53 protein-coding genes and 2 pseudogenes (1 of these 55 only partly in view) are annotated in these 57671 nt (G+C 37.4%); 10 read left to right on the top strand and 45 right to left on the bottom strand.

Annotation, left to right across the window (positions count from 1 at the left end; genetic code table 11):
• Positions 1–266: 266 nt before the first annotated feature.
• Entirely contained in the window at positions 267–1547 is a 1281-nt protein-coding gene (locus tag JCM9152_RS05720) for a UDP-glucose dehydrogenase family protein (RefSeq protein WP_035341920.1), read from the bottom strand.
• A gap of 212 nt (positions 1548–1759) precedes the next feature.
• On the opposite strand from JCM9152_RS05720, the gene JCM9152_RS05715 reads away from it, so the two are divergent.
• The 3 genes from JCM9152_RS05715 to JCM9152_RS23165 all read left to right on the top strand — a co-directional run bounded on the left by JCM9152_RS05715 (position 1760) and on the right by JCM9152_RS23165 (position 4409).
• Complete coding sequence (locus JCM9152_RS05715; RefSeq protein WP_035341917.1) at positions 1760–2563, top strand: UTP--glucose-1-phosphate uridylyltransferase; 804 nt, start codon at positions 1760–1762, stop codon at positions 2561–2563.
• A gap of 183 nt (positions 2564–2746) precedes the next feature.
• Positions 2747–3313, top strand: coding sequence for an L-lactate permease (locus JCM9152_RS23170; RefSeq protein WP_235715632.1), 567 nt, complete (start codon positions 2747–2749; stop codon positions 3311–3313).
• Positions 3314–3341: 28 nt separating this feature from the next.
• A complete protein-coding gene (locus tag JCM9152_RS23165) occupies positions 3342–4409 on the top strand; it encodes an L-lactate permease (RefSeq protein WP_369384529.1) in 1068 nt (355 codons plus the stop codon).
• A 478-nt stretch (positions 4410–4887) separates the two neighbouring features.
• Here the strand turns inward: JCM9152_RS23165 and JCM9152_RS05705 are convergent, their stop codons facing one another.
• The 3 genes from JCM9152_RS05705 to pdxR form a co-directional block, all read right to left on the bottom strand.
• Entirely contained in the window at positions 4888–6540 is a 1653-nt protein-coding gene (locus JCM9152_RS05705) for a glycerol-3-phosphate dehydrogenase/oxidase (RefSeq protein WP_035341914.1), read from the bottom strand.
• A 198-nt stretch (positions 6541–6738) separates the two neighbouring features.
• Positions 6739–7293, bottom strand: coding sequence for a glycerol-3-phosphate responsive antiterminator (locus JCM9152_RS05700; RefSeq protein WP_035341911.1), 555 nt, complete (start codon positions 7291–7293; stop codon positions 6739–6741).
• A 530-nt stretch (positions 7294–7823) separates the two neighbouring features.
• Positions 7824–9284 (bottom strand): MocR-like pyridoxine biosynthesis transcription factor PdxR, encoded by a 1461-nt coding sequence (gene pdxR / locus JCM9152_RS05695; protein WP_035341908.1) that lies wholly within the window; start codon positions 9282–9284, stop codon positions 7824–7826.
• Positions 9285–9429: 145 nt separating this feature from the next.
• On the opposite strand from pdxR, the gene JCM9152_RS22570 reads away from it, so the two are divergent.
• Entirely contained in the window at positions 9430–9567 is a 138-nt protein-coding gene (locus JCM9152_RS22570) for a hypothetical protein (protein WP_156314980.1), read from the top strand.
• 85 nt (positions 9568–9652) lie between these two features.
• Here JCM9152_RS22570 and JCM9152_RS05690 read toward each other — a convergent pair whose 3' ends face one another.
• The 8 genes from JCM9152_RS05690 to JCM9152_RS05655 form a co-directional block, all read right to left on the bottom strand.
• Positions 9653–10465: a pyruvate, water dikinase regulatory protein gene (locus JCM9152_RS05690; RefSeq protein WP_035341905.1), complete on the bottom strand. Its 813-nt coding sequence runs from the start codon at positions 10463–10465 to the stop codon at positions 9653–9655.
• Positions 10466–10476: 11 nt separating this feature from the next.
• On the bottom strand, positions 10477–11121 hold the full coding sequence (locus JCM9152_RS05685; RefSeq protein ID WP_035341902.1) for a helix-turn-helix transcriptional regulator: 645 nt from the start codon (positions 11119–11121) through the stop codon (positions 10477–10479).
• Positions 11122–11237: 116 nt separating this feature from the next.
• A complete protein-coding gene (locus tag JCM9152_RS05680; RefSeq protein ID WP_035341899.1) occupies positions 11238–12038 on the bottom strand; it encodes a cytochrome c oxidase assembly protein in 801 nt (266 codons plus the stop codon).
• Positions 12038–12544 carry a DUF2243 domain-containing protein gene (locus JCM9152_RS05675; protein WP_035341897.1) on the bottom strand — a complete coding sequence of 169 codons (507 nt, stop codon included), beginning with the start codon at positions 12542–12544 and terminating at the stop codon, positions 12038–12040. Before JCM9152_RS05675 ends, JCM9152_RS05680 begins: the two co-directional genes overlap by 1 nt.
• A 194-nt stretch (positions 12545–12738) precedes the next feature.
• Entirely contained in the window at positions 12739–13632 is an 894-nt protein-coding gene (locus JCM9152_RS05670) for a fumarylacetoacetate hydrolase family protein (protein ID WP_035341894.1), read from the bottom strand.
• Between the two features lie 136 nt (positions 13633–13768).
• Positions 13769–16051 carry a glycoside hydrolase family 95 protein gene (locus JCM9152_RS05665; protein WP_035341891.1) on the bottom strand — a complete coding sequence of 761 codons (2283 nt, stop codon included), beginning with the start codon at positions 16049–16051 and terminating at the stop codon, positions 13769–13771.
• Between the two features lie 122 nt (positions 16052–16173).
• On the bottom strand, positions 16174–17424 hold the full coding sequence (locus JCM9152_RS05660; protein ID WP_052015641.1) for an MFS transporter: 1251 nt from the start codon (positions 17422–17424) through the stop codon (positions 16174–16176).
• A gap of 117 nt (positions 17425–17541) precedes the next feature.
• Positions 17542–19581 carry a methyl-accepting chemotaxis protein gene (locus JCM9152_RS05655; RefSeq protein WP_035341888.1) on the bottom strand — a complete coding sequence of 680 codons (2040 nt, stop codon included), beginning with the start codon at positions 19579–19581 and terminating at the stop codon, positions 17542–17544.
• 298 nt (positions 19582–19879) lie between these two features.
• On the opposite strand from JCM9152_RS05655, the gene JCM9152_RS24275 reads away from it, so the two are divergent.
• A complete protein-coding gene (locus JCM9152_RS24275; protein WP_439644193.1) occupies positions 19880–20011 on the top strand; it encodes a hypothetical protein in 132 nt (43 codons plus the stop codon).
• A gap of 37 nt (positions 20012–20048) precedes the next feature.
• On the opposite strand, the pseudogene dcd reads toward JCM9152_RS24275, so the two are convergent.
• Positions 20049–20449, bottom strand: a pseudogene (gene dcd / locus JCM9152_RS05650) (dCTP deaminase); the annotation flags it as partial.
• Between the two features lie 13 nt (positions 20450–20462).
• The gene (locus tag JCM9152_RS05645) at positions 20463–21668 is read right to left on the bottom strand and encodes a GTP-binding protein (protein ID WP_035341885.1); all 1206 of its coding nucleotides are present in this window, start codon (positions 21666–21668) and stop codon (positions 20463–20465) included.
• A gap of 160 nt (positions 21669–21828) precedes the next feature.
• Here JCM9152_RS05645 and JCM9152_RS05640 point away from each other — a divergent pair, with 160 nt between their 5' ends.
• Positions 21829–23010 (top strand): GTP-binding protein, encoded by a 1182-nt coding sequence (locus tag JCM9152_RS05640; RefSeq protein ID WP_035341883.1) that lies wholly within the window; start codon positions 21829–21831, stop codon positions 23008–23010.
• A gap of 389 nt (positions 23011–23399) precedes the next feature.
• Here JCM9152_RS05640 and JCM9152_RS05635 read toward each other — a convergent pair whose 3' ends face one another.
• The 12 genes and pseudogenes from JCM9152_RS05635 to JCM9152_RS05580 form a co-directional block, all read right to left on the bottom strand.
• The gene (locus JCM9152_RS05635) at positions 23400–23786 is read right to left on the bottom strand and encodes a (2Fe-2S) ferredoxin domain-containing protein (RefSeq protein WP_035341880.1); all 387 of its coding nucleotides are present in this window, start codon (positions 23784–23786) and stop codon (positions 23400–23402) included.
• A gap of 42 nt (positions 23787–23828) precedes the next feature.
• Positions 23829–24755, bottom strand: a complete 927-nt coding sequence (locus JCM9152_RS05630; RefSeq protein WP_035341877.1) for a CobW family GTP-binding protein — start codon at positions 24753–24755, stop codon at positions 23829–23831.
• Between the two features lie 15 nt (positions 24756–24770).
• Positions 24771–25193 carry a Fe-S cluster assembly sulfur transfer protein SufU gene (sufU, locus tag JCM9152_RS05625; RefSeq protein ID WP_035341874.1) on the bottom strand — a complete coding sequence of 141 codons (423 nt, stop codon included), beginning with the start codon at positions 25191–25193 and terminating at the stop codon, positions 24771–24773.
• A 344-nt stretch (positions 25194–25537) separates the two neighbouring features.
• Positions 25538–27949, bottom strand: coding sequence for a sensor domain-containing phosphodiesterase (locus tag JCM9152_RS05620; RefSeq protein ID WP_035341871.1), 2412 nt, complete (start codon positions 27947–27949; stop codon positions 25538–25540).
• Position 27950: 1 nt separating this feature from the next.
• On the bottom strand, positions 27951–28343 hold the full coding sequence (locus JCM9152_RS05615) for a hypothetical protein (RefSeq protein ID WP_035341868.1): 393 nt from the start codon (positions 28341–28343) through the stop codon (positions 27951–27953).
• A 248-nt stretch (positions 28344–28591) separates the two neighbouring features.
• Positions 28592–30075 (bottom strand): annotated as a pseudogene (locus JCM9152_RS05610) (alpha-N-arabinofuranosidase).
• Positions 30076–30136: 61 nt separating this feature from the next.
• Positions 30137–30556, bottom strand: coding sequence for a hypothetical protein (locus JCM9152_RS05605; RefSeq protein ID WP_035342024.1), 420 nt, complete (start codon positions 30554–30556; stop codon positions 30137–30139).
• A 79-nt stretch (positions 30557–30635) separates the two neighbouring features.
• Complete coding sequence (locus JCM9152_RS05600) at positions 30636–31481, bottom strand: carbohydrate ABC transporter permease (protein ID WP_035341866.1); 846 nt, start codon at positions 31479–31481, stop codon at positions 30636–30638.
• A gap of 47 nt (positions 31482–31528) precedes the next feature.
• Positions 31529–32410 carry a carbohydrate ABC transporter permease gene (locus JCM9152_RS05595; RefSeq protein WP_035342021.1) on the bottom strand — a complete coding sequence of 294 codons (882 nt, stop codon included), beginning with the start codon at positions 32408–32410 and terminating at the stop codon, positions 31529–31531.
• Between the two features lie 69 nt (positions 32411–32479).
• Complete coding sequence (locus JCM9152_RS05590; RefSeq protein WP_035341864.1) at positions 32480–33751, bottom strand: extracellular solute-binding protein; 1272 nt, start codon at positions 33749–33751, stop codon at positions 32480–32482.
• A 615-nt stretch (positions 33752–34366) separates the two neighbouring features.
• The gene (locus JCM9152_RS05585) at positions 34367–35740 is read right to left on the bottom strand and encodes an MATE family efflux transporter (protein ID WP_035342018.1); all 1374 of its coding nucleotides are present in this window, start codon (positions 35738–35740) and stop codon (positions 34367–34369) included.
• A gap of 203 nt (positions 35741–35943) precedes the next feature.
• Positions 35944–36414, bottom strand: coding sequence for a nucleoside deaminase (locus JCM9152_RS05580; protein WP_035341861.1), 471 nt, complete (start codon positions 36412–36414; stop codon positions 35944–35946).
• Between the two features lie 178 nt (positions 36415–36592).
• Between JCM9152_RS05580 and JCM9152_RS05575 the strand changes: the two genes are divergently transcribed.
• Complete coding sequence (locus JCM9152_RS05575; protein WP_035341859.1) at positions 36593–37669, top strand: M42 family metallopeptidase; 1077 nt, start codon at positions 36593–36595, stop codon at positions 37667–37669.
• A gap of 94 nt (positions 37670–37763) precedes the next feature.
• On the opposite strand, the gene JCM9152_RS23160 is transcribed toward JCM9152_RS05575, so the two are convergent.
• The 9 genes from JCM9152_RS23160 to JCM9152_RS05540 form a co-directional block, all read right to left on the bottom strand.
• Positions 37764–38135 (bottom strand): hypothetical protein, encoded by a 372-nt coding sequence (locus JCM9152_RS23160; protein WP_500778233.1) that lies wholly within the window; start codon positions 38133–38135, stop codon positions 37764–37766.
• Positions 38069–38488: a hypothetical protein gene (locus tag JCM9152_RS23155; protein WP_052015635.1), complete on the bottom strand. Its 420-nt coding sequence runs from the start codon at positions 38486–38488 to the stop codon at positions 38069–38071. The genes JCM9152_RS23160 and JCM9152_RS23155 overlap by 67 nt, the downstream gene beginning before the upstream one ends.
• Before the next feature lie 59 nt (positions 38489–38547).
• A complete protein-coding gene (locus JCM9152_RS05565) occupies positions 38548–38727 on the bottom strand; it encodes a YwbE family protein (RefSeq protein ID WP_035341856.1) in 180 nt (59 codons plus the stop codon).
• A 67-nt stretch (positions 38728–38794) separates the two neighbouring features.
• The gene (locus tag JCM9152_RS05560; RefSeq protein ID WP_035341854.1) at positions 38795–39070 is read right to left on the bottom strand and encodes a hypothetical protein; all 276 of its coding nucleotides are present in this window, start codon (positions 39068–39070) and stop codon (positions 38795–38797) included.
• 307 nt (positions 39071–39377) lie between these two features.
• Positions 39378–39860: a DUF5392 family protein gene (locus JCM9152_RS05555; protein WP_148296439.1), complete on the bottom strand. Its 483-nt coding sequence runs from the start codon at positions 39858–39860 to the stop codon at positions 39378–39380.
• A 25-nt stretch (positions 39861–39885) separates the two neighbouring features.
• Entirely contained in the window at positions 39886–40566 is a 681-nt protein-coding gene (locus JCM9152_RS05550; RefSeq protein ID WP_035341851.1) for a zinc metallopeptidase, read from the bottom strand.
• A gap of 48 nt (positions 40567–40614) precedes the next feature.
• Positions 40615–40782 carry a hypothetical protein gene (locus tag JCM9152_RS22565; protein ID WP_156314979.1) on the bottom strand — a complete coding sequence of 56 codons (168 nt, stop codon included), beginning with the start codon at positions 40780–40782 and terminating at the stop codon, positions 40615–40617.
• A 165-nt stretch (positions 40783–40947) separates the two neighbouring features.
• Positions 40948–42330: a sensor histidine kinase gene (locus JCM9152_RS05545; protein WP_035341849.1), complete on the bottom strand. Its 1383-nt coding sequence runs from the start codon at positions 42328–42330 to the stop codon at positions 40948–40950.
• Positions 42331–42333: 3 nt separating this feature from the next.
• Positions 42334–43002 carry a response regulator transcription factor gene (locus JCM9152_RS05540; RefSeq protein ID WP_035341847.1) on the bottom strand — a complete coding sequence of 223 codons (669 nt, stop codon included), beginning with the start codon at positions 43000–43002 and terminating at the stop codon, positions 42334–42336.
• Positions 43003–43446: 444 nt separating this feature from the next.
• On the opposite strand from JCM9152_RS05540, the gene modA reads away from it, so the two are divergent.
• The 3 genes from modA to JCM9152_RS05525 all read left to right on the top strand — a co-directional run bounded on the left by modA (position 43447) and on the right by JCM9152_RS05525 (position 48733).
• Positions 43447–44199 (top strand): molybdate ABC transporter substrate-binding protein, encoded by a 753-nt coding sequence (modA, locus tag JCM9152_RS05535; protein ID WP_035341845.1) that lies wholly within the window; start codon positions 43447–43449, stop codon positions 44197–44199.
• Positions 44196–44858 (top strand): molybdate ABC transporter permease subunit, encoded by a 663-nt coding sequence (gene modB / locus JCM9152_RS05530; protein WP_035341843.1) that lies wholly within the window; start codon positions 44196–44198, stop codon positions 44856–44858. Before modA ends, modB begins: the two co-directional genes overlap by 4 nt.
• 506 nt (positions 44859–45364) lie before the next feature.
• Positions 45365–48733: an efflux RND transporter permease subunit gene (locus JCM9152_RS05525; protein WP_035341841.1), complete on the top strand. Its 3369-nt coding sequence runs from the start codon at positions 45365–45367 to the stop codon at positions 48731–48733.
• Positions 48734–48989: 256 nt separating this feature from the next.
• On the opposite strand, the gene JCM9152_RS05520 is transcribed toward JCM9152_RS05525, so the two are convergent.
• The 10 genes from JCM9152_RS05520 to JCM9152_RS05480 all read right to left on the bottom strand — a co-directional run.
• On the bottom strand, positions 48990–49706 hold the full coding sequence (locus JCM9152_RS05520) for a potassium channel family protein (protein WP_035341839.1): 717 nt from the start codon (positions 49704–49706) through the stop codon (positions 48990–48992).
• Between the two features lie 90 nt (positions 49707–49796).
• The gene (locus tag JCM9152_RS05515) at positions 49797–50327 is read right to left on the bottom strand and encodes a chromate transporter (protein ID WP_035341837.1); all 531 of its coding nucleotides are present in this window, start codon (positions 50325–50327) and stop codon (positions 49797–49799) included.
• Entirely contained in the window at positions 50324–50896 is a 573-nt protein-coding gene (locus JCM9152_RS05510) for a chromate transporter (RefSeq protein WP_035341834.1), read from the bottom strand. Before JCM9152_RS05510 ends, JCM9152_RS05515 begins: the two co-directional genes overlap by 4 nt.
• A gap of 18 nt (positions 50897–50914) precedes the next feature.
• The gene (gene ggt, locus JCM9152_RS05505; protein WP_035341831.1) at positions 50915–52546 is read right to left on the bottom strand and encodes a gamma-glutamyltransferase; all 1632 of its coding nucleotides are present in this window, start codon (positions 52544–52546) and stop codon (positions 50915–50917) included.
• A gap of 38 nt (positions 52547–52584) precedes the next feature.
• Positions 52585–53439 carry a fumarylacetoacetate hydrolase family protein gene (locus JCM9152_RS05500; RefSeq protein WP_035341828.1) on the bottom strand — a complete coding sequence of 285 codons (855 nt, stop codon included), beginning with the start codon at positions 53437–53439 and terminating at the stop codon, positions 52585–52587.
• Positions 53405–54160 carry an amidase family protein gene (locus JCM9152_RS23965; RefSeq protein ID WP_369384527.1) on the bottom strand — a complete coding sequence of 252 codons (756 nt, stop codon included), beginning with the start codon at positions 54158–54160 and terminating at the stop codon, positions 53405–53407. Before JCM9152_RS23965 ends, JCM9152_RS05500 begins: the two co-directional genes overlap by 35 nt.
• Complete coding sequence (locus JCM9152_RS23960; RefSeq protein ID WP_369384526.1) at positions 54157–54624, bottom strand: amidase family protein; 468 nt, start codon at positions 54622–54624, stop codon at positions 54157–54159. The genes JCM9152_RS23965 and JCM9152_RS23960 overlap by 4 nt, the downstream gene beginning before the upstream one ends.
• A 14-nt stretch (positions 54625–54638) precedes the next feature.
• A complete protein-coding gene (locus JCM9152_RS05490) occupies positions 54639–56303 on the bottom strand; it encodes a PucR family transcriptional regulator (protein WP_052015633.1) in 1665 nt (554 codons plus the stop codon).
• A 36-nt stretch (positions 56304–56339) separates the two neighbouring features.
• Positions 56340–56954, bottom strand: a complete 615-nt coding sequence (locus tag JCM9152_RS05485) for a cysteine hydrolase family protein (RefSeq protein ID WP_052015630.1) — start codon at positions 56952–56954, stop codon at positions 56340–56342.
• Between the two features lie 69 nt (positions 56955–57023).
• Positions 57024–57671 carry the 3' portion of an ABC transporter substrate-binding protein gene (locus tag JCM9152_RS05480; RefSeq protein ID WP_035341825.1) on the bottom strand. Its footprint extends 423 nt past the window's final position, so the window shows 648 of its 1071 coding nt (coding positions 424–1071); the start codon falls outside the window, past its right edge; its stop codon occupies positions 57024–57026.

Here is a 57671-nt window from a genome sequence, read left to right as displayed (position 1 = left end):
TTAGAAATCGTCAACATACCTTGTACCGATTGCGACATACGAGTAATTTGACTGGTAATATTCCGATTGTATGAATGAGTTCAGTAAACATTCATATTTTCAGATAGTTCTGAAGCGCCATTTGCCTATACTTCTGCATCACTTGATAACTCCTTCATCATAGAGGCAATTTGTTGACTCCCTGTTGACAATCTTCTGCAACGGTGACAAATACACTTGGCCAAACAGTTAAATGTTCCATCCATTTTATTCAGTTTCTGAAACTTTTATCCTCTCCCAATACCAACAAGCTGTAACTCATACTTTTCTAAATCAGAACACTTTAGAACATTGCGGGCATCTATGATCATTGAACCGTCCATTTTTTCTTTCACCAAATTCCAATCAGCCTTAGTAAATTCTTCCCACTCTGTTGCTACTATAAGAAGATCTACACCATGCACTGCTTGATAAAGATCGTTATATTCAGTTACTTCATTCCATTCTAGCTTTACAACAGGATCGTACACTTGAACATGACTTTTTAGTTCCACCAATCTCTTAATTAGTTGTATAGCACGTGAATGACGTGTATCATCCGTATTAGGCTTAAATGAAGCACCCCAAACTGCTACTTTCTTATGTTTTGGATCAACCAAAATTTGTTTGATTTTATCGATATATACCTCTACCATCTGTTCATTGACACGTTGAGCTGTTTCTACTAGTTGAGGGACATATCCCACTTCTTCTCCTTGCTTTATTAATGATGAAACATCTTTTGGTAAACAGGAACCCCCATATCCTAATCCTGCCTGTAAAAACAAAGGACCAATTCTTGGATCTGTTTTCAAACCTTCTGAGATGTCTTGAACATTAATATCAAAATGCTCGCTTAATAGAGCCATCTCATTCATAAACGATATTTTCACGGCTAAAAATGCATTAGAAGCATATTTAATTAATTCGGCTCCATTAAATGAAGTAATAATATAGGGTGCAGGACTAAAATGATAAAGTTGCTTCATCAGTGACACATTCGATGCATCTTTTACTCCAAGTACGATTTTATCAGGGGATAACATATCTGCTATCGCCGTACCCTCTCTAAGAAATTCTGGGTTTGAAATAAGGTCAAATTGTCCCTGCTTTAACCCTTCTTGCAAAAGCTTCTTTTCCATCCATTCATTTGTTCCGATCGGTACTGTGCTTTTTGAAACGATTACTTTATAAGAAGTAATGATCGTAGCAAGCTCTTGTAACACTTGTTCAATGTATCTTAAATTTGTTCGTCCATCTTCTAGTGAAGGAGTGCCTACTGCAATAAAAATAATCTCACTTTGTTTAACAGCTTCCCTCATTTCAGGTACAAAAATTAATTGCTTGTTATTCACGTTTGATTGAACCATTGCATCTAAACCTGGTTCATAAATGGGTACATGTCCACTCTTTAATCGTTCTACTTTTTCTTGATCCTTTTCTACACATTGGACGTTATGCCCTTGTGAGGCTAATACGGCTGAAGTCGTTAATCCAACATAGCCTGCGCCAATGACACAGACATTCATCCCCATCACACTCCTCTGTATCTCTAATTTGTATATCTTATGGTGCGTATGTCTATTAGTGAGGAAAACGAGTGGATCTAATAAAAATTCCTCAAACGTCTATTTATTAAACGCTTTCATACAAAAAAGCCTGTTTTCAGTCGGACAACTTACTTGTTATTTGAATGAGAATAAACTACTTTTAACGATGACCACAATGGGAGAGGATATCATTGAAAATAAAAAAAGCAGTCATCCCAGCAGCAGGCTATGGAACGAGAAGCCTCCCAGTCACCAAAGTTATCCCTAAAGAAATGTTTCCTATTAAATCTAAGCCTGCTATTCAATATGTTGTAGAGGAAGCAATAAATAGCGGTATTGAAGAAATCTTAATGATTGTCTCAAGAAACAAGCATACGATTATTGACTATTTTGATCGTTCGTTAGAGCTTGAAACTTTTTTACAAACACAACAAAAATCACACCTGATAAATAAATTGATATTACCAAACGTTCACCTTGAATATATCAGACAACAAGAGGCGAAGGGATTAGGACATGCGCTATCACTCGCTAAACGGTTTGTTCAAGATGAACCCTTTGCCGTTTTATTACCAGATGACTTAATCATTAGTGATCAACCTGCTTTAAAAGCCCTTACCGATACGTATGTTGAAAAACAAGCACCTGTTATAGGTGTCATGCAAGTACCAAAAGAACGCCTACGCCAATATGGAGTTGTAATGAGTCAGCCTTTACAACACCAGCTACATCAAATTAATCATTTAGTAGAAAAGCCGCGTTCACCAATCTCAACAAATTTAGCAATAGTTGGGCGTTACGTTTTACAACCTACTATTTTTAAGCATTTAGATACTGTACAACCTGATCTTTCTGGTGAAATTCAATTAACAGATGCTCTTAAAGCCCTTCTTACCAATACATCTATACTCGCTTACGAATTAACTGGTAAACGATTTGATATCGGGTTAGAAGATGATTATGTACAATTAATTCAACTATTACACAACTCATGATCCGTTATAAAGGATGCTAGTCACTTAGTATCCTTTCCAATCATCATTAAAATTGAGTAAACAAAAATAGTCTTGCTTTGTCACCATTTAGCCATTTTTTCTCAAATAAGTTTGTGAAATATTGAGCAAATCATAGTATACTATATGTAACAGGCGATGATGTTAACTGAAAGGTGATGAAAAATGACTACTTTAATAGCACTATCTCCAATTGCCATCGTATTATTATTATTAATTGTATTGAGAATGCCTGCAATAAAAGCTATGCCAATTAGTTTACTTTTTACCGCTTTAATTGCTTATTTTTATTGGAAAGTTCCTTTCGTGCAACTTGTAGCATCAGCCATTGAAGGGGTTTTAATCGGCATATCGATCTTATACATTATTTTCGGAGCTATTTTACTACTTAATACTCTTAAAGAAAGCAAAGCCATTGATGCGATTCGAAATAGTTTTTTTGGCATTAGTCAAGATCGCAGGATTCAGCTTATATTAATTGCTTGGCTATTCGGAGCCTTCATTGAAGGCGCAGCCGGATTTGGTACTCCTGCCGCAATTGGCGCTCCTCTTCTTGTTGCACTGGGTTTCCCTCCATTGGCAGCTGTTTCACTTGCTCTAATCGCTGATAGTAGTCCTGTTTCTTTTGGTGCTGTTGGAACGCCTGTAATTGTAGGTGTCGGTCAAGGGTTACAAGAGGGCTCACAGTTGGCCGCGATCACTAACAGTTATATAACCGAAGCTTCTCTCTAGTTATTTGCGAATAATCGCTTCACAGGTCATGCAAATTGACGTTATCATCGGTACGTTAATGCCACTTGTATTAGTGATGATGTTAACCCGCTTTTTTGGAAAGAATCGATCCTGGCTAGAAGGACTTAAAGTGTGGAAGTTTGCTTTGTTTGCAGGTATTAGTTTTACATTTCCTGCATTATTAGTTGCGACGTTTGTTGGTCCTGAATTCCCTTCTATCTTTGGTGGGCTTATTGGATTGTTCATTGTCTTATTAGCCATAAAAAAAGGCTGGTTTCTCCCAGAAGAAGATTGGGATTTTGATAAAAAAGAACATTGGAATAAAGAGTGGCTCGGTTCCATTGTATTAAAAACAGAGGAAGGCCACTCGAGGTCACTTCCTTTGTGGTTAGCTTGGATTCCTTATTTAGCTCTCGGATTCCTACTCGTTCTAACAAGACTTGAAGTATTCCCTTTTAAATCTTGGCTTGAAGGAGTTGTTATAGGCTGGTCGAATATTCTTGGGACATCTATTAGTGCAACATTCTCGCCACTCTATTTACCTGGTACGATTTTTCTTATCGTTGTAATTCTGACATTCTTTCTTCATCAAATGAATCGGTTGATGATGGTTCGAGCCGTTAAACAATCCAGTGGCATGTTAATTGGAAGTGCTGTTACACTTTTTACTGCTGTTCCTATGGTAAGAATTTTTATTAATTCGGGAGTCAATAATGCCGAGTTGGTTAGTATGCCGATAGAACTTGCTAATCAAGCTGCATATTATTTAGGTAATAGTTGGCCACTAGTAGCTCCTTTTATTGGTGCACTTGGCTCATTTATTTCAGGAAGCGCTACATTCAGTAATATGATGTTTTCCCTTTTACAATTTTCAGTTGCGGATCAATTAGCACTGCCTCCTGAACGAATTCTTGCTCTTCAAGTATTAGGCGCTAATGCTGGAAATATGATTTGTGTACTAAATGTAGTCGCAGCAGCTTCCGTTGTAGGATTAATCGGTAAAGAAGGAACCATTATTCGATTAACCATTTTACCGATGCTCTTTTATGCGAGCTTGGCTGGAGTGGTTGGCTTTCTTTATATTCTTATTTTCTAAGAGAAGTCAGTAACCTAAGAACGAGGTTGGGACAATACCTCCTCTGAAATGAAAAGCCGGTGAATTTTACTTGTCGTAAAATTTCACCGGCTTTCATGATTTTGGCGCTCTCCATTTTACGGAATATGTAGCCGCCACAGGTTCGTTCAATTGCGCTCCAGCCACTCGCTTTCGAGGCCACTGAAAAAGTGCGATATCACTTTTTCAGTGACTTCCTCGCTTTCCGCGGGGAGGTGCCGAGCCTCTATTTCCCGCAGGAGTCGAGTGGCTTCCGCTCCATTTCACTATGAGAATAATCCATCATTCAGAGCCACTATAAAAATAGCTAATTTTTCACAATAAACGAAATGCGTCTCGCGTTAAGGTGTTGGAACATAACAAAAGTGTTCATCTGAGAATTCGAACATTTATAACGCATAGTAGATTTGTTCGGCTTCTCATTTCTTAAAATACTTTTGTCCCACCCTCGTTTATCCAATTATTCTTTCATTGGTGTAACAGCTTGATGAATATGATTCGTCAGCTCTAGCGTATAGCTTTCCTTTTGATCTCGTGTCCATTGTAACGAATGAGCCATACACTCAATCACACCCTCTTTCCATTGTTCAACTAAGCGCAAATTAAAATAGAGCAGCCCCGTACGTCTAATAAAGAAATCCTCCGGTTTTACGACCATTTCATGATTCATAGCATAATGGAGAGCAAGAAATAATTCATCTGGTAAACCAAAACGCTCTTCATTTTTGAGAGTTCTCTTCAGATCAATCACTGTTGTCACGTTTGAACCGAATAATTGAACTAAATATCTTGCTTGCTGCTTCGTCAATCCTTCATTTTGAGCATACTGAATCGCTTCCTTGGCAAATTCCTCAAAACCTTTAGAACCACCGACATGTCCGCCAGAAATCGGAAGCTTCTTCGTATTTGATGGTGGATAATCTTGATCCAAGTCTTTTATTGCTTGATCCACTACTGTTTCTGCCATCTTTCGATAACCTGTTAGCTTTCCACCTGCGATCGTCATTAAACCTGATTCAGAATGCCACACCTCATCCTTACGTGAAATCTCAGAAGGATCTTTGCCTTCTTCATAAATAAGAGGTCTTACCCCTGCCCAGCTTGATTCTATATCTTCGGCTGTTATATTTACGGTAGGAAACATTCCATTAATCGCTTGAATGATGTATTCTCGATCTTCATTTGTCATAGGTGGATTTCTTGCATCCTTATTAAAAAATGTATCCGTTGTACCGACATATGCTTTTCCATCTCTAGGAATCGCAAACACCATACGACCATCTGAAGTATCAAAATAAACGGCTTGTTTTAATGGAAAACGAGCTTGATCAATAACTAAATGTACTCCTTTTGTTAATCGTAACACTTTACCTTTTTTTGATTGATCCATCTCTCTAATTAAATCTACCCACGGACCTGTAGCATTAATTGTTTTCTTTGCTTTCACTTGAAAAGTATGATCAGAATGAAGCAAATCCTTGACCTCGACCCCAATGTTCTTTCCATTATCATACAGTAACCTCGATACTTGTGCATATGAAATCGCATGTGCCCCAAATGCGACCGCTTCCTTTAATACTTCTATCGTTAATCTAGCATCATCAGTCTTATATTCAACATAATAACCTCCACCAAGAAGACCATCTTGTTTGAGCAACGGTTCCTTTTGCAATGTTTCTTTTGTTGTTAGCATTTTACGCCGTTCTTGCTTTTTCACTCCGGCTAGGAAATCATACGCTCTTAGTCCAACCGACGTTGTCAATTTTCCAAATGTTCCTCCCTTATGAATAGGAAGAAGCATCCACTCTGGCGTTGTAACATGTGGACCATTTTCATAGACGATTTCCCTTTCTTTCCCCACTTCTGCAACGAGTCCTATTTCAAAGTTCTTTAAATAACGTAATCCTCCATGCACAAGTTTCGTAGAACGACTTGATGTTCCTGCTGCGAAGTCTTGCATGTCTACTAAAGCAACGGACAGTCCACGTGTAGCAGCATCAAGTGCAATACCAGCACCTGTAATCCCTCCTCCAATTATAAGCAAATCATATTGTTGATTCCCCATTGTACGAATCATTTCTTGGCGCTTCTTACTAGAAAATTCTACTCGCATTTAAACCACTCCTCTTATTTTAACCTGTGCAACATGCTCTTTCTTAATCGAGTCGCGCATTCTTTCAACAAAAAAAGGAGAGACCACAACAAACACAAAGGAATTTCTTCCATTGTGAGTGTGGTCTCTCCTTGTCTCCAACCGATTCTATTAACTTATTAATAAGTATACCATACATATGCAATCATTTAAAGATATCTAACGATGAAAGTGACGCCATAAGCTCGTATTAGATGTTGTTACAGCCTTTGCTCCAGCATTCAATGCCTCTTCCACTTCATCCACCGTATCAATAAGCCCACCTGCAAAAACGTCGCGAGCTGTCTTAACGTGAATCTCTTTAATCACTTTCGGAATTAAACCAGGAAGAACTTCGACAAAATCGGGCTGTGCCTTCTGTATTAACATAATATTCCGCTTTAGCGCATTAGAGTCTAGGATGAAAATACGTTGGATCGCTTTCACCCCTTTTTGCCTAGCTTTTAATATGACACTAGCCTTAGTGGATATGAGCCCATACGGTTCCACTTCTTGACATAAATATTCAGCTGCATATTCATCATTTTTCAACCCTTGTACTAAGTCCGCATGCAGAAACATTTTTTTCTCTTTCATCTTCGCCATTTCAAACACCGCTTTAATTTGCGACATATGGAGCTCCAAAAACACGCCATAATCATAGTGACTTTTTAAAAACGTTTCAAAATCTTTCATATTACGAACTGCAGGAAGGATTTTTTGATTTTCAAACAAGGCATCCACATCCTTTCTTTTATGAGTCGTGCTGAGCAATTACAAAAGGCTTGATCTATGATGAAAGTGAAACGTGAAACATAAGAAGGACGTCGCTCTTCTCTAAATCCTCTTCCGTCTTTCTTAATTAGATTTCTGCGCCATTTATAAATGATTGCGCTTAAAGAAAGCACGGAGACAAGGACTACGCGGAAGACACTAAAAAAGGATAAATCAACTTGTTCGGTACCTTTAATTAGTCTATCAATTGCTTCACTCGCTGCTCGCTTGATACTGAAAAACCACTCGTATCAAGCTTTTCAAAATAGACAAGTTCGTACATTGCTTAAAGGGCACTGAAAAAGTTAAAAATCAAACTTTTTCAGTGCCCTTATTATCATTCTCTAAATCTCAACACTACTATTAACTTTGTACATTATTATAATTGCAAACATCGACAATTACAACTAGTCTTACAAAAATAGTACTGTACATTTATTCATTCAAAAATACGTTATTAGTATGTGTTTTTAGTGTATCGGAATTCCACTCTAAAATGGTCTGCTCTCTAAATATTGACTAATTAATTCACAAAGGATCATAATCCCTTCTTCAATCAAGGAATCATGCAAAAAAGCAAAACAAATCCTTAGTTCATTATAGTTTGCCTCTCCCGCATAACTTACAGACCCAGGTAAAAAAGCAAGTTTTTTTCTTACAGCTAATTTCAATAGTTCATCTGTATCAACCCATTTCGGTAATGTTACCCAAATGTTTAATCCTCCAGATGGGTGTGTCCATGAAATATTTGGAGGCGCATATTTCTCTAACATGGTCTGTACTAATTCACACCTTTTTTTCAAATTCAAACGTAATTCTTCTAGTTGTTTTTCCATTCTATTAGACTTTAAATAAGGCAAAACCGCTCTCTGCGTTAATAACGGACTCCCTAAATCCGTTATAGATTTCGCTGCTAGTAATCGATTCATAAACGAGCCTTTAGCTATCAAGGCTGAAATCCGACATGACGGTGCTAACACTTTGCTAAATGTTTTAGAGTGAATGACATGTCCCGCAGTATCCAATGAATATATCGACTTCGGAGGCTTTTCTGTAAAATACATATCACTAAATGTGTCATCCTCCAGAATAATTGTATGGTATGCCTCTGCAATTTCTAGTAAATGCTTTCGCTTAGGCATACTCATCACAGCCCCTGTAGGATTTTGAAAGGTTGGAACTGTATAAATTAACTTTGGTGGATGTTGATCACATAGTTTTGTTAATAAATCCAATCTTAATCCTTCCTCATTCACTGGAACTGTTATGATTTTTGCTCCACGACTCAAAAAAATATCAATAGCTCCAGCATAAGTAGGTGCTTCAACATAAACAACATCACCTGCACCAATAAACGTCCTCGCTACTAAATCAATCCCTTGCTGAGAACCACTAACCGTTAAAACTTGATCAACCGCTACATTCATACCCTCTCGTTTGAAGTAATTGACAAATTCACTTCTCAGATCCATATCACCTTGGAACGGACTGTACTTAGATAAGGCCGTTTGATCAGTTTTTTTAATTTCTCGAACGATTTCATACGTTGGTAACAACTTCTCGTTAATAGCTGATACATGAAAAGGAAAACGAATCGAACTGTCAGCTTCTTGAAATCCCGCTTGGAAATTCTTAAGCATTTGAGCTCTTGGTAAATAATCAACTATTGTTAGTTGCCAATTTAGGTCGGAGTTATCTTCTATTTTCTTAGTTGACTCCACTAATACATAGCATCCTTTGCCATGAATTCGAGTAATTAGTCGTTTCCGTTCCAATCTTTCGTAAGCCTTACTACACGTAACTAAACTAACGCCTAACTGTTTAGACAAATTTCGTAATGATGGCATTTTAGTATGAGGCTTCAACAACCCCGAGCGTATTCGATCTTCGAATGCTTGAACAATTTGATCAGTTAACGTCGATTGACTCGTCCTTTTTAAATGAATGTGCATATGAATCCCTCACCAACTGTTATAAATCAACCTTTACTGTTATACAAGTAGACATCTACACTTGAAAAAATTCAATGCCTTTGCTTCAGAAATGGTAGTCATCATTTCCTTAAGCATAGCATCTTATTAAGGAGGAAAGTTAAAAATGAAAAAAACAAAAACTGTTTTATTGGTGGGTTCTATTTTAATTTTAATTGGATTAGCCGTAATGACAATTGTAGAAGGACCAAATGGGACAGGAGGAAATAATCAAAAATTACCAAGCATTCATGGTGCACCTTAATAACAGCACTTTATAACTACGCTTGATCAATCAAAAAAGATCTGCTCCAAAGGTGTAATTTGACCTTTTGGAACAGATTCCCTTCTTACGTTAAGTATTCCATAATAATACTAGCTGTTTCTTCAATCGATCGATCGGATACGTTAATAACAGGGCATTTCAACTGGCGCATAATTGAGTCAGCTCGCCTAAGCTCTTCTTTAATATGATCTAAGGCTGCATAGGAGGATTCATTTGGCAGCCCTAATGACTTTAAGCGCTCTTTGCGAATTTTTAATAAATGTTCAGGGTCAATCGTTAAGCCAACAACTAGCTTACTCGTTGTTGCTTCATATATTTCATTGGGGAGTTGTACAGTTGGCAAAATCGGTAAATTGGCTACCTTGTATCCTTTGTGAGCCATGAAAATACTAAGGGGTGTTTTAGACGTTCGTGAAACACCAATAAGTACAACATCTGCCAATAAGAGACCACGAACATCCTTACCATCATCATACTTAACAGCAAATTCTACTGCTTCAATACGCCTAAAATATTCATCATCGAGTACTTGGCGCAAACCTGGTTCTTGTTTTGGCGAATCGTTATATGTATCAATATACGCTTGCATAAGTGGCCCCATTACATCAACGGCTCGAACTCCATTCGCAATCGCCTCTTGCTTCATTACTTCACGCAATTCCGGCTGTACGAGCGTATAGGCAATAATTCCAGTAGTTGCAACTGCTTGATTTACTATTTTCACAATCTCCTCATCAGATTGAATATGGCCGAACCGTTTAATTTCAATTGTATTACTAGAAAATTGGCGAATCGTTGCTCTTGCAACAGCTTCTGCTGTTTCTCCAACAGCATCTGAACAAACATATATAATTGGTTTTTGCTGAGTCTCTCCCACTATGAATCCCCCTAGGCTTCAGTCGCTAATTCTAATAGTACCTTCGTTAAATTAGTCTTAGTAATTCTCCCAACAACTTGCTTTTTTTCTTTGTCTCCATCTTTAAATTGAACAACAGGTAAACCATCAACCTCAGTATGAATCATTTTTCTTGCTGCTTCAATTAAGGATTCCTCTGGTGTAATGATCACAACTTTCGAGTGACGAGTCATAACCATATCAACCGGTATCGTTAAGGCATTAGCATTTCCTAATGTGACTTTTAATAAGTCTTTCCGGCTTACAATCCCTTCTAATAACCCGTCTTCATCTACGACTAATAGCGAGCCTACATTCTCAATAAATAACGAAACAACAGCATCCTGCACTGTCGTCGTTTTCTGAATAACAACCGGTAGCCCTTGTATATCCTTAACCTTGATCTCATTTAAGCGATTTTTAATATTTCCATCGCTTTGAGCAGTTGTTCCAAGAAAATAACCAACCTTAGGTTTTGCATTTAAATAGCCAGTCATAACGAGGACCGCTAAATCTGACCTTAATGTTGCGCGACTTACCCCTAACAACTCTGCTATTTGCTCTGCTGTAATAGGCTCGTGCTTTTTTAATATTTCAATAATTTCCAGTTGACGATTGGAAAGCTCTATTTTGACCATCCCCTGACTCTTTTCAACATAAAGGACATCCTTTATCTTTCTTTAATCGCTTTAAAGTGTATCATATTTACTTATTAATGTACACTAATTAAGTACTTATCGCACTGATCCAGCACTTAGATAGAACTTCCTTCATTCATAGTAGAGCCTACACTTTCTAATCCTCTCGGTCTTGCGTGACGATACCACTGATAGCATAAAATAAAAATAATCACAGCATCAATAAGATCACCGCCATAGTACATTAGCATTGCCCCTTCTTCGGCTTGTATACGATCAACGCCATTTGGTGGAAATGCAAAGATAATCTTTGCTAAAATACCATGTGCTGCTAGTGCAACAACTAACGTTATGGAGCGAAACAAATAGCTTGTCCGTTGCGAAGACGGATCTATATGCAGCATCGAGGCTGTAAACACATAACCAGCCAAAAAGATATGAATATGGATCACCATATAAAGGACTGAATTCATATGCATCATCATAAATAAGTCCGTACCATACAATAACCACAATCCACCAATATTTAAAAGAGATGCAACGACCGGATTCATCATGAAATGGATCGGCTTCATTTGTAACCATTTTGCTATTCTCCTCGCGTAAATGACTGGTAATGCTCGAAATAGTAATGTGACTGGAGCCGCCACTACCATTAACAACGGAACAAGCATTCCTAATAATAAATGAGCAACCATATGACCTCTGAAGTCAATATGAGCCCAATGTACGATTGGCCCATAAAGTGAAAGAAGCGCACATATACAGGCGATCACCCAACATATTATACGTAACACACTCCACTTTTTGAAACGACGATTTGAAATAAGTACACAGATCAAATAAACAAAACAAGCAACAACAAAAGGTAATGCAAGCAGTATTTCTGTAATCGGAACATGCTGATGACCTATCATTAAATTGCAGCTCCTGAACGATTATTTTCATTGTTCGCTCCCCATAATAGAATGGCGCCGATAACAATGAGTAATACAGCTAACACATTCCATGTCACATCATAAACGAACACATCTTCCACATAACGAATTTGATGTATGCCCATCACTTTATGCTGAATTGTACCATCATATAATTGAAATAATCCCGCTCCAATCAAAACACCACTCCACCATCTCCTCATCCAAATTCCACCACGACTTTGTAAATCGGCAAAAAGAAATAATCCGGCAATTGTCGCGAACCAACTAAAGGCGTGAAACAGGCCGTCGGAAATAAGTCCAATATTGGTCGTCGCTAAATCATAAAAATGATGCCAATGAAGTAATTGATGAAAAACCATCTCATCAATAAAAGCAATGAATCCTATTCCAAATAGAAAGCCTGACCAAAAATTTCGTTTACGATAAACTCGTTTTGAATGGAGACGAGGCTTTCTTTCATTTGTATGTTTATCATTCTTCATTTTTAACACCTTTCTAAATTAGTTTACGTTCATCATTTATTACTATTTGTATATTAATCCTTTTTTATCCAGTTACTTTAATAAAAAAGATGCCTAAAGGAATATGCTAGCCTTTAGACATCTTTCATCATTCATACATTATTCTAACTTCAACAGTACTCCAATTGTCTCCAAATATCTCGTGCTTGCAACAGCTAGTTTTCTGCTACAAACCGATTTGTTAAAGCACCAAGCTTTTCAACCTCCACGGTTACTTCATCATTAGGTTTAAGATATACTTGTTCGTCTTCTGGCAAACCAAGAACGACGCCTTCAGGTGTTCCTGTTAAGATTATATCACCAGGAGTTAATGTCATATGTTTAGAAATATAACTGACGATCTCATCTACATAGAAAATCATATCTGATGTATGTGATTCCTGACGAATTTCTCCGTTTACATATGTTTTTAAGGATAATTGATTAGGATTACCAACTTCATCTGCTGTTACTAAATAAGGACCGACAGGAGAAAAATCATCACATGTCTTACCAAGCAACCATTGAGGCGTTGTAAATTGTAAGTCCCTAGCTGATAAATCATTAGCAGTACAGTATCCAAAAATATATTGTAACGCTTCATCCTTTCTAACATTTTTAGCGTTCTTCCCTATTACAACCGCTAATTCTACTTCATAATCAAGCTTATTTGTCACAGCTGGAATAACGATATCACATTGATTCCCTGTTAACGTATTGTTAAATTTATTAAAAAGAATCGGAACTTCAGGATAGGAGGCATTTGTTTCATCAGCATGTTTTCGATAGTTTAAACCAACACAAATGATCTTATTTGGTTCAGGTACACATGCCCCCCACTCAATCTCTTCTTCAGAAACAATGTATGGTGGCCGTCCATTTAAAGGTAACGTGTCCAAATACGACTGTAAATCAGCTAAACTTTTCTCGCCTCCATGTATAATCTCCATAACCGTTGTTGCCACTTCACCTTTCACATGTAGTAATGCTTCATGAATGTCTACAATTCCTTGTTCAACTTTCACTCCTAATTGAAGTTGTCCATTTTTCTTAATAGATAAGAATTTCATTCAAATCCCCCATTACATTGATTAAATGACTATTTATCATTTCCTTTTTTATGTGAGCTTCAACTCACAGTAGATCATAAACAAGCCTACACTCACCTAAGAAATGAATGTAAGCTATTTATTTTTTATCCTATTGTCAAATCCCTACAATCTCATACCTTCCATTCACACTTGTCGCAAATTGGTAGACGTTACGTTCAATCTCAATACATTCCACCTGCTTCTGTTGAGTTATGATCTGTATATTTCGATTTGTTCGTACCGTACATCGTTGTCCTTTTAAAGAGAGTATTTCTGCCTTTACGAGGGTATTTCTTTCCCACTGAATATCCACTTCAAACCCACCTTTTGCTCGTAAACCTTTTACATAACCAGCTTCCCATTTTTCAGGGAGAGAAGGTAGTAGGTGGATTTCGTTCAGATGACTTTGAACGATCATCTCGGCGATTCCGGCTGTCCCACCAAAGTTCCCATCAATTTGAAAAGGAGGATGGTTATCAAAAAGATTTGGCAGTGTTGATTGTGTTAATAGTTGTACAATATTTTCATAGGCCTTCTCACCCTCCTCTAATCGTGACCACATGTTAATAATCCACGCACGACTCCACCCTGTATGTCCACCGCCATATTTTAATCTCCTCTGCAATGTGGCTTTCGCAGCTTGAGCCAGCTCTGGTGTTTTTCTAGGAGCAATTTGATTACTTGGATGAAGGGCAAAAAGGTGAGAGATATGACGATGCCCTGGTTCTAGCTCATCGTAATCTTCCAGCCATTCTTGAATTTGACCATGTTTTCCTATTTGTGGTTGAGGTAATTGATTTTTTAACTCCATTAATTGCTGACGATAGTCTTCATCTTTGTTTAAAATAGCACTCGCCTCAATAACAGCGCTAAATAAAGAATAGATGATCTGACTATCCATCGATGGTGCTTCGCATAAGACACCTTTCTCACCATTTGGTAATAAGTACGTATTTTCAGGAGAAACCGATGGTGACGTAATCATATAACCATCCTCCGTTTCGACTAAAAAATCGACAAAGAATAATGCTGCTTCTTTTAATGTATCGTAATATGTGGCAAGAAAGTCTTCATTTAAGTTATACTCATAATGCTCCCAAATATGTAGGCTCAGCCAAGCTGCACCTAATGGCCAAATACTTGCTGGCATATATCGATCTTGCGGAGCAGTATCTCCCCAAATATCAGTATTATGATGAGCAACAAAGCCTCGACACCCATACATTTTAGTTGCTGTTACCTTTCCATTAATCCGCACTTTTTCAATATGATCAAATAGTGGATGATGACAATCTTGTAAATGACAAACCTCTGCAGGCCAATAATTCATTTCGGTATTAATATTAATCGTATATTTGCTATCCCATGGGGGGTTCATTTGGTCATTCCAAATACCTTGTAACGTTGCTGGCAACGATCCCTCTCTACTAGAAGCGATTAATAAGTATCGTCCGAAATGAAAATACGTTGTGATCAAGCCTAAATCGTCTTCACCGTTCTTCATACGTTCGAGACGTTCATCCGTTGCCAACGTGTCTAAGTCTTCACTTTCATGTAAATTAAACTGAACACGTTTATACAAAGATTGATAATCACCTATATGTCTTTCTCTTAATGTTTCATAACTTGTTTTCGTTGCAACGTCTAGCAATTGCTTACATTGCTCTGTAGGGTCTGTAAAACGATACGTTGTTGCAGCAGCTAAACAAATGGTCACCGAATGTGCATTTTCGACCATCAAGCGATTACCAATCGTTTCAATCGATCCACTATCCGCTCTCACATCGATCATCGTCACAAATCCAATTCCATCAACACCGCCAGTTTTTCCATTTAGCATTAATCGATCATTAGTAATCGCTTTCATTTCATCGAAATTCTTTGCGTGCCCTCGATCCAAAAATGTCCTAAAAGATAATCCTTCTTTCTTTGAAGTTGTTAATCGAATAACCAACACTTGATCGGGATAACTAGTGAATATTTCTCGCTGATAAGAGTCTCCATTTAGTTGATAGTGTACTTTTGCAATCCCTTGTTGCAGATCCAAAGACCTTTCATATCCTTCGAAATCATCGTGATCTTTAAACTGGAAATAGAGATCTCCTAATGGTTCATAATGTCGTTGTGATTCAGGTGTACCCATAAATGCTAATTCTGTTAGCTCTTCAGCTTCCTTCAACCTGCCTTCTCTTAATCGTCTTCTTACTTGATCTAGGTTCCTTCTAGCATCACGATTATTTCGATCTATGGGACCACCATACCAAATAGAGTCTTCATTTAATTGGATACGCTCCTGCTGAACCGTACCAAAAATCATCCCACCTAAACGTCCATTGCCAACTGGTAAAGCTTCGTTCCAATCATTGGCAGCTTGCTTATACCATAACGATTGATTCATCTTAATCTCCTCCAAAAATCAATTTGATTAGCTTTTATTTGAAGCAGGGCAAATAATGATAGAACACACGTTTATCTTTCATTATTTTTTGGTAGACAATTAAAGAGCCTTACATCCGAATGTCACTGTTCTTTAGCCTCTTTAACCTCCCTCTTCTTATAAACAACACGACTATTCTGAATCACTACCACAACAATAGTGCAAATGACAGCCATAATCCCACAAAGATAGAATATACTTAACAGATTCGTTAATTCAGCAAGTTCTCCTGCTAGAAGTGGCCCACCCATTATGCCTAACGCATAAAAAGATTGGTAAAAGCCCATTGCTGAATTTTTCAAACTTGCATCACTTACTTGAATGACCATCGCTAGAAGTAACGGAAAAATAAAGCCAAGCGACACCCCCAAGCCAGCATGCAAAAGCACAACAAATATCCACGACTGAACAAATGGAACAAGTAAAGCAAATAAAGCTGTAAGCATAAAACTGATAATTAAGATTTTTATTTGACTTTGCTGTTTAATCGTTCGAAACATGAGCCAAATAGCTGCCAGAGCATGCGGTATGAAGAAAGCACACACTAACACCGTCACAGCATATGACGATTCTGTTAACTGTGAAACATACATCGGTGAAAATCCAAAAATCGTAATAAACAATATAGAATGTGCTCCTAATGAAAGAAATGTAATGAAAAGTAGCCCTCTTATTCGAAACGTTTGTTTCAAATAATAACTTAGTGGCAAGGCATTCTCCCTTCTTACTGAGAAATCTTTCACTTGAAGCACGAGAATTGTTCCGACAACAGCAGCCACTGTTGCCACCAAAAACGGTGCCTTCCAACCGAAATAATAGACGAGATAGCCGCTTATCATCATACTAATAAATTGAGCAAACACGGTTAAAAATTGAACACGACTCATCGCTTTAGATGCAAATTGCTCTTTCACATAATGAGAGTATAAAACGGTAGCCATTACCCACATTGCCGCCGTCACTCCAGCTAATAAGCGTGCAATGAAAATCGCAATAAATGATTCAGAGAATAAAAGAAATAGACCACTTGCAATCCCAGCTAAAAAACCAAAAGTCAATAGATGCTTACGAATACCAAAAAGCTTATCAGAAAGCACACCTAGTGGAAAACGTAATAAGATTTGTGTTAGTCCATAACTTCCTAATATGATTCCAATCATTGAATAAGTAAAGTGAATCGATTCTAAATAAAGAGAAAATACCGGAATATATACATATGTACAAAACCAAAAACAAAAAATCACACATAAAAATATAACATGATCTTTTTTCGTTGCTAGTGCTTGTGACCGGCTCTCTTCATGAAGGTTTAATGGTGAACTTGATTGTATCAATAGAACTTTCTCCTTTTTATGAAAACGCATACTTTATATTATACCATGTTATTGGATATGTAGAAATGAATAAGACCATAGAAAAAGAAGCTATCTTCTCCTATGGTCTATTGCAATTTAAATTTTGAACTGTTCAATACTTTTAGTCATTTCTGTTGCTAGCTTTGCTAACTCTTCACTTGCTCGGGCAATTTCTTTTATCGATGAAGTTTGTTCATCTACTGAAGCCGTAGCTTCTTCTGTCGTTGCTGCATTTTCCTCTGAAATCGCCGATAGATTGTTAATTAAACCTATTATTTCTTCTTTTTTCATCTGCATTTGATCACTAGAGTTCGTAATTTGATTAGCTGAGTTTTGCATATTCTCGATGACATTAGCCATCTCACCAAATTGTTGACGCGTTTCTTCTATGCTTTTAGTTTGAATAACAGCATGCTCTTCTACTAATCCAACTGTCGAAACAGCGTGATCTGTTTTACTAATTAACTCTTGAATAATCTGAACAATCTCTTCTGTAAACGTATTGGACTGTTCGGCAAGCTTTCGAACCTCATCGGCTACAACAGCAAAACCTTTTCCAGCTTCCCCTGCACGAGCTGCCTCAATCGCAGCATTTAATGCAAGTAAATTGGTCTGTTCTGAAATACTCCGAATCATATGACTCGCTGCTTCAATTTTCTCCGCGCTCTCATCCGTATTGACGATAATTTCTTTTATATCTTGGATCGATTTAGAGTTAGCCTCTGTTTTGTCCATTAATTCATGTAAATTCTTTTCACCATGCTCCTTTAACGAAGTCACCTCTTCGATCGCCTTCGTTAATACAATCAGTTGCTTCAAATTGTTATTCATATGATCGCTTAATTCTTGCATTTGACTTGATCCTTTTTCTGTATCCTCCGCTTGTTCCACTGCTCCAGAAGCAATACCATCAATCGCTTGTGATACTTCAGTCGAGGCTCTTTCTGTAAGCTGACTTCTTTCTGTCAGAATCTCAGAAGAAGTTAATACTTTTCCAGAAAGCGTTCTAGAAGCCTTAATTAAGTCAACAAAATTTAATTGCATCTTGCTTAGCGCAGCAATCATTTTGCCAATTTCGTCTTTTCTTTTCTCGAACTTTTGAAGTGCATCATTAGATTGTAAATCAAAATTGGCCAGTTTATTTAATTCAGTCGTTACAGCTTTAATTGGTTTACTCATTGAATGACTAACCCAATATGTACTCACCACACCAATGGTAATAAAAATGACGATAAAGATAATTAATGAAATAACCAATTCATTTAAAGATTGGAAGATCTCATGATCATCTACCTCCACAACAATGACCCAATCCGTTCCTGTGACAGGGGCATAGCCAACTAATGTACGAATACCGTCAAAGGAATGTTCACCGAAGCCTACTTCACCTTGACTAATTCTTTGCTCGAACAATTGACCTAAAGGTTCAACTGAAAAATCAGCTTCCTCTTCAGCAATAAAGCCTTGTTCAACCATTTCTCTCATATTAGCCATATCAATTAAATTTAATTGCCACTCGACTAACATATATTCTGGATGTGCTTGAAATGTTCCAGCCTTGTTCGCAATAAATCCTCGCGTCGATTCGTAGTTCCCGTATTTAATCTCATAAATAATATCAGTTAAGTGACTAGCATCCTTTGTACCTATTAACACACCAGAAATTTGATTATTTTCATAGACAGGAACGGCATATGATACAAGAGGAGCTTGGTTTTCTACACTTAAAAAAACGTCAGATGTAGCCGGCTCACCTGATAGCGCTCTTTCAAAAAAAGCTTCCCCACTTACATCCGTCCATTCACTATGATTCGTTAAAGATTCAACTTGACCTGATGAGCCTGCAAATGAAAAGTCAATATATTCATATTTATTTGCTATTTCATTAAAATACCCTATCCGATCTTCTTCATTTGTAATGATTGGATTCTCTGCTAAAGCTTCTAAAAAGTTCGTGTGCTGCTTTAAGGTTGCATTAACTAAAGTGGCACTTTCAACTGCCACACTTGAAAGATTTAACTCGGCTTCACCTTCAATCGTATTTGAGCTATTCCAAATCGAAAGTCCCCCAACTCCAACTGCAATAAATACTATGAGCGAGGTAAATAAAATCATTAATTTTACTTTAATTGACAAAAAAATCCCTCCACATGTTCAGTTCAATCTTTATTGTAGGAATATTATCTCATTTATGTATAGTATTTTTTTAATATTTTCAGTATATTTTTTAGATATCTTCTTATTGCTTACAAAGCATATACCTATTTACCCATTTTATTTATCCTTTAATATTCATTAATTATTTATTTTACACTTCAATAGTCCTATAATAATAGAAAATTGGGCTTCTTAAATACCTTAACAAACGATTTACACGATTCCCAAACCAGTTAGCTTATATTCCGAATACAAAAATAAGAGGAGGTTATCTCCAATGGCCACACAAGAACCTTTGGAGACACCCCCTCTTACTCAACGTCCAGATAAATTTTGCTTACCATTGCTCCTGATTGTCGAGTATACTTCCCCTTATATGGGAAAGTCGTTTCGTCCAATTCCGCTATGACAAGTTGACAAATTCTCCGACCAACCTGCACCTCAATTGGCACTTGATTCGAATTGTACAATTCCAACGTAATCTGACCAGAGAATCCCGGGTCGACCAACCAGCATTTTGAATAAATAACCCTAATCTTCCAATAGAACTTCTTCCTTCTACAAATGCTGTCAAATGATTGGGGAGTGTAATGGTTTCTAGTGTTGTCGCAAGCATAAACGAGTGAGGTGGTATAACAATACGATTACGTATCACCTCTACATTTTTATATATTGAAGGCTGATCCATTTTCAATAATTCAACTTGATCCTGATCAACGATTTTAAACTCATTTCCTAACCTTAAATCAACCGATGCAGGTTGAATTTGACTTGTACGTTCAAAGGGAGAGATAGATATTTCTCTTTTCTCCCACCTTTCTTGAATACTTTTACCTGATAAAATCAAATCCTCTCACTCCTTATGAGTGTGCCCGTTGTATATCCCAATTAAATGGGTTTTCAAAGGTGCTCCAATCCATCTCCAGTTCAGAATCTGTTAATAAACACTGATCGACTTCTCTCGTAATTTCATCCGGATCTAAATCAGTTCCGATAAAGACTAACTTCGTATGTCGGTCTCCATACACTTGATCCCACTCTTCAACAATGTGTGGATTATCTAATAGAATTCTCTCCCTTTCAGCTTTCGGTAAGCTAGCAACCCAATAAGAGACAGGTTCAATAGAAACAGCAGGACCAGCTTGAGAAACGAGTAAAGCAAGGTCATTTTGCGTCGCACACCATGCAATGCCTTTCGCTCGCACAATATTATGAGGAAGTTGACTCATATAGTGTTGAAATCGTTCCGAATGAAATGGCAAACGACTTCGATAAACAAATGAAGATATACCGTACTCTTCTGTTTCTGGTGTATGATGTTTGTGACCTTGTGTCAACTCGCGAATCCAGCCAGCCGATTGACTTGCTTCTTGAAAATTAAATGAATATGTATTTAAGATCTCTTTTGGATCCACCTTCGAATGTTCTGTTCGTATCATTTTCGCTTTAGGTTGTAATGTTCTTAATACCGATTCAAGCTTGTCTAAATCTTCTTCATTAACTAGATCACATTTATTTAAAATAAGCACATCACAAAATTCAATTTGTTCTATTAACAAGTCAGCAATCTCTCGTGTATCGTCTTCTCCAGCCGCTTCTTTTCGATCAAGCAATCTTTCCCCTGAATGAAAATCATGCCAAAATCGATTTGCATCTACTACGGTCACCATAGTATCTAAGCGACAATAGGTAGACAAATCAATATTTAATTCTTCATCTATGTAAGAAAACGTTTGAGCAACAGGTGTTGGCTCACTGATACCAGTCGACTCAATCACAATATAATCAATATCCCCTGCTTTCGCTAAACGTTCTACCTCCATTAATAAATCCTCGCGTAACGTGCAGCAAATACAACCATTCGACATTTCTACTAGCTTCTCATCGGTTCGTGATAGTCCACCACCTTGGCGTACTAAATCAGCATCAATATTCACTTCACTCATGTCATTAACAATAAAGGCAATTTTTAATCCATCACGATTGCTCAACAAATGATTTAACAAAGTTGTCTTGCCAGAACCTAAATATCCACTTAGTACCGTTACTGGAATTTGCTTTTCCATATTTCCCTCCTTGTAAATCGTAATCATTACTATTTACATAACCTTACCTTAATTATATAGCTATTGTCAAAACTTTTTTCTTATCTATTTACAATTCAAACAATTACGTCTACAATTTAAATCGTAATAATTACTATTTAACTACTAGGAGGCACTCACTATGAAGAAAATCCCGATAACAGTTTTAAGCGGTTATTTAGGTGCAGGAAAAACAACATTACTTACACATATACTAAAAAATCGTCAAGGATTAAAAGTAGCTGTCATTGTAAATGATATGAGCGAAATCAATATTGACGCTACGTTAGTAAAAAATCAACGTTTTTCACGAACAGATGAAAAGTTGGTCGAATTACAAAACGGCTGTATTTGCTGTACACTACGCGAAGATTTAATGAAAGAAGTAGAACGAATTATTGATGAGGGAGGAATTGATTATATTGTCATTGAATCATCGGGGATAAGTGAGCCGATCCCTGTTGCACAAACTTTTACTTATATAGATGAGGAGTTTAATATCGATTTAACGAATAAATGTCAATTAGATACGATGGTAACAGTCGTAAATGCCGCTCAATTTTGGGAGGACTACGCTTCTGGAGAAACACTTTTAGATCGTCAACAAGCAACCGATGAAAATGACACACGTGATATCTCTGATTTGCTCATTGATCAAATTGAATTTGCTAACGTTATACTTGTTAATCACATTGAAACGTTAAACGACATTGACAAAGGAGAGATCATTGATTTCATGAAAAAATTAAACGCTGATGCGACTATTATTCCAACCTCCTATTCAGAAGTAGACTTACAAGAAGTACTACACACTGGTAAATTTGACTTCGATAAGTCAAGCCAAGCAGCAGGGTGGATCAAAGAGTTAAATGAAGAGCATATCCCAGAAACTGAGGAGTATGGAATTTCCTCCTTTGTTTATCGGAAACGGCGCCCTTTTCACCCAGAACGGTTTATGTCGTGGTTAGAGCAATGGCCTGAGGATGTCGTTCGAGCAAAAGGGTTTATTTGGGTAGCGACGAGAAACTCTATCGCAGGTCTTATTTCTCAAACTGGATCTACCGTAACTTTACAAGGTGCGGGAGAATGGGTTGCGGCCTATAGCGATGAAGAACGCGAGAAAACCCTAGCTGAAGAAGTAGAACTCCAACAAAAATGGGACCCTACTTTCGGAGATCGGTTAACAGAGCTTGTCCTCATCGGTGTCGATATGGATCATGAAGCAGTTAAACAGTCGCTTGATTTGTGTACATTAACTGACGAGGAAATGAACTTAGACTGGTCATCATTCTATGATCCATTACCAGAGTTTGTAGAAGCTTAAAAGCTTCGTACTGCTTCTTTGTTATCAAGAACATCGTTAGTCTATAAACAAATGGTATATCCACAATAAAAATAATCCTTTTTGGCGTAACCGCTACATCTTTTGAGTAGAGGCTTGGACATAACAAAAGTGTTTAGCTGAGAATCCGAGCATTCAGAAAATATAGTAGAAGAAACATACACAGACTTCTGTGGGATGAAATGAAGGTCACCAAAAAGTGAAAACCAAACTTATTCAGTGCCCTTGCGTAGCATGAGGAGACTCAGGCAGCTTCCCGCGTGAAGAGAAGTATATTTCAGGAGTGGTTCATTTGCACCTCTATTATATTCGTTCGGTCTCTCTTTATTGCACTTTTGTCCAAGCCTCTTTACTCAGTCTCTAGAATCAAATCAAAGCTTTGAAACTTTATTAACAACTTCTTCTGTTTTTGTAACACCCTTAACAGTACCATTTGTACGGACAAACGTCTCTTCATACATGTGGCTGATCTTCTCACTTAGCGGTTTATTCTCAACAATAGATTGTACAAAAGCATAAGCGTTTGCATCCGTCATCTCTTTATACCAACGGCCATGTGGATATTCAATCACAACGCACTTATCATGGCACCTTCCGTTACACAATGTTCTTGTCGTATGAATAGTGTTATTTACATCCTGATTCGTTATCTCTCTTCGTATCGCTGACGTTAACGATTCTGCACCAGCTTTATTGCAGCTACTTCCATTACAAATTAAAATATGATGCGTCGTTTCTGACAAATTCCATGTTGCCATTTTCATCCTCCTATTCCTTTATTCCCTTCTCTATACCACCGTTCAAGCATATATACTGCTTAATTCGCTTTCAATTACTTCCTTTTCTAACCGTTCACCAATTAAAACAAGAATTGGTTGTTGCTTGTTTACTTTTTTTAAACGTTCAAAAACAACTTCACCATAGGAAAGGTTAAAAAGAAACATACCTGGTGTCTCGTTCAATTGAACAAAACCTTTCGCTCGATACAGCTGATCTTTTTGACATAACCAATTTGTAAAAGCCACTCTTTCCACCGTTGAGAGAATTGGTAAGTTTACCGTTCTGATGTGTAGACTGTGATGAATATGGGCATCAAATTCTGCTTCATAGGTCAAACGATCTTTCTGTTTATCTAGTTCATTTGTAACCAGTTGAATAGAAGCAAAAGAAGTAACATAAAAATGCGCATTTTCATTGAATTGTTTTATTTCTGCTTCTACTTCTCTTATGATGCTTGAATCAACTCCATCAATATGATTAATAATGATCAAATCAGCAAAGCGTATTTGCTCTGTCATCAGTTTTTTCAGTTTGATAGACATTTTTTTCTCAAACCACTGCTTAGCATGAACAGTTGTAATAACAGACTTCAAGTAGGAAGCTCCTATAAGCTGCATATGGGTACACGCATTCATAATTTCTAACGGATGAGCTACTCCTGTTGCTTCAATATAAATCGCATCTAACTCATACTGTTCTATTAAACCTTTTATTTGCACAGTAAGGTCTCCTTGAATGGAGCAGCATATACATCCATTTAACAATTCTCTTATAGGGGTTTTTTCAGGGATACTAGCTGAATCCACACTCACCTTCCCTATTTCATTCATAATCACAGCAATACGTCTTCCTATTTGCTGTTCTTTTTGCAATAATCGCTGTAACAATGTACTTTTTCCACTTCCTAAAAATCCCGTTAATATAATGAGTTCCGTTTTATTTTTCAAGTATCTTCCACTTCCTTATTGCCGTAATACTTTATTTAAAGCTTGCCAACTCATTAATGCACAATTATGACGTGCCCGTAATTTATGAACCCCCTCTAACGACTCTGCATCTCCTAAATCGAGCTCACGGTTTTCTCTTTCCCCTTTTTTGATTAATACTTCAAACTCATTCATTAGTGCATATACCGTATTTAACTGCTTACCTTTAATTAACTCAGTCATCATTGATGAAGATGCCATACTAATACTGCATCCTTCCCCTTCAAAGGCTACATTTTCAACGGTTTCTTGTTTAATTTGAATATAAAGTGTGATGACATCACCACAAGTTGGATTCTTATAATGGATGTGTCTGACTGTTGAATCTGTGAGCTGTCCATAGTTTCTCCTATACCTCGCATGATCCATTACCACTTTTCGGTAAAGGTCACTAAGCATTTTATCTCTCCTTTCCTTAAATCGTAATTATTACGATTTAGTTAATAGTTTATAGGATTATTTCGAATTTAGCAAATGGAATAAGAGAACGTTCTTTTCTTTAATAATAAAATAAAAGACAACCGCTTACTGACCCCTGTCTAATCTCGATATTTATCAAAACCATAGCCATTATCCCATTCATGACCTGCACTCAAATGGTCCAACTACATGTAAACAATAAATAGAATAACCATCCAACTGAAAGAATATCATGTGGATGGTTATTTGAGATCTCTTATGATGAGAAGTGGTAAAATGATAGTATCTTGATAAAAATCAACCTTAAACGGACAAAACTACCTTTAATATCTATATTCCCTTTCTTCTAATTTAGAAGCAGCAAGATAAACAAGTTGTTTAATCTCATTCATATTTTTCATTAATTCCGATGCTGTTTGCGGTTTAGCAAAGAAATACCCTTGTATAGATGCCTCCAAATGAATCGGAATTTGGTTAAGTTGTTCAATTGATTCAATTCCTTCAACAACAATTTGAATATTTAACAGCTCACATAAATGAAATACCGCTTTAATGATCGCTAGCTTTTTATCAGGTATTGGAATCTCATTCACAAACACTTTATCTAATTTGATTGTGTCAACAGGGAATCGCTCAATATATGAAAGTGAAGAATAACCTACTCCAAAGTCATCGACGGCTAATGTAATACCAGCTTCCCTTATTGCATGAACCTTCTGCATCGTCTCAGCTGAAACTTCGACTAGTATACGTTCTGTCACTTCAAAAGCTAAACGTTTTCCGCTTATGTTATACGTTTTTAAGTGAGTAAAAACGCGTGAGACGAAATCATCTGACTTTAATTGTTCATATGATAGATTAATCGAAACTTTCGGCATTACAAATCCTTCTTGATCCCACTGCCATAACTGCTTACATACTTGCTCTATAATCCAATCACCTAATACTCGGATAAATCCATTTTCCTCAGCAATTGGAATAAATTGATCAGGTGGAATGAATCCCATTTTTGAATGGCTCCAACGTATAAGCGCTTCAACTGACATTACTTCACGAGTATGGACGCTCACTAATGGTTGATAGTATAAGGTAAGCTCTTCTTTTTCAATAGCATGATAAAGTTCTGTTTCAATCATAATCTCTTCATAAGAGCTTTTCATTTGGTCATGATAAAACACCAACATATTAGCACCATGTCTCTTTGCATATGCTAATGTAGTTTCACAACGTTTAAATAGCTCTTCTACCGTTAATGATTCCCCTTTATATTGAACCACTCCTATATTACAATTCATATGTAACGTTTGTGTTCGAACAACCGATGTATTTGCAAAAAAGGCAATGACTTTATTTAAATAGCTTCTGACCGTTAATTCATCTTCTGCTTTAATGACAAGGTAAAATTCATCTCCACTTGAACGAAACACTCGAATACGTTCATTCTCTAAATTCAATAAATATGTAGATAATTGAACAAGAAATTCATCTCCAATTTGATGACCATACGACTCATTAATTCGACTCAATTTCAAGCAGTCTAAGAGCGCAATATAAAACGAGGCTTTCTGTCTCGTTAACTCTCTCAAGTAAGATTGTAATTTCTTACGGTTTGGTAATTTCGTTAACGCATCCGTGGAGGTCAACTGTTCAACATAATCCTTTAACTCCATTTCTTCCGTAACATTTTGTAATGAAACCACAATCCCTTGAATCACGCTTTCGATTTGCATTGCACTTAAATGAATACGATAAATATGATTTCTCCCATCATTTCTTTTTGTAAAAAGCATGTCCCTATGAGTTAATAGACCAGAAAACATTTGATCGATTATTTCTTTTAACTGCTTCCTTTCCTCTTGAGTCATCGCAGCTGTCAAATCACACAATGTCTCCAATTCAAATGGAAAGAATAAATGTGAAGCGGACGTTTGATATGAGATCGTATAATCATGATTGATGATACACATAAAATCAGATGTTTGTTCAGCCAAAAGCTCTTGAGCACGCTCGCGTTTCAACGTATTTTGCATATTATTAAAGTAAGACATCCCCATTCCTATCACACCTGCGACGGATTCCATAAAACGGTAATCAAACGTAGTAGGTTTAGCTACAATGGAATGGTACGCGACAAAGGTACCAATCACTTCTCCATTTGACAATAGGATAGGTGTAGACCAACATGATTTAATGTTACATTCCAATGCAATTGTCTTAAATTTCTCCCAGTTCGAACACTGTTCAATATTTTCACTAATGACTGTTTTCTTATCAAGAATCGCCGGACCACATGTCCCTATAGTTCTCCCTATTTTAATTCCATCTACCATCTGTACGAATACATTTGGAATTGATTGTCCTGCTGCATAGCTTAAAGATTCACTCTTTTGATCATAGATCATAATGGAATACATACAGTCTGATTTCTGCTCTAGTATAGTAACAACATTGCGAAGTGCTTCATTTAACTCTGTTGATTGTAAGAAACGTTGAAGAATATACGATTGATATTCGAATAGTTGTTTAGTTTGGAGTAAAGATGTCATATCTTTCATAACGATGAAAAACGCTACATTGTCGTGGCCATCAATTGGAATGACATTAATGTCGACCTTTTTCTCCTCATGATTTAAAGAAATAGTCATCTGTTTAAAATACTGCGAAGATGTTTGCTGCTGTTGAATACATTCAATGATTGATTGCTTTTCCTCATCATAACTGAAGAGTTCAAACAAGTTAACTTTTTTTATTTTTCGGTAACTGTAAAAATTCTTCCGCCTGCTTATTCGCAGAAGAAATAAGCCCATCTTGATTAATCATACAAATGGTATCGAAATTTCCGTCATTCAGCCTTCGATATGTCCTTTCAGATTGCGATAATAATTGTCGATGCTTTGTAATCGAATGGATTTTGCCTTCTAATTGATTCAAATCCTTGTAGGTGATGACATACAAAATATAACTTGTAATCGTAATAAAGAGAATTCCCTTGATCGTTTGAAATAGCTGAATAAATTCAGTTGAATTTATTACTCTAGTAACGGCTAAATCAGAAAAGTATATCCACAAAAATGAAATAATAAAAAAAGTTCCACTTAATTTCAAGGCAGATTTTCTAGAAGAGCTCATTGTTCCCCTCCCTTTTCTTATTCATTTTTAATATACCAGTGACCATACATTCATTCAATTTAGTCAAATAAACCTATATTTTTACTATATTCTACCTCATTGTAATGTTTTTTAATAGGTAAAAAGAGTTAAAATAATTATAATAATGAAAAAATACGATATAAAATTTAAAAGCGTAAAGCCACTGAAAAAGACATCGTATCTTTTCAGTGGCTTTATGATCAGCATATTAAACTATATTCTTAGTTTCAACAATCGATTGTTAAAGCTACAACTGCCATATTCGGTAACGTAACTGTTAATTGGTCACCACTCAACTCGTAACCTTCAAACGCAACTGGCTTTACATTTTCAGGGTTATTAAAAGTATTATGAGCATTTCTCTCATCAGCTGTTAATACACGCCCTTCAATAGCTTCAACACCTGTTATCCCTCGTAATTCAACTGTAACCTTTGATTGTTCATTTGGATTCAAGTTACAGAGGCTAAGATGAATCTTTCCATTCACATCCTTTGAAGCTGTTGCACTGACTGATGGTAAATCCTCATCATTTAGTCGATACGTATCGGTTTCAATCGATAAATCTAACTTTTCGGCATCTTGATGAACTTTGTACATTTCAAACACGTGATAAGTCGGCGTTAAGATCATCTTTTCGCCTTCAGTTAATACCATTGCCTGAAGAACATTAACCGTTTGAGCTATATTAGCCATTTGAACTCGGTCACTATGTTCGTGAAAAATGTTAAAATGCAACCCGGCAACTAATGCATCACGAATCGTATTTTGCTGATATAAAAATCAGGATTTGTACCTGGTTCAACATCAAACCATGTTCCCCACTCATCAATAATCATTCCAACTCGCTTATCTGGATCATACTTATCCATAATCGTTGAATGTTTAGAAATCAACTCATCCATATGAAGAGCCTTCTTCATCGTAATAAACCATTCCTCTTCACGAGCATCTAATGCCGAGCCTTTATTCCAAAAGCCGTGAGGATGAACATAATAATGTAGACTTAATCCATCCATTAAATGAGCGGCTTCACGCATAAGTACCTCCGTCCAACGGTAATCATCAACATTAGCACCACCGGCAATTTTATAAATTTTGTTATCGCCGTAATTACGTACATACGTCTGAAATTGACGATATAAATCAGCATAAAACTCAGGGCGCATGTTTCCACCACAACCCCAATTTTCATTACCTACACCGAAATATGTTAATGACCATGGCTCTTTACGACCATTTTCGTTTCTCCAATTCGCCATCGGTGATTCGCCATCAAAGGTCATATATTCAACCCACTCTGACATTTCTTGAACTGTTCCACTACCTACGTTTCCACAAATATACGGTTCTGCTCCTAACATCTCACATAACATCATAAATTCATGTGTACCAAAATGATTATTTTCAACGACCCCGCCCCAGTGCGTATTAACCATTCTCTTTCGATCTGCTCTTGGACCTACTCCATCCTTCCAATGATATTCATCAGCAAAACACCCTCCCGGCCAACGGAGAACTGGAATGTTAATGTTTTTTAATGCTTCTACCACATCATTTCTAATTCCATTTGTATTCTCGATATTCGAATCTTCGCCGACCCAAAACCCCTCATAAATACATCTACCGAGGTGCTCAGCAAAGTGCCCATAAATATTTTTATTAATCTTTCCCTTTGAAACATCTGTATTAATAATGACTTTGTTTGTCATCATGTCTCCCTCCATCCTATTTGTTTTATCTTCTTTTGTACGTACAATATCATTAACGCTACTAATGGGGGTTCGTATGAGCTAATCTAATCGCTTTATTCTTTGCTACATACATAACAAAGGCAATGGAATACAAGGCAAAGGCAATAATATCCGTCATCGTAAGCATGATAGCAGCCCAAACACCTATCCATATCAATACTTTATATTGAATTTCGTCATCCTGTAATTTAACAGCAATTAAGAAATTTACAATTGCACCAACAAAGAGAAATAAAGAATAGATTAGGATCACTTGTAAAACATTATTCACCATTTGCGATCCTGCGATCATCGTATTCATATCTGTCTCTTCTAGTTTGAGGGCTCCTTCTCGTTGAAACCATGTATAATATTGAAACATCGTAACGAGCGCAATCACAAGGTTCCATGCTGCACCAATGATGATAAAGGATCGTTCTAGCTTTCTACTTACTTTCACACTAGCACCCAATAGTAATCAGTCCTTTGCAGTCGTAGTCAGTTGAAGAGTACTATGCATCCTTGTGAATATGAAGGCTTTACCCTTTCAAACCTGCATTTAATTTAATCGCTTGAACAAAATATTTCTGAGCAAAGAAAAACAACAATAACGTTGGAATAATTGCTAAGATCGCCGATCCCATTAATTGTCCAATCATCCGGTAGTTACCATACACGTCTTGAAGTAATAATAAACCTGCCGTTACTGGCATCTTCTGAACATCGGTATAAACAATAACTGGCCATAAGAAATCATTCCATGAACCTACAAACGAGAACAAACCACAAACAATAAGAATTGGTTTAATTAGTGGTACAATAATACTAATAAAAATCCTAAAGTCACTTGCACCATCAACTCGCGCAGATTCATCTAACTCTTTAGGAATCCCCTTCATAAACTGTCTCACTAGGAATATGTTAGCCATTCCTGCTACCCCTGGAACAATCATCGCCCACGGTGTATTGACCCAGCCTAATATATCAATGATCATATAAGACGGAATAATATTAACGACATTTGGAAAAAAGGAAATCGCTAGTAATGTAAAGAATAACACATCTCGTCCTTTAAAATTCATACGGGTATAACCATATCCTGTAATCGCAATGACAATAACAACTAGCAGGGTATGTGTTGTCGCAATAAAAATGGAATTCCATATCCACTGAAGAATAGGTGCAGTAGACGTGTTTTCTAAAATCGCCACATAGTTATCAACGATCCAATTCACCGGTAACAACCGGAATCCTGAGCTAACAACTTCTGTCTGAGAACGAAAGGAAGTCGTAATCCCATACAATACAGGTATGACCCAAATCGCACTCACGATAATCAAAAAGAGATACGATAAATACTTTGACACTTTTATATTTTCAAACATTTTGGTTATCCCTACCTTTCTTGATCAATTAAAATTCTACACGACACTTAGGAAGTGGAATGGCGATTCATTAAATAATACTGAATTGCAGAGATAACTAAAATAACTAACCCAAGTAATACAGCCATTGCCGAAGCCATACCCGCAATCGATTCACCATGACTAAATGCCAAATCACGAATATACATCATTAATACGGTCGTACTTTGTCTAGGTCCACCATCTGTCATCATTAATGGTTGAGCAAAGACATTAAAAGCACCTGCCGTTGTCATAATGAGTGTATATATTAACGGAAACTGAATAGACGGTAACGTAATACTGAAAAACTTACGGACAGGTCCTGCACCATCAATTTCTGCTGACTCATATAATTCCTCAGACACACTACTAATAGACGCACGATAAATAATCATATTACCACCAATACCAGCCCATATCGTAATAACGACAATCGTAATCCAAGCGTAAGGTTGAGTAGCAGTCCAAACGACATCAGATCCAAACAAATTATTTACAATTCCTAATTGTCGATTGAAAATAAGAGACCAAATAAGAGCTGCTGCAGATATGGAAATAAGACCTGGAATAAAGATGAGTGTCTGAAAGAGATTTTTCATTTTCACTTCTTTATGTTCCAATGAAGCGGCAATTAATAATGGTATAATAATCATAAATGGAACGCTAAAGAAGACAAAAATAAACGTATTCTTCATCCCATTAAAGAATTGACGATAAAAGGTCGATTCTTCATTAAAGAGAAGAGTGCGATAATTGTCTAAACCAACCCATACTGGTTCAGATACCATGTTCCACCTTGTGAAAGACGCATAAATACCGTAAACAGACGGTATTAAAATAAAGACGATAAATAAAATGAGATGGGGGCCAATAAAGGCAAGCGGAGCCCAATTGATCTTTTTCTTCACCGTTATACAACCTCCTTTGTTTAAAAGTAATGTGCCATTCAAAAGAAATGGCACATTACTTACGTACATCTATTCCTCTTCTGCTTCTTCAAGCTCTTCAATTACATTTTCTAGATCTAATGTGCCCTGTTCGACTCGATCAACTACAAATGACTGCATTTCCGCTAATCCTTGATCAATATCCATCTCTCCATGAACAAGATCAGCGACGTACGTATCAATTGCTTCTGCTACATACGGATAATGCTCATACGTATAAATGTGAAGAGCTTCCATTTGTTGCTCTGTTGAGGTAAAGAATGACTGCATATAGTTGGCATATTCAGGACTTTCAATTACATCGACACTGGCAACAATTTGACCAGCTTCAGCCCACTCAATAGAGTTTTCACGAATAAACTCTAAGAAATCAGCAATGACTGCTACTTTTTCATCTGTTCGATCTTCACTTTTCAACATCGAGAATAAGTGTGATGAAGCACGATTATGGAACACCTCTGGTTCAAATGCATATACATTCGTCACGCCAAAGTTTAAATCTTCCACCATACCGTGTCCAAGTGAGCTCCACGTACCATCCGTTGAAAAGATAACATCACCTGCTTGGAATGATAAATAACCATCTTCACCATACGGTGTCATTAATCCAGCATCTGCTAATTGTTTAATCGCTTCAATCGCTTCTCGCATTTCAGGAGTATTAACAGCAGGGTCTCCATTTTCATCTTCGACGTCTCCACCGAGGTTTTGGATTTGCGCTAAAACAACCCAACCTAACAACGCATCATTTAATACATATTGCCCTTCATCCATTTGACCTTGAAGTTCAAGCATTTCATCAAATGTCACAACATCATCGTCAAGCCAATGTTCAACGCCATATTTCTCTAAAAGGTCTTGATTGTAATACATCGCGCTACTATGAATATCCAATGGAATCGTATAAACGGTTCCATCAACAACCCCAGAGTTCCAAGCTTCTTCAATATAATTCTCTTCTCTTAATTCAGGTTGCTGAGACATCACTTCATCCATCGACTCTAATAAACCTTGATTTACAAAGTTCGGAACACGATCGGCATGAATCAACGTTAAATCAGGTATACCGCTTCCAGAGTTCAATACAGTGTAAAGATTCGTATATAGATCAGAGGTCACGACGTGATTCACTTCAAATTCTGGCTCTGTTTCATTAAAGGCCTGAACGAGAGCGTCCATATTAGCTCCATCTTCACCGGTTAACGGTGTCCAAAACTCAACCTGATTCTTATTCCCACCGCAACCTACTAACACAACGACAAGCAAAGAAAGCCCTAACAAAAATTTCATTGGATTTTTCATGTTTCTTCCCCCTTGTTACATATCTCGATTTAACTCGCTCAGTCGATAAAATAGATGGCCTAACTCCAACTTAGTAGAATAATAGTTGATATCGTTTACATTCTAAATAATGATCATTGACAAGCCTCTTATTTATCGAAAAAGTACAAATAACTTCCTTCTCAACATTGTACGAACATGTTAATAATTGAAAACGCTTAATACAAAATTTGTACTTATGAGCTGTTGTTAGTATTATATATAACTCTATTATGATTAGCAATACTTTTTTCATCATTTTTATTAATAATTAATATTTTGATTATAATTAATACTTTAGTTTATAATAAACTAATATAATAATTAATTGAACTACAGCTTTATATGGTCATTTCAAAGTAATCACAACTACTTTTTTGTCTATTATACTAGGAGTTCAAACAATTCACATTAAAAACTATAAAAATAATTCTATAAAGCAATCAAAATTTTTTATCTTATTATTTAACTTTATTGTTTACGATATACGCCATTAATTTAACTAATTTATTAGTTATTTGATCATACAATCTCAATTTCCAACTAAAAAAGGTATTACAAAGGAAGGTTTTAATCCTTTGTAATACCGATACTATACTATGAAGCCGTATCTACTTTCTCCTGCTTTCCATGTTTGACTAAAGCCTTTTCCTCCCACTTTCTCGTACGCCATCTTGCCCATAACGCAAGGCCACGAACCCATTCATCTGCAATAAAAGCAACCCAAATTCCTATTAGCCCCCAGCCAAAATGAATACCTAGAATGTAATAAAGAGGAACACTAAACATCCAAATAACGAGCATGGACACGAGCATTAAGTAACGAGCATCTCCAGCCGCTTGCAAAGTAGCGCCATATACTAAATTCAAACAGCGGCCCGGCTCTAATAAGAAGCCCATTAATAGTAACATTGCTCCCATTTGAATAATTTCAGGGTCTGAAGAGAAAAGGCTAAGTAATGGTTCACGAACAAGAACAATAAGTACTGTCATCGCTAAAGCAAGAGCCATACTCCAGCGTGTATTTCGAATCCCTTGACGATACGCCTCTTCCATTTTCCCTGCACCAATTAATCGTCCAGTCAAAATTTGTGACCCTCTACCGAGAGAAATCCCCAACACCATAACAAAGAACAGAACATTAAGCGTATAAATTCTCGTAGCTAGCATTTGAGTACCAAGTAACGTAATAAATGCAGTAGTCACTATTTGACTGCTAGAATATGAAATGATTGTCATTGATGAAGGAATTCCAATGCTTAATACTTTTTTTAATCGTTCTTTCTGAATATGGCTAAAGTCATTCCAAGTTAAGCGAAGGTTGACTCGATAATACAAAACAAATGCAAATGCAATAAGAGCAAGAAATTGACTAGTTGCCGTTGAAATCGCAACTCCGAGAACCCCCCATTGTGGAAAGCCAAACGCTCCATAAATAAACAAATAATTCCCAAAAATATTAATGATGTTCATTCCACCACTTACATACATCGTTTCCTTTGTAAAACCGTGAGTTTGGATTACAACAGACATCGTAACAATCATCGCTTGAAAAACAAGCGCTCCACCAACAATCATTAAAAATAATTGTGCTTGAGAAAATAGCTCTTGATCTAATTGAAAAATACTGAGTAACGGAGAACTGCATACAATGAGAACGATAGCTACAAGTAACCCAAATATAAAATTAATGAAAATACCATTACCTGTGTACTTTCTAATTTCTCCATATTTTTTTGCACCAATATACTGAGCAATAACGACCGAAGTGCCAGTAGCAATAAATTGAAACAAAAAAAACATAAACATAATGATTTGATTCGCTACTCCAACTGCAGCTACCGCTTCATCAGACACTTGACTTAGCATAAATGTATCGGCAGTACGTAACGAAAAGTGAAGCAATGATTCAATGAATATAGGCCATGTAACTGCAATTAAAGATACATGTTTCACATTAGCATTCGACATAAGTACTCCTTCTCCAAATGAAAACAATTCAATAGGGAATGAAATCATTAACAAGATTTTATTCATTTTACTAAAGATCATCCGATAACAAAAGCATAAATCATTCGAAACTAGAAATTCTTTTCAGTCAATAGCGTGTAAGTCTAAGGCATAATAATGCACCTCAACAGCTAGCTTCAATTGAGGTGCACGAATCCGTCATCCTAATATTCAATTCGATTTTCTGTTTCTTTCCATAATTCAAACGGTTGATAATGGATAAGACCATCAACTTTCTTCATTTTAATGGTGCGATTATTTAACGATAGAGATATTTGATCATAGATAAATTGATCGTCAAAGCCAATTTTAGCAGCATCTTCCCTCGTATAATAATAATAGACGGATTCAAGTCTCGCCCAATAGATTGCTCCTAAACACATTGGACATGGTTCACAGCTTGTAATGATGTGACAGTTTCGTAATTGGAAATCATTTAACCGTTCACAGGCAGAACGAATGGCTTGAATCTCTGCATGAGCCGTCGGATCTTTCTTTGATGTAACTTCATTTGTTCCTTCTGCAATGATTTTTCCATCTTTAACGATTACTGCTGCAAACGGTCCACCTTTTTGATCCCTACTATTTTCATAGGCTAGTTGCATCGTAACATTCATGATCTCGTTTACGTTCATCTTACCTTCTCCTTTCCTTTCTCACTCTCTATAGTTTCATACTAGAATATGATTGAAAATAGTGCCCCTTTCCCTTGAATAAAATCCATTAATATTCGTGATCCTATGACTAGTACATAAAGGGCACTGAAAAAGTTAAATAACATTTTTCAGTGGTCACATACAAGGAGGTTTCTAAATGGAGCAGACCAACCTGCAATTAATGAAAACACTTACCGAAACAGAAGGATTGCCAGGCTTTGAAGAACGTATTTTTCATGTGATGAAAACCGAAATTGCCTCTCATACGAGTCAGATCGAATCCGATCATTTAGGAAGCATCGTTGGAAGAATAGGTGAAGGTCAATCAAAAATATTGTTAGCAGGGCATTTAGATGAAGTTGGCTTTATCGTTAGCGGCATTACGAAAAATGGCTTTCTTCGCTTCCGTCCTTTAGGAGGATGGTGGGGACATGTTCTTCTTTCACAACGTGTTAAAGTATTAACAAAACAGAAAGATATTACTGGTGTTATCGGCTCAAAAGCTCCTCACGTCCTCACTTCTGAAGAACGGAAAAAGGTACTTGCTCTAGATAAAATGTTTATAGATATCGGTGCCAGTTCTCGCGAAGAAGCAGAATCATATGGAGTAGCTGTCGGTGATCCAATTGCAACCATTTGCCCATTCGAGCCACTCTCTAATGAAAAAATGCTTTTAAGTCGGACATGGGATAATCGCGCAGGCTGCTACATCGCTTTAAAAGTGTTAGAAAGGTTAAAGCAGGAAAAGCTACCAAACATACTTTATTCAGGTGCAACCGTTCAAGAAGAGGTTGGTTTACGTGGAGCAGAGACGTTAGCCAATATGATCCAGCCCCAAATAGCATTTGCGACAGATGTCGGTGTTGCTGGGGATACGCCAGGAATGAATAAGGAAGAAACGGGCTTAGAGCTAGGAAAAGGACCAGTTCTCTGCTTCATGGATCGATCAATGATTCCTCACCGTAAGCTTCGGGATTTTGTTGTAAATATCGCTAAAGAGAATTCAATCCCTTACCAAATTGACATTATGACCGGTGGTGGAACGGATGCTGGTAAATTCCACTTAAACCATCATGGTGTACCAACATTAGTCGTCAGTGTAGCCTCACGTTATATACATAGCCATGTTTCCATTGTTCATTATGACGACTTAGAACATGCTGTCACCTTATTATGCGAGGTCATTAAACAGCTTGATGATAAGACCATTCAATCGATTATCGGTTTATCCTAATATGAATATGGAGGAAGTCCTACTTTATAACCTACTTCCTCCTACTAATCACTATTTAATTTATGTTCAAAGTTGATTTATTTGAACATTCTCTTCACCATTGAAAGAAAAACTTTAATGACATCGTAATCGTCGTATAGGCAACAACACCAATAGCAAATGTAATAAAGTGTGACTCTTCATCAGGAGGTAACTCATATTTTAAAACATTCAAAATCATAGCACCAGAAATAAATGCAAAAATAACCGATTCCGTCAATGGAGATAATTGAACGGTCATCCCCGTCACCCAACCTGCTACAATTCCTAACGCTAACACATAACGCCCCACTTTATTATAAATATCTGCATATTCACGCCACATATCATGGGCAACTGCAACAAAATGAAGCCCTACTGCTAAGCCATAAAATACAGCCTGAATTCCCAATACATCATGTGAGATAATCGTATAAGCAACGAGCATATTATAGAAGCCAAAAAAGAGAATTTGTAACCAAAATAGCGTACGTGCTTTTTAGTCTCATCCTCCCTTTCTGCCTTTCTAACAACTTTCTGTATTCCATAAAAAATCAGAACACCTAATAGCCCAATAAAGTATAACTCAGATTCCATACTAAGGTAATCTCCATACTGCTTTACGTGCAATTGCTCCTTATGTAAAGTTGGCAGTACGTAAACAAATACATAGGAAACTGCTAGACCACCTGAAAAAGAAAACCATTTCAAACGATGGATTCGTTTAGATGGAATTAATTTATTCGCAAACAAATGAATGATAATAAAAACGAGTCCCATAATAAAAGCATCTATTGACATACACTGTCTCCTTCATTTGCATCCGTTTCTTTTGAATCCGTCACGATTTGAAATCTATTTCAATCACCAATGATTTCTTTCACTCTTCCGACAATACCACTTTCAAGCATCACTTTTATACCATGAGGATGGGTAGCTGATTTTGTTAAAACTTTGGCAACAACCCCATCTGTTAGCTGCCCCGTACGTTGGTCTTGCTTTTGAACGACCCTTACTTTTAAACCTTGCTTGATTTGCATTTTGTTCTCTCCTTTTTTTCAATGACAACGTAACATAATGAACGGTTTATAAGCTATTCATACTATATCAACGATAAACAAATATATGAAACGCTCCAAATACTACTGAAAGAAGCGAAATGACAAATATGATTCTATGCATATTCTTTTTGTTAGCGTCTTTATTTTCTATGTACACCTGACTAATCCATAAAAACAAAGTAACACTCAGTAAAAATGGAATGATTTCTCCTTTTTTTGTAAAGCCTGCCCAAATGACTAAACAAGTAGAGATGACCATCATAATGAATAAGCTTAATTTAAAATAAGACTTAAATTGACTCTTTCGCCAAACCGTTTCCATTTCGTTCGACTCCCTTTAATTTTACAAGTTATGCACAATGACGAGGGCAATAAAAAGTGATATGCAAACTTTTTCAGTGCCTTTACAATGACGTTTTCTTTTTCCGTTTTATTTTAGCATACAGCTATCACTTCTTCATATTAAGAAAAACTGCGCAGCAGTCTTTTCTTTAAAGTGGCGTGCGAAGCCGCCGCTCTCCTTTGAGGTTGCCAGCACCCTTTATGCTTTTCCTACATATCTTCCTCGAATTTTATACATTCGTATTTTTAACAAAAAAACCCCTAAAGGAGTTAAACACTTTTAGGAGTTATTTAGTCATATCATTTGCCTTTCCGAAAATCGATACTGCACCTTCTTCTATTTTTTTGATTCTTTCCTCTTGTTCTAAAAACAGACAAAACGTATTGACAGCCTTCATAGGTTCGGTATGGATTTGATCTAAATATTGCTCCCTTGATTGATCAGGGATTTTCGTACTTTTCAAAATTCGATCAGTCATATAATCCACACTCGTTTGAAACATTTGCTTATTCACATGCATCGATTCTTTAAATAATGCTAATCCAAATGCCCCAGATAAAGCAGCAATGACTACGACCAGCATCATCTCTTGACTAATCCCAATTTGAAACAAGATGATGCCCAAATGCATCATCGAAAATGTGATAAGTGGCATCGATATAAAGGTATATATAGTACTTTTTTTCATAAATGGTTTGAGCTTTGATTGAATTTTTTCGAGTTCTTTTGCTATATATGGTGATTGCTTTTGATTTGCTTTAAAAGACATCATCTCATACACCTCTTACGTTTCTTTATCTTCTTCCTCTAAAAATAAGGATAAACTTAATTAATTGTAAAATAGCCATTAACGTACTTGCGACATAGGTTAAGGCAGCTGCATTTAGGACGTTCCCTATCCCTTTTTCTTCTCGATTGGCAATTAAACCAAGCTCAATGAGCTTCTTTCTAGCTCGATTACTTGCATCAAATTCGACTGGCAAAGTAACAACTTGGAAGAGAACAGCCGCAGCAAATAATATAATGCCGACTCCAACTAAATTCATCATATTAAGTAAAAAGCCTCCAATGAACAAAAACGGAGCTAGCTGTGAACCGATATTTGCTAGTGGAAACAAGCGGTGACGAAGCACAAGCATCCCGTAACGTGTATCATCTTGAATAGCATGACCGACTTCATGAGCGGCCACAGCCAATGACGAAATCGAATTCCCTGCATATACTGGATCTGACAACCGAACTGTTTTGGCTGTCGGATCATAGTGATCAGATAGTGTCCCATTTCGTGAATGCTCAACTTTCACATGAGACAAGCCTTCCTTATCTAAGATCAAACGTGCCACCTGTGCACCTGTTAAATTAGAAGACGCTCGTACGCGTGACCATTTTTCAAAATTCCCTTTCACTTTCGTTTGTGCCCATAGTGCTAATCCTAAGGCAGCAAAAATCAAAAAATCCATTGGATGAAAAATCATTTAATCCATACTCCTTTTCTTATGAAGCAACAGAAACATCCATACGTCTCAACTTTGAATGCTTAACAAAATTGTCCGATCACAAACTTCTGCTTCCATTCCTTTATCTTGTAATTCCTTAACTATTTGCTTAACTGACTTTGATACAACGTCTTGAATCTTGTGTCCTGAAGAGTCCTCTTTGTTCACATTCTTCCCAACAAATTCATGTTTCATAAACACTCCACCCTCCAACTGTATCCTTTAATACTATTATAAAAATAATATATGAACTGAGTATGAACAAACAGCAAAGAAATATGTGAAATCGTGGAATATGGCGGTGTGATGCATGGTAAATTCTTAACACCTGTCCGAAGCCCCACAAAGCGTACCACCGAATCAGTGGTTTCCTTTTGTTTTAGCCTCTTTTTCGTCTTTCAATCGAACAATAAAAATGGAACCGAGCCCTTCCTCACTTACCACCTCAATCGAATATTGATGAATAGCGAGTATCTTTTTTACAATCGATAATCCGAGTCCATTTCCGTCAATGGCACTGCTTCTCGCTTTATCAACTTTGTAAAAGCGATCAAATAATTGAGGTATTGACTCTTCTGGAATTCCTTTTCCTGTATCTTTTATCCGAACGACCAAACCTCTAATTTCACGTTCACTTCCAATAGACACTTGTCCATTTTTCGGAGTATATTTAATCGCATTTGTTAGTAGATTAAACCATACTTGCTCCATCAAATCTTGATCTGCATAAATTTCAGCCTTTTCTAACTCTAATGATACGTATATACTTTTCTCTTTCCATAAAGGCTCTGTAGCAAGCACCGTTCGTCGTAATTGTTCATCTATACGATACGTTTCAGGACGATAGGGATGCTGTTCAGAATCAAGAGATGCGAGTCGTAATAGATTCTCACTCAAACGAGATAGCCTTTCTGTTTCTTGATAAATAATATCTAAATATTCCTTTTGATGTTGCTTTGGTACAACATCATCTTTAATTGCTTTCGTGAACCCTCTAATCGATGTAATTGGCGATTGAATTTCATGTGAAACGCTACTAACAAAATCTTCACGCATTTGGTCAATTTTCTCTACTTCTGAGGCCATATGGTTAAAGCTCGAAATTAATTCTCCAACTTCATCTGTACTCTTCGTCTCCATTCTAACTGAGAAGTTTCCCTTCGCCATTTCCCTAGCTGCATTCGTTAGTTTCTTTACAGGATTCACCAAATAACGAGAAGCAAGTAAAATAAGCCCACTGCCGATCATAAGAACAAGACATAACGTGAAAAAAACCACCTTCCGAAGCGATTCAAATTCCTCTTCATAATTTATGAAAACAAAAAGAGCATGCGTTTCCCCAGCAACGATAGAGACAGGAAGTCCAATGATTCGGTAATTAGCCTTATGTTCATAAGGTAATATATACGTTTCCCCTTGATTCAGCGACGTGATATGCTGAATCATAGGTTTCGACACCTCATTGACAATTTTCGCGTTTTCTCCAATCACTTCTCCACCTTCACTAACAATGACCGCATTAAAATAATATGTTTTAATGGTATCCATTAATTGAGGTAGGTCATCTGCACCGGTAAGCTCAACTATTTCGGCAACTCCTGAGGAAATATTCGAAAGTTCCTCATCAAAAATCACCTCAGAATGAAAGAAAGATGAAGAAATAAAAAAAGCACTTGCTAGACTAATTAGAACAACTCCGATAAATATGATAACAATTTGAAAGTATAAACTCTTTTTAAACACACACTACACCTCCTCAAGACGATAACCTAATCCTCTCACCGTTGTAATCGTCAAATCAGGAAATGCGGTTAATTGCTCACGAAGTCGTTTAATGTGGACATCCACCGTTCGTTCGTCTCCTTCATAGTCATAGCCCCAAATTTTTTCAATAAGCTGAGCTCTCGTAAAGATTTTTCCAGATGAGTGAGCAAGAGTAAATAGGAGTTCACATTCCTTCTTTTTCAAATAAAGAATTTCATTTTTAGATTGAACAGTAAGCTTATCTACATCAATTGCCGTTGAACCGACTATCACTTTACTTGTTGAATTCACATTGTATCTTTTTAATAATGCTTGAACTCGTAATAATAATTCAACAGGATCGAATGGCTTCACAACATAATCATCCGTACCAGCTCTAAATCCTTTTACTTTGTCCTGTGATTCTCCTTTGGCCGTTACCATCAAGATTGGAATATCTAAAAATGAGCGTATATCTTCTGTAAGCTCAATTCCATCTACATACGGCATCATCACATCGACAATCGCTAAATCAATCGGATGCGTCGTTAACATCATTAGGGCTTCCTTCCCATCAGCTGCCTCAATCACTTGAAAATGACTATTTTCTAAATATAAACGAATTAATTTTCGAATATGTGCATCATCATCTGCGACCAAAATAGTGGTCATTCTACTCACCTAGCTTTCATTATTGTTCAGCTTTTCCACTTAGTATATCACTTCAATATGAACTGATTATGAATTAAAAAGCCTCTTACATCTTCTAGCTCTTATTTTTGACATCATGGCCGTTTTACCCGATTCTCATTTCATACATATGATAAAGAGAAACCTATAAGTTGTTTCCTATTTGCTTAATAGAAAGGATCATTTAAAGTGAATATATGGAAGATTGTATGTATCTTCTACAATGTCATAAAAGTGTGTACTGACAATAGATCTAACACTGGATCTATTATATCTATTTACAACTAGTTATAGTTAGTTATAATTAGCTATAACTAATATCGTAATATAAAATAAGTTGGCTTATGAGACCTTCTCTGCTTTACAAATTCCAAAGAGAGATCATACCAATCGCACACATCTCAATGTCTAAAAAGGGGAGTATAAATGATAAAGAAAATTGTAGGATTCTTAATTGCTGTGCCACTACTTACAGCTTGTTTTAATCAAAATCAAACAGTGGAACTGTATGTTCCAACAGCTGCGAGTATAACGGATGCGATGGAGGAATTAATTGAGAAATATACGGAAGATAACGAAACGATAACCATTACGCCTACATATAGTAGCTCAGGAGATTTAAAAGACCAGATCAAAAATGGTGCGCCTGCTGATATCTTTCTTTCTGCAGCAATGTCATGGATGATCGAACTTGAAGAAGAAGGTTTTTTGAGCGAATTTACACCTCTATTACGAAATGAACTAGTTCTGATTACAAATTCTAAAAATACGCATAATATTGGATCGGCATCTGATCTTATGAATGATGGAATAGAAGGAATTTCAATTGGTGACCCAGAAACCGTCCCAGCTGGAGAATACGCCAAACAGGCTCTAACACTTGCTGATCTGTATAACGATATCAAAGGTCGACTTATTTTTGCTAATGACGTTCGCGGTGTTCTAACGTATGTAGAAACTGGGAATGTAGATGCGGGTTTTGTGTATCAAACAGATGCTATGGCATCAACTAACGTAACCATCATTGAAAAAATGAAAGTAAATGATCCTGTGCTCTACCCAATAGGACTCCTTTCAGACACTGAACACCCTGAAGAAGCAAAGGCATTTTACGAATGGCTAAAAGGCGATGAAGCAAAAAAAATATTCAAAGCAAATGGGTTTGAGTTTGAATCATGACATTATTTGACAGGTTTCTTTCTCCAGTTTTTATCTCAATACAAGTGATCATGATCGCAAGTATCGTCTCCTTTATTACCGCTCTCTTCGTTGCATGGTGGATGAAAGACAGAAAATTCAAAGGCAAAAGTGCTCTTGATACGCTTTTAATGCTGCCTTTGGTACTGCCACCAACCGTTGTCGGCTTTGGTTTACTTACCCTTTTAGGACGGCAAAGCTTCATTGGAAGATCCTTCGAATGGCTATTTTCTCAGCCTCTCGTTTTTTCCTTTTGGGCAGCTGTTGTTGCTGCTGCTGTTGTTGCTTTCCCACTCATTTACCAAACACTCCGGACAGGATTTGAATCTGTTGATAGTGAACTAATTGAGGCAGCTCGACAACTCGGCGGAAACGAAAAGCAAATTTTCCGTTTTGTCATCTTACCATTATCGTGGCGATATATATTAACAGGCTACATGCTTGGATTCGCTAGAGGGCTCGGCGAATTCGGTGCTACGATTATGTTCGCAGGAAATATACCAGGTCGAACTCAGACTATGCCTAGCGCTATTTATTCTGCTGTTCAATCTGGTAGAACAGAAATGGCCTATTTTTGGGTCATCACTTTGGTCCTATTTTCCTTTGTCCTACTCTCTGTCGTCCAACGTTTGAAACCTTAAGCTTATACTAAGGTAGCATTTTATATTTAAATCATTGAGGCGGGACAAAACAAAAGTGTTCAGCTGAGAATCCGAGCATTTAGATACCGTAGCGGATGAAATATACGTAAACACCTGCGAGATGAAAAGCAAAGGTGATACCCCACAGTACGTAGGCTCACCAGCTTCCGCGGAAAGCGAAGTATATTTCAGGAGCAGCGAATGTGCTCCACTCTAAATTTGTTCGGCATCTCACTTAAGAAAATACTTTTGTCCTAGCCTCAATTAATTTGATTGACAAATTAATTGCTTTGGTGAACTCATTATTAGGCTCCATCGTCCTCCAAGTATAAATAAACCTTCCCTGTTGACTTCTAAACAGCCCTTCCATTCTTCCTTTAAATTTTTCGTGTTCATATTCAGTTCATAATCCTATGTTACCTTTTACGCTGTAGTCATCTTTTGTGAACAAATGCACGAAGGGGATGCTTTTAACTTTTAAGTAGATGAAGGAGGAAAAGAGAAGCATGACGAAATTTTCAATTAAAAGACCGATTTTCACCATTGTAGCAATGATATTATTTCTATTGTTAGGGGCGATTTCTTTAACGAATATTCCGCTACAATTAATGCCTAACATTAACCCGCCGATAGGTGCTGTCGTCACAAGCTACCCTAATGCTGGCCCAGAAGAAGTATTAGATAAAGTATCGGAACCGTTAGAGAATAGCTTAGCTACCATTCCTGGTTTGAACAATATTAGTTCGATCTCTATGGAAAATGCGTCGATGACGATTTTAGAATTCTCTTGGGATACGGCGATTGAGGATGTTGAAAATGACATAATAGGCAGGATGAACCAAACAAATCTACCATCTGACGCTGGTTCACCTAGCTTTTTGAAATTTGACCCATCACAGCTTCCTATTATCCAATTAACATTATCATCTGATAAGGACCATTTTAATGAGCTTGTTCTTGATCTAGAACGTGAGCTTCAAAAGACTGATGGAGTTGCATCGATTGATGTAACCGGAGAAGCGATTGATGAAATTATTGTCGAGCTTGATCAACATGAACTCGAAACGTATGGCCTTGAACAAGCTGATGTCGTATCAATCATCCAAGCCCACAATGTTACTGCACCAGGAGGACTAGTAGAAAGTGGAGATTTACAATATACAAGTCGTGTCTTATTTGAAATGACAAGTATCCGCGATATTGAAACGATTGTTGTCTCAGTCAATCCAGAAACGGGTGAGAACATTACAGTTGGTGATATTGCCAATGTTGAACTCGTTGCTGACCATGGTGGTGCGATTACGAGAACAAATCAGGAACCTTCCATTATGATGAGTGTTCAACAGCAAGCTGATGCAAACCTAGCAGAAGTGTCAACCGCTTTTAACGACCGTTTATCTGAACTATTAGATGAGCAGAAGTATAATGATTTAGAGGTCGCTGTCGTGTTTGATCAAGGAGACTATGTTCAAGAAGCGATTTCAAGCGTCATGACCGCACTTATTTTAGGTGGGTTATTCGCAATCATTGTTTTGTTTGCTTTTTTAAGAAGCTTCAAGACACCATTTATTGTCGGAATTGCGATCCCATTCTCTGTCATCGTTACGTTTGTCTTACTGTATTTCACCAATCTTTCGTTAAATATTATGACGTTAGGCGGACTAGCTCTTGGTATTGGAATGCTTGTTGATAACTCAATTGTCGTTATTGAAAATATATATCGACACTTATCAATGAAAAAGACGGCTCAAGAAGCCGCTTACGATGGAACGAAAGAAGTAGGTGGAGCAATTACAGCTTCAACGTTGACAACCATTTCTGTCTTCTTACCGATTGTCTTTATTTCAGGTATCGTTGGCGATATATTTATGGAATTTGCACTGACAGTCTCATTTAGCTTATTAGCATCATTAGCCGTTGCTTTAACCGTTGTTCCGATGATGGCCAGTCGGATGCTAAAGGCACCGAAAGAGAATATCGAAGAAAAGCGTCAGCAAGGTCGATTCATGAAAACAATCGATACAACGATTAAATGGGCTTTAAAGCGCAGATTAAGTGTACTTGGAATAACCTTCTTATTATTAGTAGCTGGTGCAGTAGGCGTATCCCAAGTCGGTGTCGAATTTATCCCTGATACGGATGAAGGATTTTTCCAAATTGATGTTGAAATGGAGCGAGGCACTCCACTTGAAGAAACATTATCAGCAGTTGAAGAAATAGAAGATGTGTTAGATGATGAACGTGATATTCTACATTATGTTAGTACAGTAGGTTCTAGTGGCGGAGAAGGAACCATCTTAGGTGGCTCCAGTTCACACGAAGCCTCGATCTTCATTACGATGAGAGCTTTAGATGAGCGATCTATATCGACCGCTGATTTTGCTGACTCGATTCGTCGCGATGTTGAACGTGCTGCTTCAGATGCTCATATTTCCATTCAGCAGCAAGCGATGATGGGCGGAGCACCCAACACAATTACGTTTAACGTATTAGACTTTGATCCTAATCGTTTAGAAGATGTCGTCATGGAAATAACAGAAGAATTTGAAGACATGAGTGAATTTAATGAAGTGACGAATGACTTAACTGAGACAGTAACAGAAATTCAATTTCTTGTTGATGAAGAAACAGCAAGAGAACATGGCTTTGCTCCCGCTCAAATCGCTCAATCATTAAATCAAATTATGAACGGCGCTTTTGCGACCCAAATTGTGACAGATGATCATGACATTTACGAAGTTCACGTTCGTTACAGTGAGGAATTTATGACAACACTTGAAGATGTTGAAAATTTAATCCTTCGCGCACCGACAGGCGAATACGTGGTATTAAGTGATGTCGTTGAAGCCGTTGAAGGAGAAGGACCGATTACGATTAATCGGATCAATCAAGAATCGGCCGTTCAATTTAGTTTACAATATGGAAATCAGTACACATTAGGGGAAATGTCACAGCTCGTTCAACAAACAATTGATGATTTGGATATTGCTGATGAGACGACGATTTCCTATACTGGTGATCAGCAAATGCTAGACGATGCGATCGGTGATCTAACACTTGCCTTGTTACTTGCGTTAGTATTTGTCTTTCTCGTTCTAGCGGCACAATTTGAATCTTTTAAATACCCACTAGTTATTATGTTCAGTGTACCACTCGTTGTCATCGGTGTTGCTCTTGGTCTTACGGTTACATTAACACCACTTAGCATTATGGCGTTCATTGGCTTAATTGTCCTAGCAGGAATAGTCGTCAACAATGCAATTGTATTAGTTGATTATATTAATAAGAAGAAAGAAGCAGGAGTAAGAAGCTATGATGCTATTATCGAAGGAGTCAAAGACCGTGCACGTCCAATATTCATGACGTCACTTACAACGATTCTAGGACTCGTTCCACTCGCATTAGGGATGGGTGAAGGTTCTGAAATTCAACAACCGATGGCGATTACGGTTATTGGGGGATTGATTAGTTCAACATTCTTAACGTTAATCTTCATTCCAGTTATTTACAGCTTTTTTGATAAAGATACGAGACGAATGAATAAGAAATATGCAACTCCTGACGGACAACTTATTCCAGCCTATTTGCTCGAAGAAAAATACGAGCTAGGTGAACATACAAGCTCTCGCAAAGCTTTACCTTTTCATGAAGAGGAGCACAACGAAAGAAACTTACGAGAAGATGAATATGAAATAGAATTTGAGCAAGTAGAAAAAGATGAGGAGCCCTACAATACTTCAGAATCCAATGAAACTCGTGAAATCGATTCAGACTCAGAGCAACGCTCACGCATTTCACGTGATGAATTATTAGATTTACTAGAAGATGTGCTAGAAAAAGATCGCGACCGTCGAAAGAGTGATGATCAAGATTAGACTGAGGAAAAACTGAGTAATGGTATTCTTACAAGCACAATTACACAGTGATTACAAAAGGTTTTTTATTGAATGTATGTGCACCTTGAGACTGGGATAAACACATTTCCATGAATAGGAATCCGAACAACTACATGGCGGTGCAAATAAGCACCGCTCCTGAAATATTCATGATGTTCGGATTCTCTGTTAAACATTTTTTGTGTTTCCCAATCTCTACAATATTAGTACAATTTCAAATCAGGTTCCACACTAACTAATATTCCTCTTTTCTTTTTTTAATTGTTCCATTAATAATAATTAACCTTTCAATCTCCTCTTCAGTTAATTGATCATAGCGTGATAATTCTTCTTTTATGTATACAATTGCTTTGCTATCTTTGCTATCATTTGATAGAAAGTGAGTAGCAATTGAACCTGTAATCATTCCAATTAGCCCAATTCCAAATAACATGAGTATAAACGCAATAACCCTACCTAATTCCGTCTCCGGCGAAATATCTCCATAACCAACCGTTGTAGCCGTCACAACAGCCCACCAAAGAGCATCTGAATACGTCTCGATACTAGACTCTACACTCTTTATTGGAATGGCAGATAAAAAAATTAAACACATAGTAAAAGTAATCACTTTATGTAAGCCATTTGTTTTAAGTATACTATAAAATGGTTTTAAAAAGTGAGCACTGATAGCAAATAGCCTTATAGCTCTAGCCAATCTAGCTATACGTGCTAATTGAAAAATAGAATCAAAAGGGATAATAGCAATTAAGTCGAAAGGATATCTTTTCAAATATTTGACTTTCTCCTTACTACTTAAGAAACGAATAGTAATATCAATAACGAATACTAACCAAACGATACGATCTAAGAAATACCACCTATTGAAATGATCTGACCAAATGACTAACACTGATATAAAAGCTAAAATTACCATCATGATTTCATATATTAAATTCCACTTTATCTTCATTCTCTATTTCCTTCCAACAATGGTTTTATATATTATAAATCATATTTTCCTTCTTACAAAAAAGCTAGGCAACTTCACCCTAGCTTCACATCAACTCAAAAACAAAATCCCATATCCGATCGCACCGACGATTACAAGAGACGGATGTACCTTCCATTTATGTAATAAAAGAAAGCTCATCACAACTAGAAATAACGTTTGCCCTATTCCTGCATGATCATAGGAGCTTTCGAAAAAGCGGTATGCCATTACACCTAATAATACAGCAATTGTTGGCCGTATCAGTGCCGTCATCTTTTTCACTTTTGGTGAATCTTTAAATTTGTATAAAAAACCTAACAACACTATCATTAAGATCAATGATGGTGCAACAGTTGCAAAGACAGCGATTGTCGCTCCAATGACACCAGCGACATCATAGCCAATATAACCAGCCATTTTCGTAGCAATTGGCCCAGGGAGCGCATTTCCAAGTGCGAGCACTTCACTAAATTGCTCGACCGTCATCCATTCAAAGCGATGAACGACTTCGTACTCGATTAACGGAATCGAAGCAGGTCCACCCCCATAACCAATTATTCCTGGAATGAAGAAGGCGATAAAAAGCTCGACATAAATCATTTAGCTTCCCCTCCTTCTTGAACACTTTCCTTTGCTTTGGTTCGTTGGAAAAACGGAACACATAATAAAATCAAGATTAATATAGCTGGATGCAATCCGAATAGTTCGATCATCACAACACTCATAACTGCAAGTAAAATACACACGATCCATCCTAAACCAGTTTTTGCATTTTTCAAAAAGTCCCACGTCAAAAGCGCCAACATCACACCAACAACAGGCAATACACCATTTGTAACACCATTGACCCATGCGTAGTCACTGAAATTAGTTAATGACGCAAGCAGAATAATCATTAAAAATATCGTCGGAACGATAGAAGCTGACACAGCGACAATCATTCCTAACACACCAGCGACACGATAGCCAATATAACCAGCCATTTTTGTATTTATTGGACCAGGTAATGTATTTCCTAGAGCTAATACATCACCAAATTCATCATTATTCATCCATTTATATATATCGACAACTTCTTTTTGGACAAGCGGAATAGCAGACGGGCCACCACCAAACCCTAATATCCCTGACCGAAAAAAAGCGACAAAAAGATCCCAATAACGTTTCATTCCCCTTTAATCTCCTTATTAATATCCAATCGCCATGCCATCCCCTCTTGGGTCTGCTCCGCCATACTTCATTCCATTTTCCGGGTCAATCCATATCGCTCCTGCATGACCCATCATATCTGTGTATGGCTCTACCATTTCAATTGGATGTCCTCGTCGTTTTAATTCTTTTAGAACATGCTCACGCATCCGCGACTCAACTTTAACCGTATTCGACAGAGCTCCCCACGTTCGTCCATATAACCACCTCGGTGCTTCAATCGCCTCTTGAGGAGACATTCCGTAATCGATCATTTTCGTAACGAGTGCTGCTTGCGTTTGCGGTTGCCCTTCTCCGCCCATTGTACCATAAATAAGGAGAGGCTCAGAGTGATATGTCACCATTGCCGGGTTTAACGTATGAAAGGTTCGTTTATGTGGTTCAAGTTTATTAATATGTTTTGGATTTAGCGAAAAAAAGCTCCCTCGGTTTTGCAGAAGTATTCCCGTTCCTTTTGGGATAATACCTGAACCAAAATCGTGATAAATGCTTTGAATACAAGATACAGCATTCCCTTGCTGATCAACAACTCCGAACCAAGCCGTATCCCCTTTAGGATCAAGGAGCTTTTCATGATTTAGTGCTGCCGACATTTGGATTTGCTTCGCTAATTCCTTTGCTCTATCTTCTGACAACAATTCATCGATCGGGATATTTACAAAGTGAGGATCTGTTATCCATTGATCACGATCAGAAAAGGCAAGCTTCGTCGCTTCTAGAATGAGATGGACATAATCGGCTGAATCCACCGCAATATGACGGAGGTCAAATTGATTCAGTACATTTAAAATCGATAACGACGTCATTCCTTGTGTATTGGGAGGGAGATTGTAAGCTGTATATTCCCGATAAGGAACAGAAAGAGGAGTAACCCACTCTGATTGATGCGAGGCAAAATCATCTAATGTGAGCATTCCATCATGCTGTTGAAAGTCTTCAATTATTGCTTTTGTAATACCACCCTCATAAAACGTCCGTGCCCCCTTATCCGCGATTTCCTCAAGTGTATTTGCTAAATCGTGTAACGTCATGACCTCACCTACCTGAAAAGGCTGATAATCATCATTTAGAAACGTTTTCCTAAATTCACGATAATTTTGTAGATTCGTGCTTTCATTGTACACATTACACTTTGTCCAATAGTGCTGACTTGGTGTAACTGGAAATCCATATTTCGCATACGAAATAGCCGTTTGAAATAAGTCGGACCAGCGTGCTGTTCCTTGCAAATGCTTCTGTGAATATTGAAAGACTTGATCCCAGCCACAAACCGCACCTGGAACCGTATTAGCAGCTAAATAACCGCGCGTTGGAATTTGTTGATACTTTCGATCGATATAAAACGGAATCGTTGCTTTTTCTCCAGAACGGCCACTCGCATTTAAACCACGCATACATGTTGACTTTGCATCATACATAAGCCAGAAGCTATCACCACCAACTCCATTCATATGCGGATAAACAACCGCTAGTGTCGAGGCAACAGCAATCGCTGCCTCCCATGCATTTCCCCCTTCACGTAACACACTTACTCCTGCTTGTGATGCTAAATAATGAGGACTTGTCACCATTACTCCAGGGGCCATTGTTGTCGGTCGATATGCTTTCATCTTAAACGACCTTCTTTCTACAAATTTTTTCAGTGTCCTTATAGTTGCTCAACAGCATTCACTAATGGCTTCGTTCCAGTCATATGGGCTTCAATCACATCACCATCTCTTATAACGACAGCACCTGGAGTTCCCGTTAAAATCACATCACCTGGCAATAATGTCATCACCTTTGAATGAAAGGCGACAATGTACGCTGGATCATAACGCATATGCCCTACTTTCTTTTCGTACTTTACGTTACCATTCAACACAGTTGCTACACGTAATTGTTTCACATCTTCCACTTCATTAATTAATAAGCACGAACCAAAACTAAAAAACGTATCAAAACTTTTAGCACGTGTTAAATAACGGTGGTTTTCAGCGTGTATATCTGCTTCTGTCATATCTAATGCTAATGTGTATCCGAGAATGTACTGGCTCGCTTCTTCTTGATCAATCTCTTTACATCGCTTACCAATGATGATAGCTAACTCTGCTTCGGCTGTTGTGTTCGTTGACCCTTTTGGAATCTTCACTGCATCATCCATCCCAATAATGGTCGTATCCGGCTTCATAAAGCTAACGGGGTCCAAATAGGTCGAAACATGCTTAGGCTTCTCATCTAAGTAGTTCATCCCAACTCCCCATATTTTTCTAGGCTTTCGATAAAGCGGAGCAAGCTGCGCTTTATCGCTCTCAACCTTGTCATAACGGTCTAGCTTCTGACACCCACCTTGCTCATACCAGCTAATCAAATCGCGAATCATTTCCGTTGTAATTAATTCAAACGTCTTATTCGGCCATTGCGTCTGTTCATATTGATTGATCGTTTTAATTAAAATATACCCATCCTCTACAACAATCGCAGCTTGCTCAGTTTCTTGATAAAAAATGGTCGCTAATTTCAATGGTTGTTGCTCCCTTCTGTACCTTTTCATCGTATTCCTTTACCCAATTGAGTAAGCGTAAATCTTGATGTGTAGACCCAATAAAGGAAACACCTACCGGTAGGCCATTAATGCTCATTGAAGGAACTGATACTTGCGGCGCACCTGTTAAGCCACTTACACATGTCATTAATAACGTTCGCTTCCGTTGTTCTTCTAGCTTCTCTCCCTTCGCTTTTAGAAGAGGGGCAATCGATGGAGCTGTTGGCATCATAAGTAAGCTGTCCTCATCAAGAAGTTGAACAAAGTGCTCTTTTAACTTTTTCTGTTGCGATACCGCTTGTTCATACTCTTCTTTCGTAATCGTCTTTGCCCATTTAAATCGTTGATCAATATCTGTACCAAAAGAAGGCTGATACTCCTCTATCCATTGACCATGCTCCTGCCATACTTCATATCCTTGTAACGTCCGAAAGGTGTTTAACCAACTTCCCATCCCATCATAAGCCAATTTTAAAGTATCTATCGATTCAACAAATGGTTTCATCAGCTCTTTTTGCTTAGAAAATGCGTGCTGACATTCACTATTACATAGCTCTATAATATCCTCTAGTACGATGATACGTTTAAAAGGACGCAAATCGTTATGTTGGTTGAATAATATTGTACCGAGTTTGTAAAGTAAACCTGACTCCCTCGTCAACCATCCAACCGTATCAAAACGCTTCGCAAGTGGGATCACACGCTCAACTGAAACGAGATCATGAGTTGGCCTAAAGCGTATACACCACAATAGCTTGCCGGAATTCGAACAGAGCCACCTGTATCGGTTCCAAGAGCAAAATCAACTTCACCTCCAGCAACAGCGACGGCCGAACCACTTGATGATCCTCCAGGTATTCGATCGATGCTCGTTGGATTAAGTGGAGTCCCGTAATGAATATTTTCTCCATTCAAGCTAAACATTAGTTCATCTGTATGTGTCGTTCCTTTTAACGTCGCCCCCTCTTCTAACACGCGCTTTACTACAAATGCATGTTCAGTGGCTGATGAATGTGTTCTTTCCCAATCTGGATTCCCCGCACCTGCAACGATTCCTTTTACTGCAAAGACATCTTTCACAGCAAACGTCATCCCTTTTAAAGAACCTTCTTCGGATTCAGACAAGTTCATGTTATTCTTTTTAAATGCATTCCAATTGTCCATCGCTCTTCTCCCCTTTACGAATACTTTCTCTGTGCAAGTGGTTTCACTTTTTTCATTTGCGACTGATTCATCTTTCGTAGCTTAAGTGCAACCTGCAATTCAAGGCTTACCTCAGGATCATCAATATCTACATTCAATAATGAAGATATCTTTTCCATCCGATAAACAACCGTATTATAATGGGTATAAAGTGTTTCAGCTGTCACACGGATGTTTCGATTAGCTTGGAAATAAGCCTCAAGTGTTTCAATATAATTGACTGATTTCTTTGACGCTCGTTCTAGAACTCCGAGAATTTCCTCTGTATATTGAATCACCTCAGTCCCTTCCGGAATTAAATAGAGCAAACGATAAAGATGTAAATCTTGATAATGAATCACCTTTTTATCTGTTGTATATTGCTGACGAATCGTGTTTACTTTAACCGCTTTATGATAGCTTTCTTGAATATTCTTTATATCATGTACGTGATCACCAACACATAACGTATAAGACTCCTGCATATTCTTATAACTCGTGAATCGATCGACTTCTTTTTGAATAAGACCAAAGCTTCTTTCTAGTGATTTTTTCGTATGGTCAATAAGTAAGAAAGTAAACTCTCCTAGCAAAACCGTTCCATATAATTGCCCCTTTATCGCTTTTGACAAAGTCGACACCATGTAAGTAAATTCCTCTTTAAGTGCTCCTTTATCTTTCACATCCATGATAAACACTTGATACCATTTTCTCTCAAAGTCTAAATCAAGTGACTGTGTTCGAATTTCCATATCTACATCAGATGTCACTTCACCTAATAAGACATCTTTCAAAAATTGATTCATGTATCTCTTTTCTATCTGCTTCCTTGCCGCAATATTGGCAAGCTCCATGTTTAACATCGTACTCATTTTTTCTATCGTTAAACAGTCCACTTCTGTTAATTCATAATTCGTTTCAATACATGCAATGAAAGCAGTATGGCTAAGTGTCGTTTCCGACGTTAATGGAATAGCTATACACGAAAATGTTTCATCACGAATTTTAATGCCTCGTATCCCACTACCGGCCTTTGTTTCCAGAGCTTGAACAGTTTTTCTTAACTCAAACTCTTCTAATACATCCTCAAATAATGGTGCAATAATCGTTCGATCAAAATCATAAACAACGACTGGATTCCCCATCAACTCTTCTAGATGATAAATAACATCCCTTATCTCCTTGCCTGCTGCCATTTGCTTCGTACATTCTTGAACACGATTGTATAAGGTCATTAAATGCTCGGATTCTTGATAGAATACTTCCTCCATCGCGACTCTTACAATATCAGAAAATACTGCTGTTGGTAGAATTTCAACAACTGGGAAATGAAGTTCATTGGCCTTTTCAATAAAGCTTTGTGGGATTTCATCAATAAAGCGCTGAACCTTAATCCCAACCCCAGCAACATTCTTTTCCTTTAATTGAGGTAATAAATCAACAAGCTCCTCCACATGATCTCGAAAAGGATACCCCGTTGTCATCATGAATTCTTGTGGTCGGACAAAATTCAACACATCCGGTGAACCAACAATATTGACTCTACTTATAACCTGATTGACGTTTGTATATCCTGCGACAAGCCTAGCTCCTTCTAACGGCTCAAGCTCTAATAACCCTTTAATCGTTAATCCTCTACGATTCATTACATCTGACACCATTATCACCTCAGCAATCGATTATCCAACGTCTATTTCTCAAAAAAGGCTAAGCCATTTTTCACTTGAAATAACTGAACCAAAATGCCTATCGATATTTCTCAATGAAGGCTCATATGCATCAGGGAACGCGCATGCGGTCGCATCGCTTATAACAACTACATGGTAATCACGTTGATGAGCATCACGTGCCGTTGATTCCACACATGTATTTGTATTAATTCCTGTCATGATCATTGTGTCAATTTGTAACGATTGCAACAATTGATCGAATTGTTCGTTCATAAAGGCACTATACCGATGCTTCACTACAACATAATCACCTTCAACAGGTTGTAATAGATTGTAGAAATTACAGCCCCACGTTCCTGCTCGACAGCTATTTGGATGCTGCTTTTCCTTTCTTCTTTGTACCCAAGCTCCGTTCCCATCGTTTTCTTTCGAATGAACCATTTTCAAAAAAATAACTGGAATCTTTTCCTTCCTTGCTTGTTCAATCATGAGCATAATAGTCGGTTCAAGTGCCTGATAATGATCAACCTCGTAGCCTGCTTGCCGAAATGCTCCTTCATTTGCTACAAAGTCATTTTGCATATCAACAACAACGAGTGCCGATGATAAAGTTCGACACAAATAATACGAATCATAGGCCAATGTGCTACCTCCTCTGTCATAGAGTAAATGGCTCAAAGGCTTCTCTCCCCTTTGAACCTTCTATCTCTTTTACTGTTCAAAATATTCGTTTGTATAATAACGGTCAACCTCATAACGCTCAGAAATTAAATCACTTACTTCCAAAATATCAAGTGTATCCTCCATATTCTCTTCAGACATCCATCCGTAAGGTAGCCCGTCAAATAAAGCAATTTCTTCGAGTAATTCAAGCTGCATAAGTGCTGTTTCTTCATCCATAGCATCTGGGAACAGCTCCATGACAAGTTCCACTGTCTCATCCTTGTTTGCTAACGTATACTCAAAAGCCTCATCTATCGCCGCTAAGAAACGCTTGACTGTATTCGGGTTCTCTTCTAAAAATGATTCATTTCCTATTAACGTTAAACCAGCAAGATCATAACCAAAATCAGCTAAATAAAGTGGTGTCAACTCTACGCCTAGCTCCCGTTCAAACAGTGGGTATTCATTTGTTGAGAAGATGGCAACAGCATCTACTTCTTTGTTTAAAAATAATCCATTACGTGCTGAGCTTTCTACTTGTACCGAATCAACTAAAGATTCATCAACACCGTTACTTTCTAAGAAAAATGGGTACACATTTGTAAACGTAGATGCGATTGACATCGCAATGCTTTTTCCTTCAAGATCTTGTGGCGTTTCAACTGGTGTTTCCGGATGTGATGCGATCATAATCGG

The sequence above is a fragment of the Halalkalibacter hemicellulosilyticusJCM 9152 genome, assembly GCF_000513115.1.
GTDB lineage: Bacteria > Bacillota > Bacilli > Bacillales > Bacillaceae_D > Halalkalibacter > Halalkalibacter hemicellulosilyticus.
Note: the sequence above shows the minus strand (reverse complement) of the source record. Positions and strands in the feature narration are given on the sequence as shown.

What these genes read in the sequence shown, in the direction of transcription:
- JCM9152_RS05720 (WP_035341920.1), bottom strand. Translation starts at nt 1,547, where the DNA reads ATGAATGTCTGTGTCATTGGCGCAGGCTATGTTGGATTAACGACTTCA.
- JCM9152_RS23170 (WP_235715632.1), top strand. Translation starts at nt 2,747, where the DNA reads ATGACTACTTTAATAGCACTATCTCCAATTGCCATCGTATTATTATTA.
- JCM9152_RS23165 (WP_369384529.1), top strand. Translation starts at nt 3,342, where the DNA reads ATGCAAATTGACGTTATCATCGGTACGTTAATGCCACTTGTATTAGTG.
- JCM9152_RS05705 (WP_035341914.1), bottom strand. Translation starts at nt 6,540, where the DNA reads ATGCGAGTAGAATTTTCTAGTAAGAAGCGCCAAGAAATGATTCGTACA.
- pdxR (WP_035341908.1), bottom strand. Translation starts at nt 9,284, where the DNA reads ATGCACATTCATTTAAAAAGGACGAGTCAATCGACGTTAACTGATCAA.
- JCM9152_RS22570 (WP_156314980.1), top strand. Translation starts at nt 9,430, where the DNA reads ATGAAAAAAACAAAAACTGTTTTATTGGTGGGTTCTATTTTAATTTTA.
- JCM9152_RS05685 (WP_035341902.1), bottom strand. Translation starts at nt 11,121, where the DNA reads ATGGTCAAAATAGAGCTTTCCAATCGTCAACTGGAAATTATTGAAATA.
- JCM9152_RS05680 (WP_035341899.1), bottom strand. Translation starts at nt 12,038, where the DNA reads ATGATAGGTCATCAGCATGTTCCGATTACAGAAATACTGCTTGCATTA.
- JCM9152_RS05675 (WP_035341897.1), bottom strand. Translation starts at nt 12,544, where the DNA reads ATGAAGAATGATAAACATACAAATGAAAGAAAGCCTCGTCTCCATTCA.
- JCM9152_RS05670 (WP_035341894.1), bottom strand. Translation starts at nt 13,632, where the DNA reads ATGAAATTCTTATCTATTAAGAAAAATGGACAACTTCAATTAGGAGTG.
- JCM9152_RS05665 (WP_035341891.1), bottom strand. Translation starts at nt 16,051, where the DNA reads ATGAATCAATCGTTATGGTATAAGCAAGCTGCCAATGATTGGAACGAA.
- JCM9152_RS24275 (WP_439644193.1), top strand. Translation starts at nt 19,880, where the DNA reads ATGGCCACACAAGAACCTTTGGAGACACCCCCTCTTACTCAACGTCCA.
- JCM9152_RS05645 (WP_035341885.1), bottom strand. Translation starts at nt 21,668, where the DNA reads ATGGAAAAGCAAATTCCAGTAACGGTACTAAGTGGATATTTAGGTTCT.
- JCM9152_RS05640 (WP_035341883.1), top strand. Translation starts at nt 21,829, where the DNA reads ATGAAGAAAATCCCGATAACAGTTTTAAGCGGTTATTTAGGTGCAGGA.
- JCM9152_RS05635 (WP_035341880.1), bottom strand. Translation starts at nt 23,786, where the DNA reads ATGGCAACATGGAATTTGTCAGAAACGACGCATCATATTTTAATTTGT.
- sufU (WP_035341874.1), bottom strand. Translation starts at nt 25,193, where the DNA reads ATGCTTAGTGACCTTTACCGAAAAGTGGTAATGGATCATGCGAGGTAT.
- JCM9152_RS05615 (WP_035341868.1), bottom strand. Translation starts at nt 28,343, where the DNA reads ATGAGCTCTTCTAGAAAATCTGCCTTGAAATTAAGTGGAACTTTTTTT.
- JCM9152_RS05600 (WP_035341866.1), bottom strand. Translation starts at nt 31,481, where the DNA reads ATGTTTGAAAATATAAAAGTGTCAAAGTATTTATCGTATCTCTTTTTG.
- JCM9152_RS05590 (WP_035341864.1), bottom strand. Translation starts at nt 33,751, where the DNA reads ATGAAAAATCCAATGAAATTTTTGTTAGGGCTTTCTTTGCTTGTCGTT.
- JCM9152_RS05585 (WP_035342018.1), bottom strand. Translation starts at nt 35,740, where the DNA reads ATGTCGAATGCTAATGTGAAACATGTATCTTTAATTGCAGTTACATGG.
- JCM9152_RS05580 (WP_035341861.1), bottom strand. Translation starts at nt 36,414, where the DNA reads ATGAACGTAAACGAGATCATGAATGTTACGATGCAACTAGCCTATGAA.
- JCM9152_RS05575 (WP_035341859.1), top strand. Translation starts at nt 36,593, where the DNA reads ATGGAGCAGACCAACCTGCAATTAATGAAAACACTTACCGAAACAGAA.
- JCM9152_RS23160 (WP_500778233.1), bottom strand. Translation starts at nt 38,135, where the DNA reads ATGCTCGTTGCTTATACGATTATCTCACATGATGTATTGGGAATTCAG.
- JCM9152_RS23155 (WP_052015635.1), bottom strand. Translation starts at nt 38,488, where the DNA reads ATGTCAATAGATGCTTTTATTATGGGACTCGTTTTTATTATCATTCAT.
- JCM9152_RS05565 (WP_035341856.1), bottom strand. Translation starts at nt 38,727, where the DNA reads ATGCAAATCAAGCAAGGTTTAAAAGTAAGGGTCGTTCAAAAGCAAGAC.
- JCM9152_RS05560 (WP_035341854.1), bottom strand. Translation starts at nt 39,070, where the DNA reads ATGGAAACGGTTTGGCGAAAGAGTCAATTTAAGTCTTATTTTAAATTA.
- JCM9152_RS05555 (WP_148296439.1), bottom strand. Translation starts at nt 39,860, where the DNA reads ATGTCTTTTAAAGCAAATCAAAAGCAATCACCATATATAGCAAAAGAA.
- JCM9152_RS05550 (WP_035341851.1), bottom strand. Translation starts at nt 40,566, where the DNA reads ATGATTTTTCATCCAATGGATTTTTTGATTTTTGCTGCCTTAGGATTA.
- JCM9152_RS22565 (WP_156314979.1), bottom strand. Translation starts at nt 40,782, where the DNA reads ATGAAACATGAATTTGTTGGGAAGAATGTGAACAAAGAGGACTCTTCA.
- JCM9152_RS05540 (WP_035341847.1), bottom strand. Translation starts at nt 43,002, where the DNA reads ATGACCACTATTTTGGTCGCAGATGATGATGCACATATTCGAAAATTA.
- modA (WP_035341845.1), top strand. Translation starts at nt 43,447, where the DNA reads ATGATAAAGAAAATTGTAGGATTCTTAATTGCTGTGCCACTACTTACA.
- modB (WP_035341843.1), top strand. Translation starts at nt 44,196, where the DNA reads ATGACATTATTTGACAGGTTTCTTTCTCCAGTTTTTATCTCAATACAA.
- JCM9152_RS05525 (WP_035341841.1), top strand. Translation starts at nt 45,365, where the DNA reads ATGACGAAATTTTCAATTAAAAGACCGATTTTCACCATTGTAGCAATG.
- JCM9152_RS05520 (WP_035341839.1), bottom strand. Translation starts at nt 49,706, where the DNA reads ATGAAGATAAAGTGGAATTTAATATATGAAATCATGATGGTAATTTTA.
- JCM9152_RS05515 (WP_035341837.1), bottom strand. Translation starts at nt 50,327, where the DNA reads ATGATTTATGTCGAGCTTTTTATCGCCTTCTTCATTCCAGGAATAATT.
- JCM9152_RS05510 (WP_035341834.1), bottom strand. Translation starts at nt 50,896, where the DNA reads ATGAAACGTTATTGGGATCTTTTTGTCGCTTTTTTTCGGTCAGGGATA.
- ggt (WP_035341831.1), bottom strand. Translation starts at nt 52,546, where the DNA reads ATGAAAGCATATCGACCGACAACAATGGCCCCTGGAGTAATGGTGACA.
- JCM9152_RS23960 (WP_369384526.1), bottom strand. Translation starts at nt 54,624, where the DNA reads ATGGACAATTGGAATGCATTTAAAAAGAATAACATGAACTTGTCTGAA.
- JCM9152_RS05490 (WP_052015633.1), bottom strand. Translation starts at nt 56,303, where the DNA reads ATGGTGTCAGATGTAATGAATCGTAGAGGATTAACGATTAAAGGGTTA.